Here is a 56,173-nt window from a genome sequence, read left to right as displayed (position 1 = left end):
ATCATGCGGTCCTCGCTGCCGAAGAGCGCCTCGGCGAGGGCGCGGGCGAGTTCGGTCTTGCCGACGCCGGTGGGGCCGAGGAAGAGGAAGCTGCCGCTGGGGCGGTGGGGGTCGGCGAGTCCGGCCCGGGAGCGCAGCACGGCGTCGGCGACGGCGGCGACGGCCTCCTCCTGGCCGATGACCCGCTTGTGGAGGTGTTCTTCGAGGCCGAGCAGCCGCTCGCGCTCCTCCTGGGTGAGGCTGCTGACGGGGATGCCGGTCTGCCGGGAGACGATGTCGGCGATGTCCTCGACGGTGACCTCGGAGACCCGGGAGCCCTGGAACTGGGTGCCGGAGCCCTCGGTGATGCGGGCGCCGAGTTCGGCGATGCGGTCGCGCAGTGCGGTGGCGCGCTCGTAACTCTCGGAGGCGACGGCCTGGTCCTTGTCGCGGGTCAGCTGGTCGACCTCGCGCTCCAGGGCGCGCAGATCGGTGCCGCGGGCGCTGGAGCGCAGCCGTACCCGGGCCCCGGCCTGGTCCATCAGGTCGATGGCCTTGTCCGGGAGGAAGCGGTCGGTGAGGTAGCGGTCGGCGAGTTCGACGGCGGCGAACAGCGCCTCGTCGGTGTAGCGGACCTGGTGGTGTGCCTCGTGGCGGTCGCGGAGCCCGTGCAGGATGGAGACGGCGGCCGCGGGGGTGGGCTCGGGGACCATGATGGGCTGGAAGCGGCGGGCGAGGGCGGCGTCCTTCTCGATGTACTGGCGGTACTCCTGGAGTGTGCTGGCGCCGATGACATGCAGTTCGCCGCGGGCGAGGGCGGGCTTGAGCAGATTGCTGGCGTCCATCGTGCCGCCCTCGGAGCCGCCGCCCGCGCCGACGACGGTGTGCAGTTCGTCGATGAAGATGATGAGTTCGTCGGAGTGGACGCGGATCTCGTCGATGATGGCGGTGAGGCGCTGCTCGAAGTCGCCGCGGTAGCGGGTCCCGGCCACGACGCCCGCGAAGTCGAGCTGGATGACACGGCGGCCGAGCAGGATGTCCGGCACATCGGCGTCGGCGATGCGCTGGGCGAGCCCTTCCACGACGGCGGTCTTGCCGACGCCCGCCTCGCCGATCAGGACGGGGTTGTTCTTGCCGCGCCGGGCCAGCACCTCGATGCTCTGCTCGATCTCCTCGTCGCGGCCGATCACCGGGTCGATGCGGCCCTCCCGGGCCAGGTCGGTCAGGTCGCGGCCGTACCGGTCGAGGGTGGGGGTACCGCGGCGGTCCGCCACGGGCCGCTGGTCGGGGCCCGGGCCCGGGGCGGCACGGCCGGCCGGGGGCGTGCTGCGGGGTTCGAAGTGTGCGGCGTGGAGCATCTGCCCGGCGGTGGAGTCCCGGTTGGCGGCGAGGGCGATCAGTACGTGTTCGGGGCCGATGTACGAGGAGCCGCGGGCCCGGGCGATCTCGTGGGCGTCGAGCAGCGCCCGCTTGACGGCGGGCGTGACGGCGACCGAGCCGCGTGGCGGGCCGTCCCCGGCCTGCCGGTCGATGTCGGCGGCGAGCCGGTCGGGGTCGGCCCCGGCGCGGGACACCATGGTGCGCGTGGGTTCGGCGGTGAGCGCCGCGCGCAGCAGGTGTTCGGTGTCGAGGTCGGTGCTGCCGTGCTCGGCGGCGTACGACGCGGCGGAGGAGACGAGGTGGCGTGCGGTCTCGCTCATGAGCCGGCCGAAGTCGACATGGCGATCGGACCGCTGCCCGCCGGGCCCGGTTCCGAGGAAGCGTGCGAGGAAGTCGCCTAGTGGGTCTGGCCCGAAGTCCTCAGGGCCATCGTTCCCGCTGCCCATATCACCACTTTAGCGGTGGTTCGCGCGGCGGTCAGCTTTCCGGGTGACGGCGTTCGAGGACGACCAGGGCGGCGTCGTCGCCCTGGTGCCCGCCGATGTGGGCGAGCAGGTCACGGCGCAGATGGTCGACGAACCTCCGGGGTCCCTCGCCGTCCCAGGTGTGGAGCCGCTCGGTGAGCGGGTAGAAGGTTCCGTCGGCGTCACGCGCCTCGATCACACCGTCGGTGTACAGGAGCAGCAGATCGCCCGGTTCGAACGGGTAGTCCTCGACCTGGTAGCGGCCTGCCGCCAGGTGGCCGAGGCCCAGGGGCAGCGCGGGGGCGCGCCCTTCGAGGGATTTGATGGTGGAGTCGCGCAGCAGGAACGGCGGCGGGTGCCCGCAGTTGACCACCCGTACCACCGGCTGGTCGTCGGGGATCTCCAGCACGGCGGCGGTGACGAACGACTCCCCCGCGCCCGGTGCCCGGTCGGTGGGTTCGGTGCGCTCCGCGGACAGGGCGGCGTCCAGGTGTGCGACGAGTTCGGGCAGCGGTACGGGCCAGTGGGCGATGGCGCGGAAGGCGCCGAGCACCAGTGAGGCGTCCGCGACGGCGGTGAGGCCGCTGCCGCGCACATCGCCGATGATCAGGCGGGTGCCGTTCGAGGTGCGGGCCGCCGCGTACAGGTCGCCGCCTATCTCGGCGCCCGGCTCGGCGGCGAGGTACACGGAGGCGATGCGCAGCGGGCCGACGCGGTCGGGCAGCGGGCGCAGCAGGACCTTCTGCGCCACGTCGGCCACCGCCCGGACCCGGCTCAGCTCGCGGGCGTGCCGGTCGAGCACGGCGCGGAACAGCACGATGAGGGCGGAGACCGAGATCAGGGTGAAGAGCTCGGCCATGCGGTTGGACGCGGTGAGCCGGTCCTGCCCGGCGTTGATCCCGATCTGGGCGCCCACGGCCACCAGTCCGATACCGCCGGTGAGCAGCGGTCCGGCGAAGGACGCGGTCATGGCGGGGGCGGCGATGAGCAGAGGGCTGAGGCGGACACTCGCCGGGCTGAACACATCGCCGAGCACGATCAGGACGATGAGTGCCAGGGGGATCGCGACCAGGGCCCGTCTCCCCTGTTGCCCTGGCCGGCCGAGTTCCGGGGCACCCTGCCGAATATCCACATCTACTACTTACGCCTCCCCCGGCCTCCTGCGCCACCCCCGTTTCGTCACAGCCCGCCGGGTCAGCGGATGCCGAACCGGCGGCGGGCCATCACCACGGCGGCCAGGCTGACGGCGGCGAGAGCGGCCAGATACCAGGTGACGGCGAGCTTGTCGCCGGTGAGGTCGACGAGCCAGACGATCACGACGGGGGTGGTGCCGCCGAACAACATCACACCGATGTTGTAGCTGAGCGACATCCCGGTGGCGCGGCTGGAGCGCGGAAACAGGTCGGAGAGCAGGGCGGGCAGCGCCCCGAAGTATCCGGCCTTCAGCAGGCCGATCAGGAACATCACGCTGAGCATCACTCCGAATCCGGGGTGTGCCACCAGGAAGGCGAACACGGGGCGGATCAGCAGCAGGATCAGCACGGCGGAGACGGCCATGACGCGGATCCGCCCGACCTTGTCGGAGAGGTGGCCGACCAGGGGTGTCACGACGGTGAGGACGGCGCCGGTGACCATGGTGGCGGCGAATCCGGTGGAGGCGGGCAGGTCGAGTTCCTTGACGGCGAACACCGGCATGTACGTGATCAGGTAGGTGATCGCGGTGGAGACGGCGAGGGCGGCGACGGCCAGCAGGAGGCGCCCCTTGTGGTGGCGCAGCACCTCCGCCACCGGGCCGTGCTCGGCCGCGGTGTCCTCGGCGTCGGCGAAGGCCGGGGCCTCGTCCACGAAAGCCCGGATGGCGTAGCCGACGGGCCCGATGAGCAGGCCGAAGAAGAACGGCACCCGCCAGCCCCAGGACTCCAGCTGCCCGGTGGTCAGCGTGCTGGAGAGCACGGTGCCGAAGGTGGCGGCCAGCAGGGTGCTGATGCCCTGGCTGGCGAACTGCCAGCTGGACATGAAGCCGCGCATCCGGGGCGCGTGCTCGACCAGGAACGCGGTGGCGCTGCCGAATTCGCCGCCCGCCGAGAAGCCCTGGATGAGCCGGGCCAGCAGGATGCCGAGCGGTGCGGTCAGGCCGATGGCCGCGTATGTGGGCATGACCGCGATGAGCAGGGTGCCGAGCATCATCAGCTTGATCGACAGCATCAGCGCGGCCTTGCGGCCGACCCGGTCCGCGTACCGGCCGAGGACGACGGCGCCGAGCGGGCGCACCAGGTAAGAGATGCCGAAGGTGCCGAACGCCAGCAGCAGCGAGACGGTGTCGTCGGCGGACGGGAAGAACAGCTTGGCGATGGTGGCGGCGAAGAATCCGTAGATCGCCACGTCGAACCATTCGAGGGCGTTGCCGACCGATGCGGCGATGATGACGCGATGCGGCTTGACCGGGGTGCCGGGACCGGTGGGGCCTGTCGCCTCGGAGGCTGCGGTGGTGCCGGTGTTCGTCGCGTCCAAGGCGGGCTCCAGGGGGTTGCGCGGGTCCGTGTGGGGTCAGGCGTGTGGTGTCGGGCCCGGGGTGCTGTCCCCGAGGTCCCAGAACAGGCCCGCCATGATCTGGAGCGCTTCGCGGGCGAGCGGCGCGAGCAGATGCTCGTCGGGCGCGTGCTGGGCGCAGGCGGGGTAGGAGTGCGGCACCCATACGGTGCACAGGCCCAGCTCGTCGGCGAAGGCGTCGTTGGGGATGGTGCCGCCGAGGTTGGGCAGGATGGCGGGCGGTGCGCCGGTGGTGTGCTCCACCGAACCGGCGGCCCAGCGCACCCAGGGGTGGTCGGGGTCGGTGCGGGTGGCGGGCATGGCGCGGCCGACCTCGACGTCGACCATGGGGTAGCCGTGCTGGTCGAGGTGGTCGCGCAGGGCCTTGCCGAGGTCGGCCACGTCGGTGCCGACCACGAACCGCAGCTGGCAGTGGGCGACGGCGGCCCCGGGGATGGCGCCCACGGGGGTGTCCGGGTTTCCGGCGCCGAGGGAGAGCACCTCGAAGGTGTTCCAGCCGACGAGCCGCTCGGCCGGGGTCAGGCCGGGCTCGCCCCAGTCCTCGTCGGTGTCGGGGTCCTCGGCGCCGCCGCCGACCGGGAGGTCGGCCAGCGCGCGCCGCACGGCGTCCGGGATGGCGGGCGGCAGCAGCGCGGGGACCAGGATGCGGCCGCGGCCGTCCACGATGGTGGCCAGCGCGCCCGCGAGGACGGTGGCGGGGTTGCGCAGCAGCCCGCCCCAGTTGCCGGAGTGGTGGGCGCGCTCACGCAGGTTCACCCGCAGGGTGAGCTGGGCGGCGCCGCGCGAGCCGAGGAACAGCGTCGGGCGCTCCGCCCGGACGCGGGGTCCGTCGGAGGCGATCAGCAGATCGGCGGCGAGGTCGTCGCGCAGCTCGGCGCAGAGGGCGCGCAGCCCAGGGGAGCCGCACTCCTCACCGGTTTCGATGAGCACCTTGAGGTTGAAGCCCAATCGGCCGCCGCGGGCGCGCAGCACGTGTTCCAGGGCCGCCAGGTTGACGGTGTGCTGCCCCTTGTTGTCGGCGGCGCCGCGTCCGTACCAGCGCTCGCCCTCCACCACCAGGCGCCAGGGGTGGAGGCCGGTGCGCCACCGGTCCGCCTCGGCGGGGACGACGTCGGCGTGGCCGTAGGTGAGGACGGTCGGCAGGCCCTCGTCCTCGTGGCGTTCGGCCACCAGGAAGGGGCCGTATCCGGGGGCCGGGTTGTCCACGATGCGGGCGGTGGCGCCCAGGCGTTCGACGGCCGGGACGATTTCCTCTTCGAGATACGTGTGCAATGAGCGGAGCGACGCCGGATCACCGCTCTCGGTGGGGAGTGCGACCCGTCGTGACACATCCGCGAGAAAGGCGCCTGAGTCGAAGTAGTCGCAGGCATGCTGGATTGCTGCGGAACGCGTCACCGAGGGCCTTCCTGGTCACTGGATCGCCCTACGGGAAAATGAATTCCAGCAGGGCTCGGATATGAAGCCGGTATGACGACGACAGGTTAGTGAGCCGTCTTCGGGCGCACAATTACCGGTCCGAGAAGGCAGCCTTGCCCGCGCGGCAATGCGGCCCCGGCCTCGCGGCGAGGCGGCCCCTGACCGCGGCGGTGGGCGGCCGGGCGGGTAGGGTCACCGGCCATGCATCTGTCCGGGACCTCGCTGCGCTACTTCCTGGAGGTCGCGCACACCGGTTCCATCAGCCAGGCGTCGGCGCGGCTGCATGTGGCGGCCTCCGCCATCAGCCGCCGGATCGCCCGGCTGGAACACGACATCGGGGTTCCGCTGTTCGAGCGGCAGCCCCGGGGCATGGTGCTCAGCGAGGCCGGTGAGCTGCTCGCCGCGTACGCCCGGCGCAGCCGTCTGGAGTCCGAGCAGATCGTCGCCGACCTGCGCGGTCTCGGCGGCCCTTACCGCAGCACCATCCGGCTGGCGGGCTCCGAGGGCTTCGGGCGGGACGTGCTGCCGGAGGCGGTCGTCACGTTCCGCGAGAGCCATCCCGGGGTGCGGTTCCGGCTGCGCGTGACCTCGCCGTCGGGCGCGACCCAGGAGGTACGGGACGGAACCGCCGATCTCGCCCTCACCTATTCGCTGGGGCCCGAAGAGGGCATCAGGGTGGAGTACGCGCAAACACATCCGATCCACGCCCTGATGCCGGCCGGTCATCCGCTGGCGGAACGGGCGGAGATTTCGCTCGCCGATCTGCTGCCGTATCCGCTGGCGCTCATGGAACAGGGCACGACGGTGCGGCAGCTCTTCGATATCTGCGTCGCCGCGGAAGGTCTGGAATTCGAGCCCGCCTTCATCAGTAATTACTCCGGGGCGCTGGACGGATTCGTCCGCAGACACGGTGGTGTCACCCTGGCCGGATATCTGACCTACCGGGACAGACTGGACGCCGACGGGCTGGCCGCGGTGCCGCTGGTCAATCCCGAGCTGTCGCGGCGCAGCGTCCAGATCCAGTCCATGGCCCGCCGCACCCTGCCCGCGGCGGTCTCCGCCTTCCTCGACCATCTGATCGGGCTCCTGGACACGGCGTGATGTCACACTCCGGGCCGCCGCGGCGTCTGGTGTTCGCGAGAGACGCGCACACGAGACGCGAGAGGATCGGGCCATGGCCGAGCTGGCGGAGTTCGAGGAGCAGCGGGGTCGGCTGTGGGCCGTCGCGTATCGCATCACCGGGTCGGTCGCCGACGCCGATGACGCCGTGCAGGAGACCTGGCTGCGCTGGCAGGCGCTGCCCGGGGACGAGGTGGCCGACCCGCGCGCGTATCTGACCACGGTGGTCAGCCGGATCTGCTACGACCTGCTGGGCTCCGCCCGCGCCCGCCGCGAGGCTTACGTCGGGCCGTGGCTGCCGGAGCCGGTGGTGGCGGGCGACGGCCCGGAGGACCGGGTGACGCTGGACGAGTCGGTGGGCTTCGCCCTGCTCACGGTGTTGGAGCGGCTCACCCCGGCGGAGCGGACCGCGTTCATCCTGCACGATGTGTTCTCGGTGCCGTTCCCCGAGATCGCCGAGGTCGTGGGCCGGTCCCCCGAGGCGGTGCGGCAGCTGGCCTCGCGCGCCCGCAAACGGGTGCGGGCCGAGGCGCCGCGCCGCTCCGTGGACCGCGGCGAACACCGGCGCGCGGTGGACGCCTTCCTGGCGGCGGTGATGGGCGGCGATCTGGACGGGCTGCTGAAGGTGCTCGACCCGGAGGTGGTGTGGCGCTCGGACGGCGGCGGGAAGGCCGTGGCCTCCCGGGTGCCGATCCTCGGGAACGAACAGGTGGCCCGCTTCGCCCGGCGACTCGCCCGTGGCCTGGGCCGGGAGGAGATGTCCATCCTGCGGCGGGAGGTCAACGGCGCCCCCGGGCTGGTCTTCGTGGACGCGGCGGGCGAACGGACCGTGGTGTTCGCGTTCACCGTGCACGACGAGCGGATCACCGCGATCGACGTCGTCGTCAACCCCGACAAGCTCCGCCACCTCGACCTCCCGAGCCTGTGACCGGCGTCACCGTCACACCCGGGCGGGCCGTGGCGTCCCTTGGGTGAACACCACTTGAGGAGGCCACCGACATGGAGAAGCAACAGGTTCTGGTGCTCGGCGCGGGCTACGGCGGGCTGCTGGCCGCGCTGCGCCTGGCCCCGCACGCCCACGTCATGCTCGTCGACCCGAGCGACCGCTTCACCGAGCGGGTCCGGCTGCACGAACGGGCCGCCGGGCGGCCCGAGGTGACACATCCCCTGACCGCGCTGCTGCGGGGCACCGGCATCACCCACGTCGCCGCCCGCGCCACCCGCATCGACCCCGCCGCCCGCCGGGTGGACACCGACGACAGCCGCCGCCTTCCGTACGACCGCCTGGTGTACGCGCTCGGCAGCCGCACCCCGGATGCCGGCGAAGCCGCCTTCACTCCGGAGACGGCGGCCGAACTGCACAAGCGGCTGCTGGACGGTCCTGGTGAACTCGCCGTCGTCGGCGGCGGGCTCACCGGCATCGAGCTGGCCGCCGAACTCGCCGAGAGCCACCGCGACTGGCGGGTGCGGCTGCTCACCACGGGCGAGATCGGCGGCGGTCTTTCCGCCAGGGGCCGCGCCCATGTCGTCAAGGCCCTCGGCGCGCTGGGGGTACGGATCGAGGAGGGCCACCGCGTGGCGCGCCCCGAGGACATCGACGCCGACACGGTCGTGTGGGCCGCCTCGATGAGGGCGAACACCGGGCTCGCCGAGGACGCCGGGCTCGCCCTCGACGCCGCCGGGCGCATCCGGGTGCACACCGATCTGCGCTCGGTGTCCCACCCCGGGATCTACGCCGTCGGGGACGCGGCCGCGGTGACCTCACCGCTCGCCGGACCGCTGCGGATGGCCTGCGCCACCGCCCTGCCGGCCGGCTCGCACGCCGCCTCCGCGATCATCGCGGAGGCGCGGGGACGGCAGCCGAAGCCGCTGGCCTTCCGCTATGTGCTCCAGTGCGTGAGCCTGGGCCGCCGGGACGGGCTGGTGCAGTTCGTACGCGCCGATGACACCCCGCGGAACCTGGTCCTGCGGGGCGCCGCGGCCGCCCGCGTGAAGGAGCAGGTGGTGCGCTCGACCGTGCGCCTGCTACGGCTGGCGGCCCGCCGCCCGGACGCGGTCGGCCGCGTCCCGGGCATGGGCTGAGGCCATCAGAACGGGTAGTGGGCCTGCTGGGTGGCCAGGGTGATCCAGCGGGTGTCGGTGAACGCCTCGATGCCCCAGCGGCCGCCGAAGCGCCCGTACCCCGACTGCTTGATGCCACCGAACGGGGCCTGCGGTTCGTCCGCCACCGACTGGTCGTTGATGTGCACGATGCCGGTCCGGATACGGCGGGCGACCCGCAGCCCGTGGGTGCCGTTCTCGGTGATGATGCCGCAGGTCAGTCCGTGGTCGGTGGCGTTGGCCAGGGCGATGGCCTCCTCGTCCTCGGCGAAGGTGGCGACCACGCACACCGGGCCGAACGCCTCGGCCTGGTAGAGCTCCATGTCCTCGGTGACCCCGCTCAGTACCGTGGCCGGGTGGACCGAGCCCTCGGGGGCGCCGCCGCCGGTGAGCACGGTCGCGCCCTTGGCCACCGCGTCCCGCACCAGCGCCGCCACCCGCTGCGCGGCCTCGGGGCGCACCAGCGGGCCGACCACGGTCGACGGATCGGCGGGGTCGCCACAGGGCAGGGCGGCGACCTTGGCGGCGAACTTCGCGCTGAACTCCTCGGCGAGGCTTTCGTGGACGAGGATGCGGTCGCCCGACATGCAGATCTGGCCGGAGTTCATGAAGACGCCGAAGGCGGCGGCGTCCACGGCGTAGTCCACATCGGCGTCGTCCAGCACGATGATGGCGTTCTTGCCGCCCAGCTCCAGGACGGCGGGCTTGAGATGGCGCGCGGCGTGGGCGCCGATGACGCGGCCGACGCCGGTGGATCCGGTGAAGTTCACCATCCGCACCCGCTCGTCGGCGACCAGGGCCTCGGCCACCTCGGCCGCGTCCTCGGGGGCGTTGGTGACCACGTTGAGCACACCGTCGGGCAGCCCGGCGTCGCGCAGGACGTCGGCGACGAAGAGCCCGCAGGCGAGCGGCGCGTCCTCGCTCGGCTTCATCACCACGGTGTTGCCCGCCGCGAGCGGGGCCGCGACCGAGCGGACGCCGAGGATGACCGGCGCGTTCCACGGGGCGAAAGCGGCGACGACGCCCATGGGTTCCCGCACCGCGAGCCCCAGCGCGCCCGCCTCCTGGGCGCTGAGCACATCGCCGCGCGGCGCGGTGATGGCGGCGGCGGCCTCGCGCAGGATGTTGGCGGCCAGCGCCACGTTGAAGTGGGCCCAGGGCGCGGTGCCGCCCGCCTCGTGCCGCATGAGCTCCGCGGCCTGCTCGGCACGGGACTCCAGCAGGTCCGCCGCGGTGAGGAAGATCTTGCGGCGGGCGAACGGGGCCGTCGCCGCCCAGTCCGGGAACGCCGCGTCGGCCGCCGCCACCGCGCGCGCCACGTCCTCGGGGCCACCGGCCGCCACGGTGGCGTACACCTCGCCGGTGTACGGGTCTACGTCGTCGGCGGTGCGGCCCGAGGCGGCCGGAGTGTCCTTGCCGCCGATCAGCAGGTCGCGGGTGATGGTCATTCCGGTGTCCTTCGCAGTCGCGTACCGAACAGCCCGTGCGCGTAGTGAACTTGGGTTCACTGTCACGTGTGCGCGCCAGTCTCCGTCGCCGTTTCGAGTTGTGTCAATCGAGAGCTGTGTCAAGCGGCTTGGCCGACCGCCGCGCCCGCCGTCCCGGCCACCGCACTCCCCCGGCCGAGGTGACCGCCACCACGCCCAGCAGGGCGAGCGCGGCGGCGGGGGTGAGCACGGCCCAGGGCGCGCGTTCGGCGTAGGGGTGGTTCTCGGCGAGGAGGCGGCCCCATTCGGGGGACGGTGGCTGGGCGCCGAGGCCGAGGAAGCCGAGGGAGGCCAGGGCCAGCGCCACGGCGGGCAGCCGCAGCAGCGCGTGGCGTGTGACGGGCGGCAGCACGGCGGGCAGCAGATGGCGGCGGAAGAGATGGCGGCGGCCCGCGCCGAGGGCGCGCGTGGCGGCGAGGTGGGTGGCGGCGCGCTCCTGGTGCAGCAGGGCCGCGGTGTGCGCGGCCAGCGGCGCCCAGGCGACGGCGGCGACGGCGAGCGCGGGCGTGTGGGGACCGGCCCCGGCCGTGCCCGCGACCAGCAGCCCGGCGAGCACGGGCGGTACGGCGTTGGCGGCTTCGACCAGCCCGCCCGCCAGCCGGGGCACCATGCCCAGCAGCAGCCCCACGGCCAGGGCGCAGGCGCTCACCGCGAGGGCGAGGGCCAGGGTGGTGAGCGCGCCGTGTCCCACCCGGGCCAGCAGATCGCGGCCGAGCGCGTCCGTACCGAACGGGTGCTGCCATGACGGGCCGTCGAGGCGGGCGGTGGTGTCCAGGGCCAGCGGGTCGCGGAGCGCGCCGATGGCGACGACGGCCAGCAGGACGGCCCCGTACAGCAGGGGCAGCGCGCGGGCGGGCGGCGCGGACGGCCGGTGGAGGGCGGGCAGTTCGCCGTCGCGCAGCGCCGGGCCGAGCAGCAGCCGGGCGCCGAGCCGGGCGAGGCCACCGGCGGCGGTGGCGAACACGATGAGCACGAGGGTTCCGGTCTGGAGGACCGGCAGGTCCTGGGCGAGGGCGGCCTGGAGGGTGAGGCGGCCGAGCCCGGGGATGTCGAAGACCTGCTCGACGGCGACCGCGCCACCGGTGAAGCCGACCACGAACAGGCCCAGGTTGGGCAGCACTCCGGGGACGGCCCGGCGCAGCGCCTGCCGGGCGATGCGCCTGGCGGGGATGCCGCGCGCGGCGGCGGCCCGCACCCAGGGCTCCGCGAACGCGCCGGGCAGGACGTCGTCCAGGATGCGGCCGAGCGCCGCGCCGACGGGCAGGCCGAGCGCGAGCGCGGGCAGCGGCAGCCACGGCCATCCGTACCAGCCGACGGCGGGCAGCCAGCCGAGCCGCACCCCGACCGCGGCGGCCAGCACGGTGGCGATCAGGAACTCCGGCAGCGCGGCGAGGAGCGCGCCGCCGCTTCCCGCGCCGCGCGGCAGTGGCCTGCGCAGCGCACCGTGCCACAGGGTGCGCCCGCACACCGCGCCGGCGGTGGCCACCGCGGCCGCCAGCGCCCCGGCCATCAGCAGCAGCGAGCAGCCGAGGGCCTGGGCCACCATGGGGGCCACGGCGGTGCCGGAGAGCCAGGACGTGCCCGCGTCGCCGTGGGCCAGCCCGCCGAGCCAGTGGCCGAGGAGGTGCAACGGGCCGGAATCCAGGTCAAGTTCGCGGCGGATGGCCTCCAGCACCTCGGGGGTGGGATCGCGGTCGGCCGCGCGCGCCTTGAGCACGGTGCGGGCGGGGTCGGTGCGGGACAGCCAGGGCAGCAGGCCGATGCCGCACAGCAGCACCAGGGCGAGCGCGGCGCGCCACAGCGCGCTCAGCGCGGTGGCGCGTCCGCCGGGGCCGGTGGCCGCGGTGCGGCGTATGCCGGTCACCGGTGCGTACCGGGGCCGATGAGGGTGCGCTCGTACGGGTCGAGCTCCACGCCCCGTACGGAGGTGCCGACGCCGTGGATGATGCGCTGGTGCACCAGGGGTACGACGGCGTCGGTGCGGAGGATGGCGGTCTGGGCGTCGAGCGAGGCGCGGTGCCGCTCGTCGGTGTCGGCGCGGGAGTCGGCCTTCGCGACGGCCCGCTCCACGGCCTTGTCGCACAGCCCGGCCAGGTTGTAGCTGCCGTGGCAGGTGAAGTCGCTGGCGAGGTAGGACACGGGGTCGCCGGTGTCGAGCATGGTGTTGCGCGCGGCGACGACGGCGTCGAACTTGCCCGCGAGCGCGTCGCTCTCCAGCCGGGAGTACTCCCGGACCTCCAGCTTCACCGTGAACCCGGCCTTCTCCAGCTGCTGTTGCACCACTTGGGCGGCCTCGGGCAGCTCGGGCCGGTTGTCGTAGGTGCCGAGGGTGAGCGTGGTGTCCTTGACGCCCGCGGCGGCGGGGCGTCCCGTGGGCGCGGGGCGGGTGCCCGTGGCCCAGGAGAGGGCTGGGCCGAACACGCCCCGGCCGGGGTCGGCGTGGCCCTCGTACACACCCCGCGCGAACACCCCTGGCCGGATGGCCTCGCGGGCGGCGGCGCGCACCTTCGGGTCGGCGAAAGGACCGGAGCGGGTGTTGAGGAAGAGGCCGGTGGTACGGACGGTGGGCACTTCCTTGACGGTGGGCTTGTCGAGGGTGGCGGCCTGGGAGACCGGGACGGCCTCGGCGATGTCCGCCTCACCGGTGCGCAGGGCGTTGGTGCGGGCCGTGCCGTCGGCGATGAAGCGGACGTCGATGCCGGAGGCGTGGGCGAGGCCGCCCCAGTAGTCGTCGAAGCGGTTCAGCGTGGCCCGGGTGGCACCGGCTGACCGGCCGAGTTCGAAGGGTCCGGTGGCGGTGCCCGCCGGGTCGGGGGCGGCCTTCGTGTCGTACGCCTTCGGGGACAGGATGGCCAGGCTCGGGCTGGAGAGCGTGAGCGGCAGCGCGGGGTACTCGGCCCCGGTGGTGAGCCGCACCCGCCGCTTCCCCGCGGGCTCGGCGGTGAGTTCGACGCCGGAGAGCGCGGCGGGCACCGGGTCGGCGTGCGCCGCCCGGTTCAGGGCGCCCGCGACGGCCTTCGGGGTGACGGCGGTGCCGTCCTGGAACCGGGCCTCGCGCAGGGTGAACAGCCAGCCGCGGCGGCCGTCCCGGGCCCAGGACTCGGCGAGCGCGGGCGACGCGGAGCCGTTGCCGTCCAGCCGGGTCAGCCCCTCGGTGACGCCGAGTCGGCTGAGCAGGGTGGCGTCGGCGCCGTAGGGGGAGAAGCGCTCGGCGGGCGGGAAGGCCATCGCGACCCGCAACCGGCCGCCGCCACCCACGCCGGAGCCGGAGCCGCCCGTCGCGTCGTACGCCGTGCCGTCCGGGGAGGCGAAGCAGCCTGCGAGCAGCGGGGTGAGCAGCAGGGCGGCAGCCGTCCGACGGCGGACAGGGGGCATGGGTCAGGTTCTCCAGAGGCGCGCGGAGCGAGCGGGAAGCCCGAGACTACATGATAATCATTTCCATCAACCTGACGGGGTCAGACCATCGGGACCTCGAAGTGCACGACCCGGCTCTCCCCCGGCTCCTCCCGCTCGTCGCACACGGCCTTCCCCAGCGACCGCCAGAACGGCTCGGCGCCGGGCACGCCCGGGTCGGTGTGCAGATACACGGCGCGGTATCCGCCGTCGGCCGCGGCGAAGTCGAGCAGCGCGACCACCAGTCGGCGGGCCAGCCCCCGGCGGCGGTGCTCGGGCCGTACGTACACCCGGCGCAGCTGGGCGGTCTCCCCCGATGGATACCGCTCCGCCAGCCACGCCGGGTTGGGCGGATGGGCCGGACCCCGGGAGTCGAGGGCCGCGGTCCCGGCGACCGCCCCGTCCCGCTCGTCCACCGCGACCAGCAGGGTGTGCCGCGGCGAACCCAGATAGGCGGCGCCGGGGTCGATGATGTCGGCGTGCCAGCGCGGCACGTAGCCCGTCCCGAAGTCGCGGTAGACGGTGTCGAGCATCACGCCGCGGGCGGCGTCGAGGTCGTCGGCTGTCGCGGTCCTGATGCTGTATTCACGCACCTGCGCATCGTACGCAACAAGCCCCCGGTGCGATCAACCGGCCGTCCCACCGGGCTCGGCGACCACCGGTTCGTCGGCGAGGTACGGCGGCGCGGGCTCGTACTGGATGTAGCGGCGTACGGCGCGGGCGTGGTCCACGCCGTGGAGGCGGCCGACGAGCCACAGCGCCATGTCGATCCCGGCCGAGACGCCCTGACTGGTGACCAGGGAGCCGTCCACCACGTACCGCGCGTCGCGCACCACCGTGATGTCGCCGCGCGCCTCCAGCGTGTCCTCGAAGAGATGGTGGGTGGCGACCCTGCGGCCGCGCGCCGGGCCCGCCTCGTGCAGGAGCAGCGCCCCGGTGCAGACGCTTGTGGTCCAGGTGGCGGCGGCGGAGGTGCGGCGGATCCAGTCGGTGACCGCCGGGTTGGACACCTCGCGGCGGGTGCCGTTGCCGCCCGGCACCAGCAGGACGTCCAGCGGCGGATGGTCCTCCAGAGTGTGGTCCGGCAGCACCCGCATGCCCTTGTTGCAGCGGACGGCGCCGGACTGTTCCGCGATGAGCACGGCGGTGTCGGCGTGGTCGCGCAGCATCGAAGAGACGGTGAACACCTCCCAGGGTCCGGTGAAGTCGAGTTCCTCGGCTCCCTCGAAGACCAGCAGCCCGTACGTCGTCATGTGTGCTCCTCGGTGGATCGGAATCGGTCCCGGTAGTCGGACGGCGCGACGCCGACATGCCGGTGGAACGCGCGGCGCAGGGTCTCGGCGGTGCCGAAGCCGTAGCGCCGGGCGATGGTCTCGACGGGGTCGTCGCCCCCGGCGAGCGCGCGCTGCGCCGCCTCCACCCGCACCCGCTCCACATAGGCCGCGGGCGGGGTGCCGAGTTCGGCAGTGAATCTGCGCTGGAGGTGGCGCGGGCTCAGCCCGGCGCACGCGGCCAGCTCGGCGATGCCGTGCCGGGCACCGGGGTCGGCGTGGATCGCGGACACCACGGCACGGAGGGAGTCGGTGGCGGGCTGCGCCGACCACAGCCCCACGCCGAACTGGGACTGGCCGCCGGGGCGGCGCAGGAACAGCACCAGCTCGCGGGCGACGGAGTGCGCCACCTCCCGCCCCAGATCCGCCTCGACCAGGGCGAGGGCGAGATCCATCCCGGCCGTCACCCCGGCCGAGGTCCACACCCGGCCGTCCCGGATGAAGATGGGGTCGCAGTCGACCCGCAGACCAGGGTGTTCCCGGGCGAGCTGCTCCGCGCGCCCCCAATGGGTGGTCACCCGGAGCCCGTCGAGGAGTCCGGCGGCGGCCAGCAGGAACACCCCGCTGCACACCGAGGTGATCCGGCGGGCACCGGCCGCGGCGTCGGCGATCCACCCGGTCAGCTCCGGATCGTGGCGCACCCGGTCGACCCCGGCGCCTCCGGCCACCACCAGGGTGTCGATGCCACCGGGGTCGAGGTCTGCCACTCCGTGCGCGGCGTGCACCGGCAGTCCGCTGGACGAGGCCACGGGCCCGGGGCGGGGTGCCACGATCTGGCGGCGGTAGCCGCCCGCGAGCTTGTCGGCGTGCTGGAACACCTCGTACGGGCCGGTGAGATCGAGGGACTGGAACCCGTCGAAGATCACGAAAACGATGCGTCGCTCGGTCACCTCTTCAGGCTGCGGTCCCGCCCGTCATGGCGTCAACGACACATACCCCACACATCGCGCCATGCCCTGCGCAGGGACCACAGGAACCCGCGGCGGCGCGGCGCGTTCGTACGCGGGGTGGAGACGGGGGCGGCCTCGGGCGACTCGCCCGGGGGTGCGGAGGCGGCGGACTGGGCGGGGACGGCGGACCGGGCGGGGACGGCGGACCGGCGTGCGGCTTCGGCGCGCACCAGTGCGCCCATGGCGGCGTAGACGTCGATGGGCATGCGGGGGCTCCTGCGGGTGTCGAACGGGGCGATGGGCTGATCCGGGGCAGGCCGTACCGCACCCGCGCTCCGCCCGTGCGGCGGCGGCGCATACGGGAGATGCGGGAGGGTGGTGCGGGGTACGGAACGGCCCGGGGCCCGCTCAGCAGCGCAGAACGACGTCCCGTGCGGGGAGCCTCCGGGGCCCGGCCTCGACGGCGGAGCCGGACCCGGCGATGTCCGTCGTACGGTCCGCGGCGCGAACGCGGTCGACGGCGACGCCGAGGTGCAGAGGTGCCGTGGGAAGGGTCCGATGGGTGCCGACCCCGGCGGCGCAGGCGCTCCCTGGCTGACCGGCCGGATGACGGCCCAGCTCATGGGCGGCGCGGGCGGCCGGACGCGGATCGGAGGGGTCGTCCCGCTCCGGCGACGCGGCCGGTGACAGGACGCCGGGGCCACAGTGGCTCGCGGAGGGCGGCGGCAGATGGACCGCGCCGAGGGAGAGCAGACCGTGCAGCAGGGTGATCGCCAGCAGCGCGATCATCAGGACGGTGCACGGCCGACCGGGGGCAGCGCGGCGGTTCGTCTCACGGCCGTGCACCATGCGGCCTCCCTCGGTGGTCTCCTTCCAGAGAACCGCGAAGAGCGGAAGCCAGCACTCCGATAGCCCGAAAGAGTCGGGTATTTCACCCGTGTCGGTTACCGCCTCGAACGCGCATGGCGGCGCATTGCGAGGCGAGTCAGTCCGACGTCGCCGCGCCGGGCTCCGGCAGGGCGTCGAGCAGCGCGGTCGGCGCGGCCTGCCGCCAGGAGTCGACGAGGATGTCCCGCAGCTCGTCGAGGTCCTCCAGGGCGACGAGCCGCACCCGCACCCAGGCGAACGACGCCTCGTGGTCCGCGATCCAGAACTTCTCCGGCTCGGCGAGCGCGAGTTCGTCCCGCTCTACCCTGGGACATCGCACGGCCATCGAGGTCTCGTCCTCGGGGAGCGTGGCGAACATCTTTCCGGCGACCCGGAAGGTGGGCATGGACCAGGCGATCTTCTCGGTGGTCTGCGGCAGCGACAGCGCGATCCGGCGGACATCGTCAGACGTGATCATGGCATGACCGTAGAGCACGCCACTGACAACGCCGCCCGGCTAGCTGTCGTACACGTACGGCGTGGTGGTGGTCAGCGGCGCGAAGCCGAGCCGTTCCAGGATGGGGCGGCTCTGGTCGGACGCGTCGACCTGGAGATAGCGATAGCCGCGTTCGGCGGCGATCCGGGCGCGGAAGGCGATCAGCGCCCGGTACAGTCCCCGCCCGCGCCACTCCGCCACGGTGCCGCCGCCCCACAGCCCGGCGAAGTCCGCCTCCGGGGGCAGTTCCATCCGCGCGGCGCTCACCGGCCGGTCACCGGCCAGTGCGACGACCGGGACCACCGTGTCCGGCGCCTCGCGCAACCGGCTGAGCAGCCGGTGCCTGAGGTGGCCGCTGTCGGTTCCGAACGCCCGCGCGTGGACGTCCACCATCAGCTCCACCCCGGCGGCGTCGGTGACCTGGAGCAGCCGGACGCCCTCGGGGAGGTCGGCGGCGATGGGCAGGTCCCGCGCCGGGGCGACCATCACCGTCTCCTCGGGCTCGGCGGCGAAGCCCGCCGCCGCGAGCCGCGCGCCGAGGTCCGCGGGCCGGTCATGGGCGTACAGCTTCCACTCGAAGGCGCGGCCCCGGGCGCTGAAGTACCGTATCTGCGCCGCGATGGCCGCGTCCGCCGTGGACGCGTCCAGATCCGAGCAGCGGACGCCGTTCCAGTCGTCGGCGGCGCCGGTCTGCCGTACCACTCCGTCCACACGCTCGATCCGGGTCCCGGGCCCGTCGGCCCGTGCCCCCTGTCTCAGCTGCCGGTCGAACAGCTCCCGTACCGCGTCAAGGTCCATCCGGCCACCCCAGCACCGGGGGTTCGCGGCCGCAACTGGTTTACGGGCGGGGCCAGTTGACCGGCCACGGATGGGCCGGGGGCTTCAGGACAGCAGGTCACCGAGCCGTTCCACAGTGGCCGGGGCCTCCCGGCGCAGCGCGGTCAGGTCCAGGCCCTCATCGCCGAGGATCACCAGCAGGGCCTGTTCGCCGACGGACAGGACGACGCTGTAGCCGCCGTTGCAGCGGGTGACCACCTCGCGCAGACTGCCCAGCCCCACCTCGGCGGCGGAACGTTTTCCCAATGCGAGGGAGGCCGCGGAGAGGGCGGCCAGGGACTCCGGCTGCACATTGGCGGTGTCGGAGGCCACCAGCAGTCCGTCCGTGGTGGCGATGATGCTCTCGGTGATGCCCAGAACCTGCCCGCGCAGACCGGTCAGTTCCTTGACGAGGTCGCCGGACGACGCCCCGGCGGCGGGTGAGGGGTTGGTCATGTAGGTGGTCCTCCTCGGACTCCTTCGGGGCTCGCCGTCGCCTCGGCTGCGGAGCGAGCCGGTGGAACTCTTGAAACCCGCGGTCGTCCGTGGGCGTCGCTGTCCGCCTCGGGATCAGCCGGTGCTCTCCGGCCGTCGCTCGGCCGGGGTGCGTCTGGGCAGTCCGCCGCCGGTGGGGGCCGCGGGGCGCGGCGGCTCGGCGGCGGGGTCGCGGGGCGCGACGCGGGGGGCGGTGGCCGGGGGCCGCGGGGGCTCCGGCTGGATGAGCTGAAGCGCCTTCATACGGGAGATGTCGAGCATCACCGGATAGATGCCGCGGCCCAGCGCGAAGGCGATGTCCCGGGGCGTACGGCGTCCGTCGGCGCTGAGGAGGATGTCGCGGTAGCGGGCGGAGAGCCGTCCGATCCCGGCGGTGGCCCGGGCGGACGGGCGGATCCGCTCCTGGCCGAACTCGCGTACCGAGCCGTAGGACTTGGCCAGCAGCCGGACCCGGCGGCTGGTCTCCTCGGTGAGCCGCCGGGGGTCGGTGCCCTCCCGGTGGCTGAGCCGGGGGACCGGGGTCTCGCGGTCGACCTGCCAGCTGTCGGGGGTGCTGAGCGCCATGGCGAAGGCCGCGTCGTAGAGGGCGCCCACGCACAGGACTTCGAGTTCGGCGGCGCCGATGTGGCCCTGCTCGACGAGCGTTTCATCGAGCCGTCCGCCGGGGCCCGCCGCGGTGCAGGCGGCGTCCCACTCGGGTTCGCCGATCCGCCGGGACTTCAGCAGCAGCGCCTCCGCGGTGGGCGCTCCGGGGGTCTCGATGGCGTGGATCGCCCCGCGGTGGAGATGGATCGTCCCGCCGATCGATCCGGCGATCGACACGGCCCCGCTGAAACGATCCTGCTGGAGCGAAAGCAGCAGGCTGGGGACGTTGCGCGACGCAGTGCGGTGCTGCCGGGGGCCGTGGTTCGCGTCGGGCTCGGGGCTGTCGCTCATGTCAGCACGGCCTTCGCCTGATCGGCCATGTGCCGCATCGCGAGGGCCAGATTGGTGCGGTCGCGGTCGGCCGAGGCGCACAGCAGCAGGGGGTCCTGGCCCCTCGGCACCACCTGGGTGATGTGGTGGGAGTGCGTACTGGTGACGACGACGCTCTCCAACTCCCCCACCGCACCGGCCTGGTTCAGCCTGTCACTGATCAGATTCACCGTCTCGACGAGTTCCTCGCCCCGGCCGACGGCGTCGGCGTCCCCCACCGCGGCGTAGTGGAGCCCGGTGACCGCGTCCACCAGACGGACCCCCACCACACCCGGGGACGCGAGCGCTCCGGAGAGCGCCGCTTCTGCTGCGTTCACCTGTGACCTTTCGCTGCGTACCATCAGGCACGTTAGTTTAAGCATCATCTTGCGCAACTTGGACCACTCGGCTAGTAGTTATGGTTCCCGAGCTATCGTCTGGCGACAGCTTTGGTACCAACCGGACAACGGGACCCGGCTATCAGCCACGCGAAGGAAGCACATGAACATCGAGAGCGCCCTCAAAGAAGCGATGGCCATCGACGGGGCCCTGGGGGCCGCCCTCGTGGACTACGAGAGCGGAATGTCGCTCGGCACGATCGGCGGAGGCCAGGAGCTCGACCTCGAAATCGCCGCCGCGGGCAACACCGAGGTCGTCCGGGCCAAGGTCCGTACGCTCGCCACGCTCGGCATCACGGACGGCATCGAGGACATCCTCATCACGCTGGGCTCGCAGTACCACCTCATCCGGCTGATCGCCGGCAGCCATGGGTCGCTCTTCCTCTACCTGGCCCTGGACCGGGCGCGGGCCAACCTGGCGCTCGCCCGGCACGGGCTGAAGCGCATCGACAACGAGCTGGCGATCTGACCCGCGGGCGATGACGGATCTCGACGTCCTCAGGGTGTTCTGCGGTCCCCACGGCCACGGCGGCAACGAGCTGGGTGTGGTACGCGACGGCCGCGCCGTGACCGGTGAGCGGGCACGGCAGGAGCTGGCCGCCCACCTGGGGTTCAGCGAGACCGTCTTCGTCGACGATCCGGAACGCGGGGTCGTCGACATCTACACCCCGAGCGTCCGGCTGCGCTTCGCGGGCCATCCGCTGGTGGGCGTCGCCTGGTTGCTGGACCTCCCCGAGCTGCTGCCGCCCGTCGGCGAGGTCCCGGCCCGCCAGGACGGCGAGTTCACCTGGATCGGCGGCCACCCCGCCTGGGCGTCCGGGCGGCGCACCCAGCGGTACGCCTCCCCCGCCGAGGTCGACGCCCTCCCCTCGCCCCCGGAGGGCGAGGGCTGGCTGTACGCATGGGCCTGGCAGGACGAACCGGCGGGCCGGGTGCGCGCCCGCGCATTCCCGCGCCGCGGCGACGCGATCGTGGAGGACGAGGCCACCGGCGCGGCCGCCCTGGTTCTCTCCGGTGAGCTGGGCCGCTCCCTCAACATCACGCAGGGCGGGGGCTCCCAGATCCTCACCAGCCCCCAGCCGGACGGCTCCATCGAGATCGGCGGCCGGGTCGCCCTCGCCGAGGTCCGCTCGCTGTGATGTGCTCGCTGTGATGTGCCGTGGCGGACGGGTCAGTCCGCCGGTCGCGCCGCGTAGTCGATGGCGATCCGCGCGCCGAGCCGGGCGTTGTTCTTGACGAGCGCGATGTTGGTGCGCAGGCTCTCGCCCTTCGTCAGCTCCACGATGCGGCCCAGCAGATACGGGGTCGCGTCCTTGCCGCCGATGCCCGCCTCCGCCATTTCGGCGAGGGCCTGCTCGATGATGCCGTCGATCCGCTCCGCCGGGATCTCGTCCGCCTCCGGGACCGGGTTGGCGATGCTCAGCCCGGCCGTCAGGCCCAGGTCCCACTGGGCGCGCATCACGGCGGCGATCTCCGCCGGGGAGTCGGCCCGCAGCGGGGACGCGAAACCGCTCGTCCGGGAGTAGAACGCGGGGAAGTCGTCGGTGCCGTGGGTGAGCACCGGGACGCCCAGGGTCTCCAGGGTCTCCAGGGTGAGACCGATGTCGAGGATGCTCTTCACCCCGGCGCTGATGACCGCCACCGGGGTGGTGGACAGCTCGGTGAGGTCCGCGCTGATGTCGAAGGACGCTTGCGCCCCGCGGTGCACGCCGCCGATGCCGCCGGTGACGAAGACCCGGATCCCGGCGAGCGCGGCGAGCCGCATCGTGCTCGCCACGGTGGTCGCGCCGTGGCCGCCGCGCGCCATGACATGGGCCAGGTCGCGCACGCTGATCTTGCCGACATCCGGGTCGGTGGCGAGCAGTTCCAGATCGGCGCGGTCCAGTCCGATGCGCGGCGTGCCGTGGAGGACGGCGATGGTGGCGGGGACCGCGCCCTCGGCGCGGATGATGGCCTCGACCTCGGTGGCCATCTCGACGTTCTGCGGATACGGCATGCCGTGGCTGATGATCGTGGACTCCAGCGCGACCACGGGCCGTCCGTCGCGCAGGGCCTCCCGGACCTCCTGGGTGAGGGTCAGCCGGGGGTGGGGGGTGGTCATGTCGTCCTCCGCGGTGGGGCGGTCGCCGCGTCCTCGACGAGGCGCGGGGTCAGATCGGGCCGTACGGTGGCGGTGGTCGCCACGGTCAGCGCGGCGGCGGCGTGGCCGTAGCGCGCGGCGGCCACCGGGTCCTCGCCGCCGAGCAGGGCGTGGACGAACGCGCCGAGCATCGCGTCACCGGCGCCGGTCACGTCCCTGACCTCGGCGGGTGGCGCGTCCAGGAAGGTGGCGCCCCCGTCGGCGCCGCTCAGCAGGGAGCCGTGCTCGCCGAGCCGCACCCATACGTACTGGACGCCGCGCTCGTGCAGCACGGCCACGGCCTCGGTCAGCTCCCTGTCGTCCCCGGTGGAACGGCCCGTGAGCGCGCCCAGCTCCGCCACGTTCGGGGTGATGGCGAAGACCGGGCGCCCGGCGGTCAGCAGCGGGGCGAGCAGCGCCGCCTTGGGCACGCTCACCGGGTCGATCACCGTCTGGACCCCGGCGGCGCCCGCGATGTCCAGCGCGTAGGCCAGCGCCGGGGAGGAGAGGTTGCCGTCGAGGACCAGCATGCTCGCGTTGCCGATGAGTTCGCGCGCGGGCTGGAGGTGTTCGGGGCCGAGCCCGTCCGTGGCGGCCATGTCGGCGATGGCCACGGCCAGTTCGCCGTCGGCGTCCAGCACCGCCGTATAGGTGCCGGTGGGGTGCCCACCGCGGTGGACGTGGTCGACCCGTACCCCGGTGGCCTGGGTCTCGCTCAGCAGCCGCTCCCCCGCCGGGTCCTGGCCGACGGCGGCGATGAGATGGGTCGGGGTGCCCAGCCGGGCCAGGTTCTCCGCCACGTTGCGGGCCACCCCGCCGGGGCTGGTGTGGGCGTGTCCCGGATTGCTGGTGCGGTACGCGAGCGGCGCCAGGCTGCGCACCTTGACGTCGACGTTGGCGCCGCCGACGACCACCACCGCGTGCTCCTGGCGCAGGATGTAGCCGCGCCCCAGGATGGCGCCCTTCTTGCCCAGGTTGGACAGATGGACGTTGACCGCCGCCCGGGTGGTGCCGAGGGCGTCGGCGATCGCCTGGGCCCCGGCCAGCGGGTCCCGGCGCAGCAGCGCGAGAACTTCCCGCTCCCGTCGCGTCAGCATCATGTTCAGGACACTAAAGGAAATTTAGTCCAATAAACAGACCCGGCGGCCGGGTGGGGCAGGAAATGGCCGGAGAACGCGTGATGACATCCTGAGGGTCCACGGCTTGCCGGACCCGCTCGGCAACAGCCCGGGTGATGTTTCCGGTGATGAGGAAGAAGGCCGATGAGACTCTGCTTTCTGGTGGAGGAGCGCTATCGCCAGGACGGAATGCCGCAAGAGGTGATCCGTCAGCTCACCGCCTGGGGCCATCAGGTGGACGTTCTGCGGCCCGGCCGCTCCCTGCTGCGGATATCCGACGCGATACGGGCCGGAAGCCATGACGCCTGGGTGCTCAAGACCGTCTCCGGCGGGCCAGGGCTGACGCTGCTGGAGGCCGCCGCCGCGGTCGGGCTCACCACCGTCAACGACGCGAGGTCCATCCGCGGGGTGCGGGACAAGGCGCTGGCGGCGGCGATCGGCCGCAGCCGTGGCCTGCCGGTGCCGGCCACCTATGCGGCGGCCCGCCCCGAAGCGCTGGCGGAGATACCGGAGTCGGAGTTCCCGCTGGTGGTGAAGCCCGCGGACGGCAGCTCGGGCCGGGCGGTGCGGCGGGTGGAGTCGCCGGATCAGTTGGCGGCGCTCGGCCCCGAACTGGCCCAGGAGGGCATGCTGATCGCCCAGCCCTACGTGCCGAACTCGGGCATCGACCTCAAGGTGTACTGCGTCGGCGGGGAGTTGTACGCGACCGAGCGCGGCTCACCGCTCGGCCCGGACCGGGGCGTACGGGGGCGCCGGGTCGCGCTGTCCCCCGAAGTGGCCGCGATCGCCGCCGAGGTCGGGACGGTGTACGGACTCGATCTGTACGGCGTCGACATCCTGCTGGGGCCGGACGGCCCGGTGGTCGTCGACGTGAACGACTTCCCCAGCTTCAAGGAGGTGCCGGACGCGGCGGCGCGGGTCGGACGCGCGGTGCTGGAGCTGGCCCGCCGGGGCGGAACGGGCCCCGGTACGGACACCGGCACCAGCACGCGCACCGGCTCCGGCTCCGGCTCCGACGCTGTGCTCGGCGCCGCCCTGCCCGGAGCGGCGCGGATGCCGGAGCAGCTGCCCGCGACCGTAGGAGGTGCCGGATGAGGGTCGGTCTCATCACCGCCGCCCCGGACCATCAGCTGCTCGCCGACACGGCGGCCCTGCTGACGCCTCGCCATGAGCTGTTCGCGGTCGATCCTGAGGCCACGGCCGCCCCCGGCGAACCGGCCGACGTCTATCTGCTGAAGGCGCGTACGCCGGGGGCGCTCGCCCTGGCCCGCTCCCTGGAGGAGCGCGGCGCGGCGGTGGTGAACTCCGCCGCCGCCACCGAACTCTGCCAGGACCGGACGGCGATGGCGGCGCTCGCGCGGCGGGCGGGGCTGCCGTTCGCGGAGACCCGTACGGTGGCCGCGCCCGGACGGCTCGACGCGGCGCGGCTCCGGTACCCCGTGGTCGTCAAGAGCCGCCACAGCCGCCGCAACGATCTGGTGGCCCGGGTGGACGGCCCCGTACGGCTGGCGGAGCTGGCCGCCGCATGGCCCGACGAGCCCGTGGTGATCCAGGACTTCACCCCCAACGACGGCTGGGACCACAAGCTGTGGGTCGTCGCGGACACCGTGTTCGCCGCGCTGCGGACCTCCGAGCTGTCCGTCGGCAAGGAGGGCCGTCTGACGCTGCCGCTCCCCCTGGACGAACTGCCGCCCGGGTGGCTGGATCTGGTGCGTCGGGTCGGGTCGGTGTTCGCGCTGGAGGTGTACGGGGTGGATGTGCTGCGCGGGCCGGACGGACCGGTGATCGTGGACATCAACGCGTTTCCGGGGATCCGGGGGCAGGCGGGCGCGCCGGAGGCGCTGGCCGCGCTGACGGTGCGCGCCGCCGGTCCCCGGCCCACGGTCCGGGCCTGATACGCGGACGCCACGGGCCGCCCCCTTGATCCCCTAGCCGCGGCTGATCCCCTAGCCCCAACGCGTCCGAAAAATAGGGGTTGTAGCCGTTCGGGCGGACCCGGCAGGCTTGTATCCGTGTGCGTGCGCGCGAGCCCACGCCGTCGGACCAAGCGGCACGAAAGGACGTCAGGTGACCGCAAACCCCACCGGCACCAGTCTGTGGATCAGGCAGTTCCATCCCGCGCCGGACGCGACGACGCGACTCGTCTGCCTGCCGCACGCCGGCGGATCGGCCTCCTACTACTTCCCCGTGTCGAAGGCGCTCTCGCCGGGCGTGGACGTGCTCGCCATCCAGTACCCGGGCCGCCAGGACCGCCGTACCGAGGAGTGCATCAGCAGCATCGGCGAGCTGGCCGACGCGCTGGTGCCCGAGCTGCTGCCGTACACGGACAAGCCGCTCGCGCTCTTCGGGCACAGCATGGGTGCGACGCTCGGCTTCGAGGTGGCGCTGCGCCTGGAGCAGAAGGGCGTGGTGCCGGTGACGCTGTTCGCCTCGGGGCGGCGCGCGCCGTCCACGGTGCGGGACGAGTCCGTCCATCTGCGCGACGACGACGGCCTCATCGCCGAGATGCAGGCGCTGAGCGGCACCGATTCGCAGGTCCTCGGGGACGAGGAGCTGCTGCGGATGGTGCTGCCCTCGATCCGCAGCGACTACAAGGCGGCGGAGACCTACCGGTACACGCCGGGCCCCAAGCTCGCCACCCCCATCCAGGTGCACGTGGGCGACAACGACCCCAAGGCGACGGTCGACGAGGCCCGCAAGTGGGGCGAGCACACCAGCGGCGGGTTCGAGCTGCACACGTACTCCGGTGGCCACTTCTACCTCAACAACGAGGCACCGAAGGTCATCGCGTCCATCTCCCGGACGCTGTCCGCGCCGCGGCCCTGACCCGGCGCCGTCCGCCCGCCGGTCACCCCGGCGGGCGGGCGCCCAGGACGTTGCGGGTGTAGTCCTCGGCGGCGGCTTGCAGGCCCACGTCGCCCTGGCACCGTTCCGCCAGCAGCCAGCGGTGTTCCAGCACCTCGTAGTAGATCTGCGCGATGTCGGCGGAACCGCGCAGCTCCAGGGGTACGGCCCGCACCGTCGGCCGGAACTTGTCGCGCACCCAGCGGTGGGCCAGCACCTCAGGGCGAGCGCCGAGCGGATCGCCGGGGGCGTAGTCGTCCTGGGTGGCCATCCACGCCTCCAGGTCGTTCAGCAGGCTGCGGGCCTGGTTCTCCTCGGCGTCGAGACCGGTCAGCCGCAGCAGCTGGCGCTGGTGGTGGCCCGCGTCCACGACCTTGGGCAGAAACGTGACGGTGTCCCCGTCCGGTGAGCGCTCGATCTGCATCTCGGCCACGTCGAAGCCCAGCTCGTTCAGGCGCCGCACCCGCCGGTCGATGTAGCGGCGCTTGGCCACCGGATAGACGGACTGCCGGGTCAGCTCGTGCCACAGCGCGGTGTACCGCTCCTCGATGTCCTGGCCGAACAGCACCGGGTCGACCGAGGGGTGCAGCGAGCCGCTGGCCTCCAGGTCCATCAGCTCCCCGGCGATGTTCACCCGGGCCACCTCCACGTCGTACGACCGCTGCCCGTCGGTGAGCTTCGGCTGGATCTGCCCGGTCTCGGCGTCCACCAGATACGCGGCGTACGCGCCCGCGTCGCGCCGGAAGAGGGTGTTCGACAGCGAGCAGTCCCCCCATGCGAATCCGGCCAGATGCAGCCGCACCAGCAGCACGGCCAGGGCGTCGAGCAGCCGCCTGATGGTGCTGGGCCGCATGGTCGTCTCGAACATCGACCGGTACGGCAGCGACCCCACCAGGTGGCGGGTGACCAGCACCGGCTCCAGCGGCTCACCGTCCCGGCTGGTCCGCCCCGTGACCACGGCGAGCGCGTCCACGGCGGGTATGGCCAGCCGGTCCAGATCGCGCAGCAGCCCGTACTCCCGCACCGCCGCCCACTCCCCCACCTCCTTGACGGCGACCACCTCGCCGCCCGCCTGCGCGAACCGCACGACATGGCGGGAGATGCCGCGGGGCAGGGCCACCAGACACTCCTCCGGCCACTCCTCAAGCGGCAAGTTCCACGGCAGATCGAGCAGCGACGCCGGCTGCTCGGGCGAGGTGGCGGTGATCTGGAGCTCCATGACACACCAGTGTGCGGCACGAATGTGCGCCCGCTCGATACCCCGTACGCTCCTGCTTCCAGGGGAGCGTCATGTCCGTTTTCCGCCAGCGCACCGCTCCCTTATGGCGCACAGTGGGGGTGTGATGAGCGAAGACAGCATGTACGAGGCGGTGTGCAGCCGTGATGCGCGCTTCGACGGGGAGTTCTTCTTCGCCGTCGCCACCACCGGGATCTACTGCCGGCCGAGCTGCCCGGCGACCACGCCGCACCGCAAGAACGTGCGCTTCTTTCCGACCGCGGCCGCGGCGCAGGGCGGGGGCTTCCGGGCCTGTCGGCGGTGTCGGCCCGACGCGGTGCCCGGGTCCGCCGAGTGGAACGCGCGGGCGGACGCCGTCGGGCGGGCCATGCGGATGATCGGGGACGGGGTGGTCGACCGGGAGGGCGTGGCCGGGCTGGCGGCGCGGCTGGGGTACAGCGCGCGGCAGGTGCAGCGGCAGCTGGGCGCCGAGCTGGGGGCCGGGCCGGTCGCGCTGGCCCGCGCGCAGCGCGCCCACACGGCGCGGATCCTGTTGCAGACGACGGACTTGCAGGCCGCGGAGATCGCGTTCGCCGCGGGGTTCGCGAGTGTGCGGCAGTTCAACGACACCATCCGGGAGATCTACGCCGCCACCCCGACCGAGCTGCGCGCCGCCCGCCCGGGCCGGGCCTCCCGGTTCGGGCCGGTGGGGCGGCGGGCGGCGGGGGCCGCTTCGGCCGGGGTGCCGCTGCGGCTCGCGTACCGGGGTCCGTACGCGACCGCTGAGGTGTTCGGCTATCTGGCCCGCCGCGCGCTCACCGGTGTGGAGGAGGTCGTGGGCGAGCCCGGCGACCGCACCTATCGGCGCACGCTGCGGCTGCCGCACGGCTGCGGTGTCGTCGAGGTCGACGAGCGCCCCGGTGACGGGTGGCTGGAGTGCCGGCTGCACCTGACCGAGCTGCGCGATCTGACCACCGCCACCCAGCGGATCCGCCGCCTGTTCGACCTGGACGCCGATCCGTACGCGGTCGCCGAGCGGCTGGGCGCCGAGCCCGCGCTGGCGCCGCTGGTGGCGGCGCGGCCCGGACTGCGTTCGCCGGGCGCGGCGGACGCGCATGAGCTGGCCGTCCGCGCCGTGCTCGGCCAGCAGGTGTCGGTCGCCGCGGGCCAGCGGCTGGGCAACGCCCTGGTCGCCGCGTACGGCACGCCCCTCGCGGAGCCCAGCGGCGGGCTCACCCATCTCTTCCCGGCCGCCGACGACCTCGCCGGCCGCGCGCTCGCGGACCTCGGCATGCCGGAGAGCAGGCGCGCGACCCTGCGCACGCTGGCCACCGCGCTCACCACCGGTGCGGTACGGCTCGACACCGGCGCCGACCGCGACCGGACCGAGAAGGAGCTGCTGGCGCTGCGCGGCATCGGCCCGTGGACGGCCGGGTACATCCGGATGCGGGCGCTGGGCGATCCGGATGTGCTGCTGGAGGGGGACGTCGCGGTACGGGCCGGGGCGCGCCGCGCCGGGGCGTACCTGGAGGACTCCGAGCGCTGGCGGCCGTGGCGTTCGTACGCGATGCACCACTTCTGGAACACCCCGAAGACCGCCCCGACCCCTGCCCCGGCCGCCCTGGCGTGACCCCTCATCCCGCGTACTGGGCCGCTCCGTAGCCGAAGGACCAGTCGATCGAGGTGTTCTCGGTCAGGGTGATGAACACATTGCGCGGCTCGGTCCCCGCGTACTCCTGGGCGAGTTCGGCGATCCGCCGGTACAGGGCCTGCTTCTGGGCGGGGGTGCGCCCGCAGCGCATGGTGATCGCGATGTACACGATGCCGTCGTCGCGGGGTACGCCGAGGTAGTCGTCGTAGCGCAAGGTGCTGCTGGTGCCGTCGTGGCTGGTCAGGACCTGGAACCGGTCGTCGGGCGGAAAGCCGATCGTCTCGGTCAGGGCGTCGTGCACGGCGCGGCCGAGCGCGTCGAGCCGATCGCCGTCGGCCCTCAGCGCGTCGATGCGGACGAATGGCATGTCAGCGGTCCTCCTCCGGTCGGGCTGATCTGACAGGTGACTGTACATACTAGTAGGTACAGCGCTCCAAACAGGTGGCCGGCAGCGCGCCGGCCAGGGCTGCCTACTTCGGCGCCAGTCGGCGGGCCCTGCGCAGTCCGGCGGTGACGTCCGCGAGGGTCGCGCAGTCGGTCACCGCCGCGCTCGCGGGCAGGACCAGGTCCGTCGGGGGCCTGCGGGCGGCGACGGCGTCGGCGAGGTCGGAGAGACCGGCGCGGAGGCGGGCGGCCAGTTCCGCGTCGGGGTAGGGCGCGCCCTGGTCGAGCCGGACACCGCACGCGGTGGCGGCGTCCACGATTTCCTCCAGCGCCGAGACCACCGGCGCCCAGGCCGCCAAGTCCCGCCCGAACGGCGGGTGTTCGGCGCTCGCCACCTCCACCGCGCGGCGCGCGTCGGCGAGGGCGCGATAGGCCTCGCGGCGCAGGCGCAGCTGCTCGGCGTAGGGCGCTTCGGCGGTCAGGACGCGGTCCAGGTGGTCGCGGGTGGCGCGGACGGCGAGGGAGAGGCGGACGGACACCTGGGCGCGCGGCCCGCCGAGCCCGGGCAGCGCGCCCGCGGCGAGGACGACCACACAGGCGAGCAGGGTGTCGGTGAGCCGGGTGTAGCCGGGGTCGGTGTCGCCACCGAGGTAGACGAGGGACAGCAGCAGCGGGGTGAGCACCGCCGTCTGGAGGGCGAAGTGGCGTACGGAGACGGGGATGAGCGCCGCGCACATCGCCGCCACCGCGACCGGCCACAGCGCGGCCACTCCGGTCGCCGGGCCGAGCAGGGTGGCGAGCACGCCGAAGACGGCCACGCCCACCGCGGTGCCGAAGGCGCGGGAGAGGGCGCGCGAGACCAGCGGGCCCATGTCGGGCTTGACCAGGAAGGTGGCGGTGGCCGGGAGCCAGTACCAGTGGTCGCCGGGGAGGGAGCGCGCGAGCACGGTGGACACGCCGACGCACAGGGCGACCCGGGCCGCGTACTCCCGTCCGGCCGGGCCGAGCATCCGGCGCAGCCGCTGCCGGGGGCCGGGTCCGACGGCGCCGACCGGGGGCGCGGGTTCGCCGTCGAAGACGCGGGCGGCGAGCAGGACCGCGCGGTGGACGGCGATGCTGCCCGCGGTGCTGGGTACGGGGGCGGGGAGGCGGCCCGGGGGCAGTCCGCTGCGTACGGAGCGGGCGAGCTGGGCGGGGGTGCGGGCGACCCGGGCGGGCAGGCGTTCGTTCTCCCACAGCAGGGTCAGCACGGCCTCGCTCAGCCCTCCGGCCACCGCGAGCCGGTCCCGCAGCCGCCGTTCCTCGTCGTCGGGGCGCTGCCAGGGGATGCGGTGGGCGTAGAGGGCTTCGTACGCGGTGTCGTACGCGGAGGTCAGCCGCCGCCGGGCGGCCTGGGCACCCTCGGTGCCGACGACCGTCATCAGGTCGCCGAGCGCGTCGTACACGGCGGCCACCGCGCCGCGTTCGTCGGGCCCGGGGGCGGCCGCCGGGCGGAACCGGTGGACCATGGGCAGCAGCGAGGCCATCACGATGACCCAGGTGGCGCCGACGAGCAGCATGCCCGCGCGCATCGGCGGGGGTTCGGGCAGCGGCATTCCGGCGCCCACCACGGCGAGCACCATGAGCTGCACCCCGGCCGCCGAGCACACCGGGCCGACGGCGCTGAGGGCGCCGGAGACGAGCCCGACGGTGGCCAGCGCGAGGGCGATCCACGGGCCGAGGCCGAGGGTGGCGAGACAGGCTCCGGTGAAGAGGCCGAGCGCTCCCGCGAGGGCCGGGAGCCCGATGCGTACGGTGCGGGTGCGGCGGGTGGCCGGGCGGTCGTTGATGTGCGCGAACATCGCGCCGAGGCCCGCGGTCACCCCGGCGGGTGTGTTGCCGGTGGCCACTCCGGCCGCCACCACCGGGCCCACGCCGAGCGCTCCGCGCAGCACCGCGGGCCACGGCACGGGTCCACGCAGGGCCCGCACCCCGCGCAGGGGGTGCGTCAGCCAGTCGGGCAGTGCGGCGAGCGCGCGCAAGGATCCTCCGTTTCCGGGTGGGTGGAGTCGTTCCGGGTGAGTGGGTCGGTGTCCTCGACGGTACGTGAGCGAAGGGGAGCTTTCGTAACTCGCGTGTTTCCGCCATGTGAGCCGGGGATGGTTGACAATCGACGGCGCCGGTGTGCGGGGCCGCGCGTCGAGCGGCGCAGACGGAGGCCATGCCGCCGATGCTTGGCGATGACCTGCCGCGATTGAATTTTGACCGGGTTTATTCGCGATATCGATCTGCTCGTGCACATGCCAGGCTCATATGTGACCCTCATTGGCCATCTTTGAACTCAGCGTGTTGTGCTGTGCACACAAGGCCAACTAGCCTCCGTGTCGCCGCCCGCAGAACGGTCGTTTACGCATCGCCCGACCCGACCCCCCAAGCGTGGAGAACTCCGTGCACGTGACGTTAGATCAGGACAGATGCGTGGCCTCGGGCCGGCGTCGGGCCGCCGCCGTCCGCCCCGGCCTGGCGACCGCCCAGGCCGACTCGTGAGCAGCCCGGGGAGCGTGGTCATCGTGGGCGCCTCGGTGGCGGGGCTCACCACCGCCGTCACCCTGCGCTCGCTGGGCTACGGGGGGCGGCTCACCCTGATCGGCGACGAGCCGCACACCCCCTACAACCGGCCGCCGCTGTCCAAGCAGATCCTGGCGGGCACCTGGGCACACGACCGGATCAAGCTCCGTACGGACGACGAACTGGACGCGCTCGACGCGGAGCTGCTGTTCGGCAGGTCCGCCACCGGGCTGGACACCATCGGCGAGCGGGTGCTGCTGGACGGCGGCGACAGCGTCCCGTACGACAGCCTGGTCATCGCCACCGGGGTCAGTCCGCGCAGCCTGCCCGACGCCCACCACCTGGCCGGGGTGCATCTGCTGCGCACCCTCGACGACGCGCTCGCGCTGCGCGCCGATCTCCAGCGCAGGCCCACGGTGGCGGTGGTCGGCGCGGGGTTCCTGGGCGCCGAGGCCGCCGCTGCGGCGCGCCGGATGGGGCTGGACGTGACCATGATCGATCCGCGTCCGGTGCCGATGCGGCGCCAGTTCGGCGACCGGATCGCGGGGCTCGTCGGGCAACTGCACCGGGACAACGGCGTGTCCATGCGCTGCGGCACCGGGGTGACCCGGTTCCTCTCGGCCGGGGGCCATGTCACCGGGCTCGAACTGACCGACGGGACGGCGCTCCGAGCGGATCTCGTCGTGGTCGCCATCGGCGCGGTCCCCTCGGTCGGCTGGCTGACCGGGTCAGGGCTGGCCTTGAGCAACGGCGTGGAGTGCGACGCCGCCTGCCGGGCGGCACCGGGCATCTACGCGGCCGGTGACGTCGCCTCCTGGTACAACGAGCACTTCGGCGCCCGCATGCGGCTGGAGCACCGGCTGAACGCGACCGAGCAGGCCCACGCCGTCGCCCGCAATCTGCTCGGCGACGACCGGCCGTTCGCCCCCGTACCGTACTTCTGGACGGACCAGTACGACGCCCACATCGAGGCGTACGGCATCTTTCCGGCCGACGCCGAACTCGCCGTGCTCCACGGCGAGCTGGGCAACCGCGCCTTCGTGGTCGCCTATGGCCACCGGGGGCGGGTGGTGGGGGTGCTGGGCTGGAACAGCCCGCGTGAAGTGCTCGAATCCCGCCGACTGGTGGCCGCCAAGGCACCCTGGTCGTCGATCGAGGAGGGCGCTTCCCTGGTCCCCGACGGCGTGGGAGCGCTCGCCGGGGCCTAGCGAACCCGGGGTGTCCTGCCGACACCTCACGGTCAGCCATCGGTGACCGCGACGTCACGTTTCGGCCATACGTCGCGGCAAGTGTGGGGCGGGTGCTGGTCCGTCGTGTTCTCGTCCAAGGTGTCGCCATCGCTCCGCACCACTGCCGGCTTCTCGGGTTCGCGGGCTCGGTCGCCCTCGCCGCGGGAGGCGCGACGGCCGGAGCGCTGCCCGTGGGGGATGCCCTCACCCCGGATTCCGGAAGAGCGGCGCTCGGTCTGGTCAGCACCTATTTCGGACTGGTGTTGCTGGTGGCGGCCTGGTGGTGGCTGGGGCGCGAGGTGCGCGGCCCGCGGCCGCCCGGACTCCGCAGCCTGCTGGTGACGCTCGCCACCTGGGCGGCCCCGCTGCTGCCCACTCCCCCGCTGTTCAGCCGGGACGTGTACAGCTACCTCGCCCAGGGGGCGATGGTGCACGCGCGCATCGACGTCTACACCCATGGCCCGGTACGGCTCGGCGGACCGATCGCGGCCGAGGTGGCACCGGTGTGGCAGCACACGCCCACCCCGTACGGCCCGGTCTCGCTGGCCTTCGAGAGTGCCATCGCCCACGCGTCGCGCGCCGAACTTCCCCTGGGCGTCTTCGGGTTGCGGCTGATGGCGCTGCTCGGGGTGGCGCTGATGGTGCTCGCCCTGCCCGTGCTGGCCCGCCGCTGCGGCACCGACCCGGGAGCCGCGCTGTGGCTGGGCGGGCTCAACCCGCTGTTGCTGCTGCATCTGGTGGGCGGGGCGCACAACGACGCGGTGATGCTGGGGCTGCTCGGCGCCGGACTGGTGGCCGCGACCGGCCGGTGGCCCGCCTGCGGGGCCGTCCTGGTCACGCTCGCCGCCCTGGTCAAGGCGCCCGCCGCGCTGGGGCTGCTGGCGGTGGCCTCGCTGTGGGCGCGCCGGATGACGGGCCGGAGGCGACGCGTCGGGGTCGTCCTCGCGACGGGCGCGCTGGCGCTCGTCACCACGGGCGTGGCCACGGCCGTCACCGGCACCGGCTACGGCTGGATCGGGGCCCTGTCCACCCCCGCGTCCCCCGGCAACTGGGCGCTGACCAGCGCCCTCGGCCGGGCCACCGGAGCGCTGCTGCACGCACTCGGCAGCGGTCTGGCGCCGCTGGCCACCCCGGCGTGGCAGGCGGTGGGGCTGCTCGCCACCGCGGTCGCGGTGGTGGTCCTCTGGCTGCGGCCGCCACGCCGCGGCCCGCTGTACGCACTGGGGCTGAGCCTGACCGCGGTGGCCGCGCTCGGCCCGGCGATCCGGCCCTGGTATCTGCTGTGGGGGCTGTTCCTGATCGCCGCGGCGGCGCCGAGCGGCGCGGTGCGCCGCGTGGTGGCCGGGGTGAGCGGGGTGCTGGCCCTGGCCGTGCTGCCCAGCGGCTTCGCCCCGGATTCGCGGCAGCTCACCTTCGCGGTGTGCGGTGGCGCGCTGGCGGTGTGCGTGCTGTGGTGCGCCCGGTGGGCGCCGGGGTTCGCCGCCGGGCCTGGGCTGTCCCCGGCGAAGGGCGCGCACTGGCCGGAGCGTTCGGCATGACGGGGCCCACCACGACCCGCGGACAGCTGCTGCTGGCGGCCGGTGTCACCACGGCCGCGGCGCTCTTCCTGGCGTTCGTCCCGCTGCACCGGGACTGGTTCGACCTGGGTGTCTACTACGGGGCCGTCGGCCAGTGGCTGCACGACGGCCACATCTACGACTTCACCACCCCGGGCGCGGACGGGGCGGACTACGGCTTCACCTATCCGCCGTTCGCGGCCCTGTGCATGCTGCCGATGACGCTGCTGAGCTGGCCGGAGGCGGTCGGCGCCAGCATGCTGCTCAACGTGGCCGCCTCCGGGGTCCTGCTGGCCTGGCTGATCGGGCCGGTCGTGCGCCGACAGGGCTGGAACATGTGGTTCGCCCTCACCGTGGCGGGCTGTCTGTTCTCGCTGCTGGAGCCGGTCCGGGACACCTTCAGCTTCGGGCAGGTCAATCTGCTGCTGCTGGTCCTGGTGCTGCTGGACGCCCGGCTGCTGGCCACCGGGTACGGCCGCTACGCCGGGTACGGGACCGGTCTCGCCGCCGCCGTCAAACTCACCCCGGCGATCTTCATCGTCTATCTGGTGGTCACCCGGCGGTGGCGGGCCGCCGCCGTCGCCACGGCCACCGCGGTCGGCGCCACGCTGCTGGCCGTGTGCGCGGCGCCCGGCGCCTCCCGGGTGTACTGGACCGAGGCGCTGTGGGACACCGACCGCATCGGGGTGCTGTCGTACGTCTCGAACCAGTCGTGGGAGGGCGTGCTGGCACGGCTCGTGGCCCCGGTGGAGCCCAGCGGGGCGATCTGGGCGGCCGGGGTGCTGGCCCTGCTGGCGGTGTGGGCGTACCGGGTGCGGCAGGCGGCCGCCGTGGGCGACGAACCGGCGGGCTACGCCCTCACCGGCATCGCCGCCTGCCTGATCAGCCCGATCACCTGGGTGCACCATCTGGTGTGGCTCATCCCGGCGCTCGTCGTGCTCGCCGAATCGGGGCTGCGGCCGGACACGCCACCGCAGCGGCGGCGGACGCTGCTGAGGACCGCCGCGGTGATCTACGTGATCCTGTGCAGCAGCCTGGTGTGGCTGTGGCGGTTCGACGCGACCGGCGTGACCGGCTTCCTCGGCAGCAACGCGTACGTGTGGATCTGCCTCGGGCTGCTGCTGGCGCTGCCGCTGCGGGAGGCGGCGCCGGGCGCGGCCCCGGTGCCCGCCCCGGCGCAGCGGTCGGCCCCGGCCGGGCGCCCGGCGACGGGATAGGGGTGGAGTCGATGCCGCACACCGTGCCCATACGGCAACCAGCGGCACCCGTACCGGAGACGCCGCGACAGGACACCCCGCCGCGCCGCTGGCACCGGCGGCTTCCGCTGCGCCAGGTCCTGTGTCTGGTACCGCTGGTCGCGGTGGCCGTGTGGGTGGTCCAGCACCGGTCGCTGATCGGCTCCGGGGCCCGTCAGATGCTCACCGCCGATCCGTGGTGGCTGCTGGCGGCGGTCGCGACGACGGGTCTGGGCTGGGTCGCGGTGTCGTTCGCCCGGCAGGGCACGGTGCTCGAACGGCTTCCGGCCCGGCGGCTGTTCGCCACCCAGTTCGCCGCGGGCGCCGCCAACCATCTGCTGCCGTCGGGGATCGGGGCGAGCGCCGTCAACATCCGCTTCATGACGGGCTGCGGGCTGACCTCAGCCCGCTCCTCGGCCGCGCTCGCCCTGTACTTCCTGGCGGAGGCCGTCACCCGGGTCATGCTGCTGTTCGTGCTGCTCACCGCCTTCCCGGAGGCGCTGCGCATCGGCCCGCTGCTGCCGGAACGGACCGCCGGTCTGGTGGTGTGGGCGGCGGTGACGGGGGCGGTCGTCGTGGTGGCGGGGCTGCTGCTGATCGGCCGGGTGCGCCGGGTCATCCGTGACTTCCTGCGCACCGCGCTGGCCGACGCCCGCTCCCTGCATCTGCGGCCGTCGCGGGCGCTGGCCCTGTGGGGCGGTTCGCTGGCGTTCCCGCTGCTCCAGGCCTCCGGTCTGGTGGCGGTGGCGCTCGCGCTGGAGCTGGACGTGTGGCCGCCGCATGTGATGCTCGCCTATCTGGCCGCCTCGGCGGTGGCCGCTCTGGTCCCGTCTCCCGGTGGCATCGGCTCGGTCGACGCGGCGCTGGTGATCGCGCTGGTCGCGGCGGGTGCGCCGGTCGGGGCCGCCACCTCCACGGTGCTCGCCTACCGCTTCATCACGCTGTGGCTTCCACTGGTGCCGGGCGCGCTGGTGCTGGGCGCCCTGGTGCGTTCCAAGGTTCTCTGAGGCCGCGTCCGGGACTTGTCGGCTCAGGGCTCGGCCGGGTGCGCGGTGAGCACGTCGTCGGGCCCGAGGGCGATACGGGTGCGGGTGCCCAGGGCGGAGCCGGTGCGGCCGAGGGTGCGGGCGAGCCAGGCGGCGTCCTCGTGCGGGGCGCGGCACAGCCGCATCCGCCGGGCCTGGAAGACCACCATGCGCAGGCCCAGCAGCGCGCCGGTGTCCGGCCGCAGCGTGGCGAAGTACAGCAGCCGCAGGTCGTCCCGGTAGCGCTCGTAGCCGCCGATGCCCTCGTAGTCGTCGATGAGGTCGCCGCAGCCGTAGAGCACCAGCTTGCCGCGGTAGATCTCCAGGGGGCGGGGGTGGTGGGAGGAGTGGCCGTGGACGAGGTCCACACCGCCGTCGATCAGTGCGTGGGCGAACCGCATCTGGTCCTCGGGGACGGCGTATCCCCAGTTGCTGCCCCAGTGGATCGAGACCACCGCGATGTCGCCGGGCCGCTTGAGCTGCCGTACCCGGCGGGTGAGCGCGGTGGCGTCGTCGGCCGCGTGTTCGGACACCACGTCGACCCCTGACCGGTCGTCGCTCGCCGCCCAGCCGGGCGGGATGCCGCTGGAGGCGGTCCCGCAGCCGAAGACCAGGACGCGCCGGTGGTCACCGGCCGGGACGGCCGCGGGACGGCGGGCCTCCCGCATGTCCCGGCCCGCGCCCGCCGCCCGGATCCCGGCGGCGGCCAGGGTGTCGAGGGTGTCGTCGAGGCCGGTCCTTCCGCCGTCCAGGACGTGGTTGTTCGCCAGGACGCAGACATCGGGGCGGGCCACGGCAAGACCGGGGAGGTTGGCGGGGCTCATCCGGTAGTGGATCTCCTTGCCGGGCGCGAACGCGCCGCCGCGGGTGATGCTCGTCTCCAGGTTCACCACCCGGACGTCCGGAGCCGCCCGGTCCAGCACCGGCAGCGCCTCTCCCCACGGCCAGGCGAAGCCCGCGGGCCGCGGGATCGGGCCGCTCGCCTCCTCCACCAGCTCGACGTACGCCCGGGAGTCGCGGACGTACGGCTCGCGCAGCGCCGGATCGCCGGGGTGGGGCAGGATCTGGTCGACTCCGCGGCCCAGCATCACATCGCCGCAGAGGAACAGCGTCACCGCGTCCCCGCGCATACCTCCACGTTAGTCCGTGGACGGCCGTGAATGCCGCGACCAAGGTTCAACTAGGCTTTTCCGCCGTTTCTTCCAGGCGCCGTTGTGCCCGTCGACCGGGCGGACGACACTTCCCCGGTTCCCCCGCTCCACTTCGGACGCCTCAGGAGACCGGATTCTCATGACATCCATGGACCGTCGAAGATTCATGCAACTGGCCGGTGTCACCACGGCCCTGCCCCTGCTGTCCACGAGCATCGCGCGCGCCGCGGAGATCCCGGCGAACCGCCGCACCGGCAGCCTGCGGGACGTGGAGCACATCGTGGTCCTGATGCAGGAGAACCGCTCCTTCGACCACTACTTCGGCACCCTGCGCGGGGTGCGCGGGTTCGGCGATCCGCGGCCGGTGGGCCTGCCCAGCGGCGGGACGGTGTGGCACCAGTCGGACGGCACCAGGGACATCCTGCCGTTCCGGCCCGACGCCGACGACCTGGGCCTGCAGTTCCTCCGGGACCTGCCGCACGGCTGGGGCGACACCCACACCGCGGTCAACGGCGGCGCGTACGACAAGTGGGTGCCCGCCAAGTCGGCCACGACGATGGCGTACCTCACCCGTGAGGACATCCCGTTCCACTACGCGCTGGCCGACGCGTTCACCATCTGCGACGCGTACCACTGCTCGTTCATGGGCTCCACCGACCCCAACCGCTACTACATGTGGACCGGTTACACCGGCAACGACGGGACGGGCGGCGGCCCGGTGCTCGACAACGCGGCGGCCGGATACGGCTGGACGACGTATCCGGAGCGGCTGGAGAAGGCCGGGGTGTCCTGGAAGATCTACCAGGACATCGGCGACGGCCTGGACGCCAAGGGCCGCTGGGGCTGGACCGACGACGCCTTCCGCGGCAACTACGGCGACAACTCGCTGCTGTACTTCAACCAGTACCGCGATGCCGCGCCCGGCGACCCGCTCTACGACAAGGCCCGCACCGGCACCGACGCCCGCAAGGGCGAGGGCTACTTCGACCAGCTGACGGCGGACGTGAAGGCCGGGAAGCTGCCCCAGGTGTCCTGGATCGCGGCGCCCGAGGCGTTCACCGAGCACCCCAACTGGCCCGCGAACTACGGCGCCTGGTACCTGGCCCGGGTGCTGGACGCGCTGACCTCGAACCCCGAGGTGTGGAGCAGGACCGCGCTGCTCATCACCTACGACGAGAACGACGGCTTCTTCGACCACATCGTGCCGCCGTACGCCCCCTCCCCCGGGCGGGGCGCGTCGACCGTGACCACGAACGGCGAGCTGTTCGCCGGCTCCTCCTCGCAGGTGGCCGGCGCGTACGGGCTGGGGCAGCGGGTCCCGATGCTCGTGGTGTCGCCGTGGAGCAAGGGCGGTTACGTCTGCTCGCAGACCCTCGACCACACCTCGATCCTGCGGTTCATCGAGCGGCGGTTCGGCGTCGCGGAGCCCCACATCTCGCCGTGGCGGCACGCGGTGTGCGGCGATCTGACCACGGCGTTCGACTTCGGGCGCACCGACCCGAGCGTCCCGGCCATGCCCGACACCAGCGGCTACCTGCCGAAGGACCACAACCGGCACCCCGACTACGTGCCCGCGGTCCCCGCCACCCCCGCGCTGCCCCGGCAGGAGTCCGGGCGGCGCCCCAGCAGGCCGCTGCCGTACGACCTGGCCGCCGATGCCATCGTGGGCGACGGCGCCCTGCGCATCGACTTCGCCAGCCACGGCCGGGCGGGCGCCCACTTCCACGTCACCTCCCGGAGCCATCCGGACGGGCCGTGGGGGTACACCGTCGAGGCGGGCAAGCGGCTGTCCGGCGAGTGGCGCGCGGCGCCGGGCAAGGGCGGCTACGACGTCGAGGTGCACGGTCCCGACGGCTTCCAGCGGCGGTTCGCCGGTCCGCTCACGGGTGAGAACCCGCAGGTGAGCGCGGTGCACAACGGCAGGACCGGGCAGCTCAGGCTGACCCTCGCCAACCCGGGCAGCGGCACGGTGCGGCTCACCGTCGAGGACGGCCATCTGGGCGGGCAGGCGGACACCTACCGGCTGCGCCCGGGCGCGCGGGTGACCCACACCGCGGATCTGCGCCGCAGCCACCAGTGGTACGACCTGACGGTGGTGTCCGACCACGACCCCACCTTCGTACGCAGGCTCGCGGGCCATGTCGAGACCGGCCGCGCGGGACTGAGCGACCCCGGGCTCGCCACCGGCTGAACCACCCGTCCCCCGGGCTCGTGCCACGAGCCCGGGGGACGCGCCGGATCAGGGCAGTGTCCAGATCTGGGTCGTCACGACGTAGAAGACAGCCGCCCAGAACACCATCACCGCGGCGACGATGCCGAGGCCGACGAGGTTGGTCTTCATAGGCGACGCGTCCGGTGACGGTCGCAGCCACCGCTTGAGCAGCCGGTTCACGTAATAGGGCATCGTGACGAAGCTCATGATGAAGCTCGACAGCAGATTGCCCAGCAGCAGCCCGATCCAGATCGGCAGCTTCAGCGGTGACAGGGCGAGCGTCAGCAGCACGACGGTCGGGTACAGGCCGACCCAGACCGCGACGGCGGTCTTGGTCTCGGAGGGTGGCGGCGCTTCCTTGCCGTTCTCCTCGAAGGCGAACCAGCTGCCGAAGGAATTGTCGATGGTGCGCAGCTTGAAGTCCTTGAACTTCTCGCCCTCGGCAAGGGCTTCCCGCCGATGGTCCGATGTCAGCCAGGCATCGAGGTGCTCGGCGGTATCGAACCGGTACAGCGTGGTCCACTCCTCCTGAAGTCCCTCGATCGGCCGGAACAGCTCGGTTCCGCGGAACCCCTCGAACGCGCTCTCCTTCTGGTTCAGGCGGCGCTGCCACTCGAGGAAGCCGTCGACGTGCTCCGGGGCGACGCGATGGGTGACCACCACCGTGACCAGTGGATCAGCGGGCCGCTCACCGCCGCTGATGACCTGCTGGGTTGCCGGACCGTCGAAGTACTGGCTGCCGCTGTCGAGAAAGCTCTGCCGGGTCGCGCAGTTCATCCACGCCTGCAAGTGGGCGATCGAATCGAAGCGGTAGACGACGACCCAGTCGGGCTGCACGGCCGTCGGCGGGGAGATCTCGGCGCCCAGGTATCCGGGGTAGCCGGCGGCCGCGTTGTTGACGTCCCGCTGCCACGATTCGTACTCCCGCTCCAGCCCGGGCTGGACCTTCTGACCGATGATGACCGTCGCCGCGGAGCCGTCAGGGTTTTCGGTGTTCATCGTCTCACTCCCTCGGCACCGACTGGTCCTCGCCGAGCCGCCGGTAGATCCGTTCCGGAGTCAGGGGCAGCGCGCGGTGGCGTACGCCCGTGGCGTCATGGAGCGCGTTCGCCAGCGCGGGGGCCACCGGGTTGATGCAGCATTCCGCGATGCCCTTCGACCGCAGGGGCCCGAAGGAATCGACGGAATCCACCAGGAGCACTTCGGTGCGGGGGATGTCGGCGTAGGTGGGAATGCGGTAATTGCGGAGGTTCGGGTTGGCCACGGCGCCGTCCGCGTCGATGTGGTGACGCTCGGTCAGCGCGAAGCCGATCCCCTGGGCGACCCCGCCTTCCACCTGGCCCCGGACCTGCGCGGGGTTGATGACGACGGCGGCGTCGGTCGCCTGGACGCTGCGCAGGACGCGGATCTCACCCGTCACCCGGTGGACCGCGATGCGGAACCCGTGGGCGTTGGAGGTGACGCTGCGCGGTGAGCCGTACGCCTTGCGGGCCGCGGTGAACCGGATGCCGCGCGCCCGGGCCGACGCGACGAGTTCGTCCAGCGATACGTACCGGTCGCCGGAGACGACGCCCCCGTCGTCCAGCGAGCAGGTCGCGGGATCGGCCCCCAGGTGTGCGGCGGCGAAAGCGAGGATGCGGTCGCGGACGGCCTCGGCCGCCCGGAGTACCGCGTTGCCCGCCACGAAGAGACCCGCGCTCGCGAAGGCACCGGTGTCGAATCCCGTGCGGTCGGTGTCGGATTGCACCAGCCGGATCCGCGACGGCGTCGTGCCCAGCCGGGCGGCCGCGATCTGGACATGCGCGGTCGAGGTGCCCTCGCCGAATTCGACCGTCCCGATGGCCAGCTCGTACACCAGGTCGTCGCCGAGGGTGACCCAGGCCTCCGAGATGTGCTCGGTCGGTGGCGCGGTCTCGTGCAGGGAACTCGCGACGCCGGTACCGAGCAGCCACCCGGGGCCCGGGGGCGGCTCGTCGACGGTACGGGCCATGGCGTCATCCACCAGATCGAGGCACTTCACGACCCCGTCCTCGCCGTACACCACGTCATCGGGGCCCTCCTGCATGGCGACGAGCGGTTCGCCCGGCCGCACGGCGTTGCGCCGCCGCAGCTCGATCGGATCGATGTGCAGGGCGCGCGCCAGTTCGTCCATCGCCGATTCCACGGCGAACGCCGGTTGGGTCATCCCGTAGCCGCGCAGCGCCCCGCTCGGAACGGTGTTCGTGTAGACGGAGAACGCGTCGTACTTCTTGTTGGGGCAGCGGTAGATCATGACGGCGGCGCCGCCCGCGAACAGCGTTTCGCCGCCGTGGTTGCCGTAGGCGCCCGTGTTCGCCACATTGCGGACCTGGAGCGCCGTGAGCGTCCCGTCCGCCTTCGCGCCGAGGGTGACCGTCAGCGTCATCGGATGCCGTGTCGAAGCGGTGGTGAACTCCTCCTCACGGGTGTACTCGAAGCACACGGGCCGTCCGGTGTCCAGAGCGGCGAGCGCCACCAGATCCTCCGAGATCACTTCCTGTTTGCCGCCGAAGCCACCGCCGACGCGCTTGCAGAACACCCTGAGCTGGTCCGGACGCAGCGCGAAGAGATAGGCGATTTTGGACTTCGCGATGGACGGCGACTGCGAACTGGTGCGGACGTTCAGGTGGCCGTTCTCCATCCAGGCGATCGAACCATGGGTTTCGAGATGCGCGTGCTGCACGCGCGGTGAGAAGTACGTGCCTTCGTGGATCACCTCGGCCTCGGCGAAGCCCCTACCGACGTCCCCGATGTGTGAATGGATCTCGAACAGAACGTTGTGGACGGGGTCGCGGACGAAGGGATCGTCCGAGTCGTGGATTTGTGGCGCTCCCTCGGTCATCGCCTCTTCGGGGTCGAACACCGGCGGCAGCACCTCGTAGGCGACGGAGACCTTCCGGCAGCCCTCTTCCGCCGCCCTGACCGAATCGGCCAGCACGGCGACCACACGCTGGCCGACGAAGCGCACCGTATTGTCGAGAATGAAGGTGTCGTCCGGATCGACGAGATGGTCGGTGTGGATCGCCGTGGTGAAACGCTTGCGCGGCACATCCTCCCAGCTGTAGACCCGGTGCACGCCGGGAACGGCGAGTGCGGCCGCCTTGTCGATCGAGACGATCCGGGCATGCGCGTGCGGTGAGTGCAGCACCTTCAGGTGCAGCATGCCGTCGATATGGGTGTCCATCGTGAATTCGGCGTGGCCGGTCACCACCTCGTCGGCCGCCGGTGCGCCGACGCTTTTGCCGACGGCCTCTCCCGGTGCGGCTTTCTCCACTCCGGCGACGCCCTTCACGGCGTCCTCGATTCCCCGATAGCCGGTGCAACGGCACAGGTTGCCCTTCAGTGCCCGCGGCAGGTCTTCCTTCTGGGCCTCGGTGAGCGCCGCCGACGTCATGATCATCCCCGCGGTGCAGAAGCCGCACTGGAATCCCGGCGCGTCGCGGAACTGCCGCTGCATCGGATGCAGATCGCCGGGCGCCCCGAGCCCCTCGATCGTCGTCACTTCGAGGCCGTCCGCGCGGAACGCGGGGGTGATGCAGCTGTGTACCGGCTCGCCGTTCAGCCACACCGTGCACGCGCCGCAATCGCCCGCGTCGCAGCCCTTTTTGACGCCATGGTGGCCGAGTGAGCGGAGGAAGGTGCGCAGGCACTGACCGGGTTCCGGCTCGTCGTCGAAGGTCTTGCCGTTCACGATGTACGTCACACCGGGCCCCCAGCGATGAGTTCGCGGCGAATCTCTTCGGCGAAGTGCTGTGTCAGATGGCGGCGGTGGTCGGGGGTCCCATTGGGATCCGCGAACCAGACGCCTGCGGGGACGTCCTCGATACTCCGCCGCAGACTCCGGGCGTCGGGCATGGTGTCGAAGGCGATGCGCACGGGCCGGTCGGTACCGGCGGTGATGGTGAGCGACAAGTCGCTCGTGCCCGGCGTTTGCGTACCGACGAGGAATACCGTTGAACGGCCGAGTCGGGTCAGCGAGAAGCGGCGGTGCCCCTGGCGCTTCCTCAGCGCGTGGGCCGGAATGTGGATACGCCGCAGAATTTCCCCGGGACCGAGGACGTTCCGATTGTTGCCGGTCACGAAGTCGAGGGCGTCGACGTTTCGTGCCGTCCCGTCAGGAGCCCACAGTTCGTACCGCGCCTCGAGTGCGACCGTCAACGTGATCATCGGCCCGGCGGGCAGCGACAGACAGATGTTTCCGCCGACTGTCGCCGAATTCCAGACTTTGAACGAGGACAAGAACGCCTCGCAGCTCTTCGCCAGCAGACTGCCCGCGGCCCAGTCATCCGGCGGGGCAAAGGCATGAAGGTCGCGGATGGTACAGGTGGCGCCCACGTCGAGACCCGTGTCACTCGGGACAAGGGAATTCCAGTGCAGCCCTGTCAGATCGATCAGGCGGCGCAGGCCCGGCTGCTCCACGGAATACAGCCAGGTGCCGCCGGCGAGCCAGGCGTCACCTTCTCGCCAGTCCACGCCTGGTCCGGAGGACGGTCGCCGTATCACTTCGGTGATGGTGTTGAGGTCCATGGGAAGTGATCTCCCTTACGGCGGACGCAAACACTTCTCTCCAGCGTATCGCTGAACCGGTGACCCGCCCGAGTTGCGGAACTCGGGGAAAGGTGCTGGGCCGTTATGGAGGTGAGGGAATCGCCGTGCCTTTCCCGTCTCAGCTCTCCGGGGTGCGGGCACCCGAGGCGCGGGTCCGGAAGCCCGCCGGGGTCTCGCCCGCCCGGCGGCGGAAGAACTTGGTGAACACGGTGGCGTCCGGGAAGCCGAGCCGCTCCCCGATGGCGGTGGCGGACAGCTCGGTGTGCACCAGCAGCCGCTTCGCCTCCAGCAGCACCCGGTCGTCGATGAACCGCTTGGCACCGCAGCCGACGGCGGCGCGGGTGGCGCGGGTCAGGGTGCGGACGCTGTAGCCCAGCCGGGCGGCGTAGTCCTCCACCCGGTGCGTACGGGCGAAGTCGCGCTCCACCGCCCGCCGGAACCGCCGGAACGCCTCGCTGCCCGCGTCGCGGTCGCCCTCCGCGCCCGGCAGATGTGCCAGCCGCAGCACGAGCACGGCCACCAGGTGGCGCACCACCTCGACATGGGCCTCCAGCGGCCCGGCCATCGCCCGGTACTCGCTCTCCAGCAGCTCCCGCGCGGCCCGTACCGCCTTCCCGGCTTCCCCTTCGGGGACGAGGGGCGACTGCCACCCGTAACCGTGCAGCCGGGCGGCCTCCGCGGTGGCCGCGCCCAGATAGCCGGACGGGAAGAGCACCACGGTGCCCGCTGCGGCGGTGAGGTCGGAGCGGAACTGCTGGACCTGGCCGGGGCGCACCCACATCCAGCTGCCCTCGGTCAGCTGGTGCTCCGTGAAGTCCACCGAACAGCGCAGCATCCCGGAGCGCACGGTGATGAGCTGGTGGAAGCTGAGCCGCAGCGGGGCGTAGGCGTCGAGGTCATGGCCGCGGGCGCGGTCGAGCAGCCCGGCGAAGTCGAGGACCGCCGCTCCCGGCGGCACTCCCACGGAGGGCCGGAACGGTACCTCGGTGACCTCAGCGTGTCCGTTTCTGTCCATAGCGCGTCTTCAGTGTACGGCCGTGGACCACCAGACCGCATCTAGCGTGGAGTACGGACCGAGGGCGCGGTGACCGAAAGAGTCGACGCCCGCCATATGTCAGCAAGCGAGCCGAGAGAGCCGAGGGAGAGTGCCGCCGTGCGATTGATCGTGGGCATGACAGGAGCCACGGGTGCCGTGTTCGGCATCCGGCTGCTGGAGGCGCTGGCCGAACTGCCGGAGGTGGAGACCCACCTGGTGCTCAGCCGCTGGGCCCGGACCACGATCGAGCTGGAGACCGGCCGGTCCGCCCGCGAGGTGGCCGCGCTCGCCGACGTCACGCACTCCCCCGAGAACCAGGGCGCCACGATCTCCTCCGGCTCCTTCCGGACCGACGGCATGGTCATCGCGCCGTGCTCGATGAAGACGCTCGCCGGGATCCGCGCGGGCTACGCCGAAGGGCTGGTCGCCCGGGCCGCCGACGTGGTCCTCAAGGAGCGGCGCAGGCTCGTCCTGCTGCCGCGGGAGACCCCGCTCAGCGACATCCATCTGGAGAACATGCTCGCGCTGTCCCGGATGGGGGTGCGGATGGTGCCGCCCATGCCCGCCTTCTACAACCACCCGCGGTCGGTGGACGACATCGTCGACCACATCACGGCCCGCCTGCTCGACCAGTTCGGCCTGCCCGCGCCCACCGCCACGCGCTGGGGCGGCATGCGCGCCGCGCGCGTCCCTTCGTAGAGCCGCGCGCATCTCTTCATGAAAGGAGTCCCCATGGCCTATGACGACCTCCGCGGCTTCCTCGATGCCCTCGAGAAGGAGGGCCAGCTGCTGCGCGTCCCCGACGAGGTGATGCCCGAGCCGGACATCGCGGCCGCCGCCAACGCCGCCCCACGGCTGGGCGACCACGCCCCCGCGCTGTACTTCGACAACGTCAGGGGCTTCACCGACGCGCGCATCGCGCTCAATGTGCACGGCTCCTGGGCCAATCACGCGCTCGCCCTCGGCCTGCCCAAGGAGACCGGCACCAAGGAGCAGGTCGAGGAGTTCATCCGCCGCTGGGACGCCTTCCCGGTCGCCCCGGAGTGGCGCGAGGACCCGCCATGGGCCGAGAACACCCTGGAGGGCGAGGACGCCGACATCTTCCGGGTGCTGCCGCTGATCCGGCTCAACGACGGCGACGGCGGCTTCTACCTCGACAAGGCCGCGGTCGTCTCCAAGGACCCCGCCGACCCCGAGCACAGCGGCAAGCAGAACGTCGGCATCTACCGCATCGAGGTCAAGGGCAGGCGGCGGCTGGCGATCCAGCCGGTGCCGATGCACGACATCGCGCAGCACCTGCACACCGCCGAGGAGCGCGGCGAGGACCTGCCGGTGGCCATCACGCTCGGCAACGAGCCGGTGATCTCCATCGTGGCCTCCACCCCGATGGAGTACGACCAGAACGAGTACGAGCTGGCCGGTGCCCTGCGCGGCGCGCCCGCCCCGGTCGCGAAGGCCCCGCTCACCGGGCTGCCCGTGCCGTGGGGCAGCGAGGTGGTGGTCGAAGGGGTCATCGAGGGCCGCAAGCGGGAGATCGAGGGGCCGTTCGGCGAGTTCACCGGACACTACTCCGGCGGCCGCACCATGCCTGTCATCCGCATCGACCGGATCTCGTACCGCACGCGCCCGGTGTTCGAACACCTCTACCTCGGCATGCCGTGGACCGAGGTGGACTACCTGATCGCCGCCAACACCTGCGTACCGCTGTACAAGCAGCTCACCCGGGACTTCCCCGAGGTCCAGGCCGTCAACGCGATGTACACCCACGGGCTGGTCGTCATCGTCTCCACCAAGAAGCGGTACGGCGGCTTCGCCAAGGCCGTCGGCATGCGGGTGCTGACCACCCCGCACGGCCTCGGCTACGCCGCCACCGTGATCGTGGTGGACGAGGACGTCGACCCGTTCAACCTGCCGCAGGTGATGTGGGCGCTGTCCACCAAGATGAACCCGGACGGCGATCTGGTGCAGGTCCCGGGCCTCCCGGTGCTCGAACTGGCCCCGCAGGCCCGTACGCCCGGCATCACCGACAAGCTCGTCATCGACGCCACCACCCCCGTCTCCCCCGACGACCGCGGCAACTACGGCACCCAGGTGCGCGATCTGCCGGAGGCGGCCGCGTGGCTGACCCGGCTCCAGCAGCTCGCCGCCGCCCGCTGACGGCACCCACCACACCGAAAGGACCCCAGATGTCCACCACCCCACCCCTGTGCCCGCGCTGCACCCACGAGACGATCGAGCACATCTTCGACTCGCCGGTCCCCGGCGTCTGGGAAGTGCTCCAGTGCGGGCGGTGCCTCTACATGTGGCGCACCAGCGAACCCGCCCGCCGCACCCGGCGCGACGCCTATCCCGAGGCGTTCATGATGACGCCCGGGGACATCGACGCCGCGCCGGAGGTACCGGCCGTCCCGCCGCTGCGGACACCGGCGGCCTGATACGGCTACCAGGTGACGGGGAGCGCGTGGACCCCGTAGATCACCGCGTCGTACTTGAACGGCACCTGCTCCAGGTCCGTCGCCAGGCGCAGCGTGGGGATGCGGCGCAGCAGGGTCGGGTAGAGCACCTGGAGTTCCATGCGGGCCAGCGGCTGGCCGAGGCAGTGGTGGGTGCCCGACCCGAACGCCTGGTGGCCGCGGGCGTCGCGGGCGATGTCCAGCCGGTCCGGGTCGGGGAAGACGGACGGGTCCCGGTTGGCCAGTTCGCCGAGCAGGATCACGCCCTCACCGGCCCGGATGGTGCGGCCGGCGATCTCGATGTCCTCCAGCGCCGTACGGCGGCGTCCGAGGTGGACGACGCTGAGGTAGCGCAGGAGTTCCTCCACGGCGGAGGCGACCACCTTGGGGTCGTCGGTGTCGCGGACCCGGGCCAACTGCTCGGGGTGTTCGAGCAGCAGCAGCGTCCCCAGGGTGATCATGTTGGCGGTGGTCTCGTGGCCGCCGAGGAGCAGCAGCACACCCATCGCGACCGCCTCGCGGCGGGTCAGCGCCCCGGCCTTGATCTGCTTGCCGAGGCTGGAGAGCAGATCGTCCCCCGGCTCGGTGAGCTTGGTGTCCACGAGCTGTTCCAGGTAGGCGCCCAGATTGCCGTGCGCGGTCTGCCGCTCCTGGGGCGTGGCCACGGCGGAGACGAGCACCTTGCTGTTGGTCTGGAAGAACTCGTGGTCCTCGTAGGGGACGCCGAGCAGTTCGGAGATGACCAGGGACGGGACCGGCAGGGCGAGGGCCTGGACCAGGTCGGCCGGGTTCGGACCGGCCAGCATGCGCGTGATGAAGTCGTCCACCATCTCCTGCACGACCGGGCGCATCGCCTCGACCCGCCTGATGGTGAAGGCGCCGCTGACCATGCGGCGCAGCCGGGCGTGCTCCGGGTCGTCCATCCCGACGAAGCTCAGGTCGGTGGCTCCGTGGTCGCCGCCCGAGTGGTCGACGGGGCTCGGGAAGCCGGGGTGGGAGAAGTCCGCGCTCAGCCGGGGGTCGGAGAGCAGCGCCTTCTGTTCGGCGTGGCTGGTAACCACCCACGGCGTGCTGTCGCCCCAGGACCGGACCCGGGTCAGCGGGCCCCACGCGGCCAGGCCGCGCAGCTCCGGGGACGGGTCGAAGGGGCAGGCGGCGGACCGCGGTTGGGGAAATGCGGGGATCTCGGCCGACGTGCCGTCGGCCACGGGTGCGGTGGTCATGGTCTTCCTCCGGTGGGCGTTCTGGGGTGGCCGGTCACGTTCCGACGGCGAGCGCCGCCACGGGCGGCTCGGCGAGCAGGGCCCCGCGGTGCAGCCGGGTCTGCTTGGGCATGTTCCAGCCGAGGACGCCGATGACCCGGCCGTGGCGGCGGTACTGGGCGACGAACCGGCGGTCCGTAACCGCGCCCTCCACGACGGCCATCTCGGCGTCGGTGGACGGCAGCCCGTGCACATGGATCTTGGCGTCGAACTGGTCGGTCCAGAAGTACGGAACGGGGGTGTACGGCTTCTCCTCGCCGAGGATGTTCCCGGCGACCGCGGCCGCCTGTTCGACGGCGTTGGTCCGGTTCTCCAGCCGCAGCGTGGCCCCGAGGCCGGTGTGGTGCCAGCGCGCCACGTCGCCCACGGCGTAGATCCCGTCCGCGGCCCGGCAGTACGCGTCGCACACGACCCCGTTGTCCAGGGTGAGGCCGCTGCCGGTGAGCCAGTCGGTCTCGGGGACGGCGCCGACCGCGATCACGACCACGTCGGCGGGCAGCACCTCGCCGTCGACGAGGCGTACACCGGCCACCCGGCCGCCCTGTGCCGTCAGTCCGTCGACCGCGGTGCCCAGCCGCAGCGCCACGCCCTGTTCGGCGTGGAGCTCGGCCAGCAACTCCGCTACCCGGGAGCCGAGTTGGGCGGCCATCGGGGCCGATTGGGGCCCGGCCAGGGTGACGTCCACGCCCAGGGACCGCGCGGTGGCGGCGATCTCGGCACCGAGCACCCCGTCGCCGACGACCACGGCCCGGGCCGCCGTCAGCAGGTCGGCCCGTAGCGCCGCCGCGTCGTCCAGCGAGCGCAGCACGTGGACTCCGGCCGGGCCCTCCTGCCCCGGCAGCGCCCGGGGGCGCACCCCGGTGGCGACGACCACGGCATCGGCCGCGAGGTCGCGCCCGGACGCGGTGCGCACGGTGCGCGCCGCGGCGTCCAGGGCGACGGCCGGATCGCCGAGGAGGAAGGTGGCGTCCAGCGCGTCCAGGGCCTCCTCGGTCCGCAGCCGGGCCCGCTCGGGCGCCCAGGCCCCGGCGAGCACCTGCTTGGACAGCGGCGGCCGGTCGTACGGCGCGTGCGGTTCGGCGCCCAGCACGGTGATGCTTCCCCGGTGGCCCTTGCGCCGCAGGGATTCGGCGGTGCCGAGCCCCGCGGCGGAGGCGCCGACGATCAGCACGCTCGACGGCGGGTTCATGAGGTCTCGTTCAGCTGTATCGCGAGGGTCGGGCAGACGCCCGCGGCCTCGCGGACCGCGGCGTGGCTGCCCTCGGCGGGCTCGGCGTCGAGCAGGACGACGATGCCGTCCTCGTCGCGCTGGTCGAACACCTCGGGCGCGAGCAGCACGCACTGACCAGCGGCACAGCACTTCTCTTCGTCGACGGTGACCTTCATGTGCGGTTCTCCTCGGGGTCCTTGGCAGTGGTACGGGGGGTGACGGGCGCGAGCAGCAGCCCGGTGATGGCGTCGGTCAGCGCGACGGCGGTGTCCTCCCAGGACGGCTGTCGCGTATGGCTTCCATCGGCGAGGGCGCGCTCGCGCTCGGCGCAGGTGTGGGTGATCAACTGGCGGGCCATGTCGCCGCGTTCGGCCCGTGTCTCGTCGGACAGGAAGCCGAGGCAGCCGCCCAGCTCGTGGAGGATGTCCCACAGGGGCTGCCGGGTCAGGGCCTCTTCGGTGACGATCGCGCGCAGCACGGGGTCGGTCATCACCTGGACGGCGAACCGGGCGTGCCAGGACGGGACGCCCAGCGTGGCCAGGTGCTCGGAGGCGGGCCGCACCAGGCAGGCGACCCAGTCCCGGACCTCCCGGCTGCCGCGGGTCTCGTCCAGCATCCGCTGCCGGATGGCGTCGATGGCCGCGGAGTGCTTGCCCATGATGGCGCGCACCAGATCCGCCCGGGTGCCGAAGTGGTAACCGACCGCGGCGACGTTGCCCTGCCCGGCCGCCTCGCTGATCTGCCGGTTGGACACCGCGACGAGCCCGTGTTCGGCGTAGAGCCGCTCCGCCGCGGCCATGATCGCCGCACGGGTCTCCGCGGCGCGCTCCGTATGCGCGGTCCTGCCCTGGACACCGGCCATCGTGACCTCCTCACCCGATCGCGACTCGATCGTGCTGGGCTGTGGAGGCCACGTTAAAACAGATGAATTAAATAAAGCAACTGATTGAAAGGATCGATCTTCGCTGACGCGCCGCTACGGGGTTCAGTGCCCGGGTGCGGGCGGGCGGCAGCGCAGGGCGGTCACCCGCCCGGACAACCGGGCGGGGCCCGCGGCGTACGGAAGGAGCACGGTCTGCCCCTCCGTCACTTCCAGCGAGGGCCCGGAGGCGCAGGTCAGCGTCCCGGTGCCGGTGAGGCAGACCAGCACCGAGAAGCCCGCGTCCAGCGTGGCCGCCGGTTCGCCCCGGCACAGCTCGGCGCGGAACCAGGGGTCGGCGGCCGGTGGGAGCACGCTTCCGGTCCCGGCCGCCGCGCCCGGTCCGCGCAGCCGGTCCAGAGCGGCGGTGGACAGGCCCCGGCGGTCGACGCCGTCGAGGGCCAGGTCGAAGCCGAGGCCGAGATGGCCCTCGGCGGCCCCGTCGATCGCGAACCCCTCCCACTCCAGCAGCACGGAGAAGTCGGTCGGCTCCTGGAGTTCCACCAGCAGCACCCCCGCCCCGATGGCGTGCGGCAGGCCCGCCGGGCACAGCAGCGCGTCGCCGGGGGCGACCGGCACCCGGTGGACGGCGTCCAGCATCGCGCCCGCGTCCCCGGCCGCGACCCAGCCCGCCAGCTCGCGGGCGGTGACATCGCGGGCGAAGCCCAGCCGGATCTCGGCGCCGGGGGCGGCGTCGAGCACGTACCACGCCTCGGTCTTGCCGTGCGCGCTGTCCAGGTGGGTACGGGCGAACGCGCGGTCCGGGTGGGTGTGCAGGGGCAGCCGCTGACCGGCGTCCAGCAGCTTGACCAGCAGCCCGGTGTCGGCCCCGTACGCCGCCGTGTGCTCCGGCCCGAGCCATGCGCCCGGGTCGGCGGCCACTGCGTCGGCCAGCCGGGCGCCGCCCGGCAGCGTGGTCAGCCCGGCCGGGGACCGGGCGAAGCGGGAGGTGGTCGAGGCGACCCAGTCCTCGGGACGGTAGCCGTCACCGGTCGGCGCGGTGCGCCGGAAGCGGGCGATGGCGCCGGAGTCGCGGTAGAAGGAGCGCGGCTGATTAGGCGTCAGCGGGACGGGCGCGACGGCGGGCTCGGCGGTCATGCGGACTTCTCCCGGTCGGATACGGCCGTACGGAGGGTGGGCGCTGGAGACGGGGAGCGGCGGGCGGGTCAGGGGCGCCCGCCGCTCCCCGGGTCAGGGGGTCAGCCGGCCGGGTGCCAGTCGTGGAACCAGCCCTCGGGCAGCCGGTCCAGCGCGTGGTCGAGGGAGCGGCCCGGCAGGTACGGGCGGCCGTGCTCGCGGATGACCGCGTTCAGCTCGTCCAGCCGCCCCCGGGCCTGCTCGATGCCCTTGGCGCGCTCGGCCGGGTCATGGGTGGAGACGGCGTCGCGCCAGATGGACCGGCCCGCCAGGTAGCCGCACGCCCCGGCCTGCGCGGAGATCCGCACCTGGGTGCGGAAGTCCTCGTAGCCGACGCCCGCGGACAGGATCACCCACGGGACGCGCACCGAGGAGTCCAGCTCCTTGCACGCCGCGGCGGCCGCCTCGCGGCCCTGCTCGGTGTCGACGTAGCCGGGGAACTCGACCTTGAGCATGTCGACCCCGAGCCGGTCGGCCTCCACGGCGGACTCGATGATGCCCGCGACCCGGCGCTCCTTCCACTCCGCCGAGGACGGGTCCTCGCCGGGCAGCGGGTACCAGATGGGCTCGACGACCAGCGGCAGGCTCAGCTCCGCGCACTCGTCCACCAGGTCGCGTACCACCTGGCGCTGGTGTTCTGCGGTGGCCGGGTCGCCGTCCGGGCGGTACCACCACAGCAGCTTGGCCACGTCGGTGCCCGCCAGCTTGATCTGCCGGGTGGACCAGCCCTCGCGGTGGCGGGTGCGGCGCGGCCCCTCGGGGATGCTGTAGTCCTCGTCCTCGATGCTGGCCATCAGACCGACATCGCGCGGCACGGCGCCGCTCGCGGTGAGGTGGCCGACGCCGTAGTGGGCGTCGAGGAGTACGGCGGTCACGCTGGGCGCGACCGCGCGGATGACGGCGTCCTTCGCCCGGACCACGTCCGCGAAGCCCACCGTGGAGGGGTCCGGGGCGAGCAGTTCGGCGAAGTCCGAGAGATGGTCGAGGGCGCAGATCAGGAAGAAGCCGTCCTCGCTGGTCACACGGGTCAGTCCGCGCAGCTTGCCCGGGTCGGTGGTCAGGTCAGGCGTGGTCATCGGGGTCCTTTCGGATACGGGTCGGGGCAGGGCCGGAATCGAGCGAGCGGGCGAGCAGCAGCCCGCCCACGAACGTGTCACCGAGGCCGATGGTGGCGGCGGGCCGGCTGAGGTGGGGCGCGGGGACGCAGTCCGCACGCAGCCCCTCCTCCAGCGGCCCGTCGGCCGGGCGGTCCTCGGTGTAGTCGGCCGCCGGTGGCGGCTCCAGGTCGGCGGCGGGGGCGCCGCGCGCGGCCCGCGCGGCGGCGAGCAGACTGCCCGTCATCAGCGCGGTCCGCTGTTCGGTGGGGTCGCCGCGGTGGACGGCCAGCACCCAGCCGTCCGCGTGCACACACACCCGCTCCAGGCCGTACGCGGTGGCGAACCGGGCCGCGGCGGTGACGGGCGAGGTGCGGGCCGAGGGACCGGCGAGCGCGGCGAGTTCGGACAGGCTCATGCCGACGGAGTCGGCCAGCGGGGCGTACTCGTCGCATCCCGCGCGCAGGGCGCGGACGCTGGCGAACTCGGCGAGTTCAAGGTGGAGCAGCGGCAGCCCGGCGTCCCGCCAGGTGCGGACGACGTCGGTGAGCCAGGCCCGATCGGCGGGCCCGGTGCCGTCCTCGGGCAGTCCGTTCATGCCGGACAGCAGGCCAGCCGCCGCGGTGCGGGCCAGTTCGCCGGAGCGGGCGGCGAACCACTCGTCGCGCTCGATCCCGTCGTCCATGAACCGCAGGATGATCCGGGAGGAGCGGGGCAGTCCGTCCGGCAGTCCGGGCGCGGAGGTGCCGGCGGCGAACTCCAGGATGCTGTGCGGCTGTTTGGCCGCGCCCGGAGCGTCCGTGTCCTGCCCGGTCAGCCGCCCGGCGGGGGCGGTGCCCCCGGCCGTGCACAGCGTCACATCGGGGTGCAGCACCGCGAGTTGCCCGGCGCTGCGGTCGGCCAGCGGGACGACGCTGGGCGCGCCGAGCACGGCGAGCGCCCAGGACGCCTGCGGTCCGGTGCCGCCGAGCTGCACCCGGTCGGGCGCGCCGAGCAGCGTGCCCACCCAGGCGGTGCCGCCGGGCCACGGTACGGCGATCTCGCCGCCGCGCCCGTGGTGGATGCGGCCTGTGACCTCGGCGGCGATCTCCCCCGCGGGTCCGGCCGCGGTGGTCGACGCGGCGAGGGCGGAGATCCGGTCCGGGTCCATCCGGTAGACGTGGTCGACGCAGGCGCTGAACCCGGCCAGCACGGGCGCGGCCCGCCGGGCCCCGGCGCGGACCCGGTCGGCCAGCGCGCGGTACCGCTCGGCCCACAGCTCGTCGCGGGCGACGACGCGCGGGATGGAGAGGCCGGTGCGGGAGGTCACTCCTTCACCGCCCCGGAGGTGATGCCCGCGACGATGCGGCGCTGGAAGAGCACCACGATCAGCACCAGCGGCAGCGTGACCACGACGGACGCGGCGGCCATGTCGCCCCAGGGGACGAAGTACTGGGACTGGAAACCCGCGATGCCGACCGGCACGGTCTGGTGCTCGGGCGAGGAGGTGAAGGCCAGCGCGAGCATGAACTCGTTCCAGTTGGTGATGAAGCCGAGCATTCCGGCGGCCGCGATCCCGGGCAGCGCGAGCGGCAGGATCACGCTGCGCAGGGTGCGCAGCAGTCCCGCGCCGTCGATGGCCGCGGCCTCGTCCAGCTGGGTGGGCAGGGACCGGAAGTGGGCGTACAGCACGAAGATCATCAGCGGCAGGGCGAGCCCGACGTACGAACCGGAGAGACCCGTATAGGTGTCGAGCAGCCCGAGGGAGTTGAGCACCAGGTAGAGCGGGACGACGATCGAGATCTGCGGGAACATCGACAGGCCGAGGACGACGGCGAGCACCACGCCCTTGCCGGGCACCGGCAGCCGGGCGAGCGCATAGGTGGCGAGCGCCGCCAGCGCCAGTCCGATCGCGGTCGCGGTGACCGTGACGATGACGCTGTTGACCAGGTACTTGCTGAACTCGTAGTCGGTGAACACGGCCCGGTAGTGCTCCAGCGTGCCCGGAACGGGCAGCCAGTGCGGGGTCACCGATGACAGATCGCGGTCCCGCTGGAACGAGGTGCTCAGCTGCCACAGGAACGGTGCGACGGAC

At 72.9% G+C, this 56,173-nt stretch carries 52 protein-coding genes (2 of these 52 only partly in view); 17 read left to right on the top strand and 35 right to left on the bottom strand.

From position 1 onward, the window contains the following. The 4 genes from ACH4TL_RS13855 to ACH4TL_RS13840 form a co-directional block, all read right to left on the bottom strand. On the bottom strand, positions 1 to 1,805 hold the 5' portion of the coding sequence (locus ACH4TL_RS13855; RefSeq protein WP_398327286.1) for an ATP-dependent Clp protease ATP-binding subunit. It extends 733 nt beyond the left edge of the window; only the first 1,805 of its 2,538 coding nucleotides appear in the window; the start codon lies at positions 1,803 to 1,805; its stop codon lies off the left edge, out of view. 31 nt (positions 1,806 to 1,836) lie between these two features. Then, positions 1,837 to 2,955, bottom strand: a complete 1,119-nt coding sequence (locus tag ACH4TL_RS13850) for a PP2C family protein-serine/threonine phosphatase (protein WP_398327283.1) — start codon at positions 2,953 to 2,955, stop codon at positions 1,837 to 1,839. 62 nt (positions 2,956 to 3,017) lie between these two features. Beyond that, complete coding sequence (locus ACH4TL_RS13845) at positions 3,018 to 4,334, bottom strand: MFS transporter (RefSeq protein WP_398327280.1); 1,317 nt, start codon at positions 4,332 to 4,334, stop codon at positions 3,018 to 3,020. Between the two features lie 36 nt (positions 4,335 to 4,370). Beyond that, the gene (locus ACH4TL_RS13840; RefSeq protein WP_398327277.1) at positions 4,371 to 5,768 is read right to left on the bottom strand and encodes a M20 family metallopeptidase; all 1,398 of its coding nucleotides are present in this window, start codon (positions 5,766 to 5,768) and stop codon (positions 4,371 to 4,373) included. A gap of 222 nt (positions 5,769 to 5,990) precedes the next feature. Here ACH4TL_RS13840 and ACH4TL_RS13835 point away from each other — a divergent pair, with 222 nt between their 5' ends. The 3 genes from ACH4TL_RS13835 (at position 5,991) to ACH4TL_RS13825 (ending at position 8,990) form a co-directional block, all read left to right on the top strand. Then, complete coding sequence (locus ACH4TL_RS13835) at positions 5,991 to 6,890, top strand: LysR family transcriptional regulator (protein WP_398327274.1); 900 nt, start codon at positions 5,991 to 5,993, stop codon at positions 6,888 to 6,890. 73 nt (positions 6,891 to 6,963) lie between these two features. Then, a complete protein-coding gene (gene sigJ / locus ACH4TL_RS13830) occupies positions 6,964 to 7,836 on the top strand; it encodes an RNA polymerase sigma factor SigJ (protein ID WP_398327271.1) in 873 nt (290 codons plus the stop codon). A gap of 71 nt (positions 7,837 to 7,907) precedes the next feature. After that, positions 7,908 to 8,990: an NAD(P)/FAD-dependent oxidoreductase gene (locus tag ACH4TL_RS13825; protein WP_398327268.1), complete on the top strand. Its 1,083-nt coding sequence runs from the start codon at positions 7,908 to 7,910 to the stop codon at positions 8,988 to 8,990. A gap of 5 nt (positions 8,991 to 8,995) precedes the next feature. Here the strand turns inward: ACH4TL_RS13825 and ACH4TL_RS13820 are convergent, their stop codons facing one another. The 13 genes from ACH4TL_RS13820 to ACH4TL_RS13760 all read right to left on the bottom strand — a co-directional run bounded on the left by ACH4TL_RS13820 (position 8,996) and on the right by ACH4TL_RS13760 (position 20,075). Beyond that, the gene (locus ACH4TL_RS13820; RefSeq protein WP_398327265.1) at positions 8,996 to 10,456 is read right to left on the bottom strand and encodes an aldehyde dehydrogenase family protein; all 1,461 of its coding nucleotides are present in this window, start codon (positions 10,454 to 10,456) and stop codon (positions 8,996 to 8,998) included. A gap of 103 nt (positions 10,457 to 10,559) precedes the next feature. Further along, positions 10,560 to 12,359 carry an ABC transporter permease subunit gene (locus ACH4TL_RS13815; RefSeq protein WP_398327262.1) on the bottom strand — a complete coding sequence of 600 codons (1,800 nt, stop codon included), beginning with the start codon at positions 12,357 to 12,359 and terminating at the stop codon, positions 10,560 to 10,562. Continuing rightward, a complete protein-coding gene (locus tag ACH4TL_RS13810) occupies positions 12,356 to 13,870 on the bottom strand; it encodes an ABC transporter substrate-binding protein (RefSeq protein WP_398327259.1) in 1,515 nt (504 codons plus the stop codon). Before ACH4TL_RS13810 ends, ACH4TL_RS13815 begins: the two co-directional genes overlap by 4 nt. A gap of 80 nt (positions 13,871 to 13,950) precedes the next feature. Further along, a complete protein-coding gene (locus ACH4TL_RS13805; RefSeq protein ID WP_398327256.1) occupies positions 13,951 to 14,481 on the bottom strand; it encodes a GNAT family N-acetyltransferase in 531 nt (176 codons plus the stop codon). Between the two features lie 33 nt (positions 14,482 to 14,514). Further along, positions 14,515 to 15,141, bottom strand: coding sequence for a DJ-1/PfpI family protein (locus tag ACH4TL_RS13800; RefSeq protein WP_398327253.1), 627 nt, complete (start codon positions 15,139 to 15,141; stop codon positions 14,515 to 14,517). Then, positions 15,138 to 16,109: a GlxA family transcriptional regulator gene (locus tag ACH4TL_RS13795; protein WP_398327250.1), complete on the bottom strand. Its 972-nt coding sequence runs from the start codon at positions 16,107 to 16,109 to the stop codon at positions 15,138 to 15,140. Before ACH4TL_RS13795 ends, ACH4TL_RS13800 begins: the two co-directional genes overlap by 4 nt. Positions 16,110 to 16,141: 32 nt before the next feature. Then, a complete protein-coding gene (locus ACH4TL_RS13790; protein ID WP_398327247.1) occupies positions 16,142 to 16,375 on the bottom strand; it encodes a hypothetical protein in 234 nt (77 codons plus the stop codon). 142 nt (positions 16,376 to 16,517) lie between these two features. Further along, entirely contained in the window at positions 16,518 to 16,958 is a 441-nt protein-coding gene (locus ACH4TL_RS13785) for a hypothetical protein (RefSeq protein ID WP_398327244.1), read from the bottom strand. A gap of 136 nt (positions 16,959 to 17,094) precedes the next feature. Further along, entirely contained in the window at positions 17,095 to 17,454 is a 360-nt protein-coding gene (locus ACH4TL_RS13780) for an MmcQ/YjbR family DNA-binding protein (RefSeq protein WP_398327241.1), read from the bottom strand. A 39-nt stretch (positions 17,455 to 17,493) separates the two neighbouring features. Further along, positions 17,494 to 18,270, bottom strand: a complete 777-nt coding sequence (locus tag ACH4TL_RS13775) for a GNAT family N-acetyltransferase (RefSeq protein ID WP_398327238.1) — start codon at positions 18,268 to 18,270, stop codon at positions 17,494 to 17,496. An 84-nt stretch (positions 18,271 to 18,354) separates the two neighbouring features. Beyond that, positions 18,355 to 18,744, bottom strand: coding sequence for a roadblock/LC7 domain-containing protein (locus ACH4TL_RS13770; protein ID WP_398327235.1), 390 nt, complete (start codon positions 18,742 to 18,744; stop codon positions 18,355 to 18,357). A 114-nt stretch (positions 18,745 to 18,858) separates the two neighbouring features. Then, on the bottom strand, positions 18,859 to 19,719 hold the full coding sequence (locus tag ACH4TL_RS13765; RefSeq protein WP_398327232.1) for a hypothetical protein: 861 nt from the start codon (positions 19,717 to 19,719) through the stop codon (positions 18,859 to 18,861). Continuing rightward, entirely contained in the window at positions 19,716 to 20,075 is a 360-nt protein-coding gene (locus tag ACH4TL_RS13760; RefSeq protein WP_398327229.1) for a hypothetical protein, read from the bottom strand. Before ACH4TL_RS13760 ends, ACH4TL_RS13765 begins: the two co-directional genes overlap by 4 nt. Positions 20,076 to 20,238: 163 nt before the next feature. On the opposite strand from ACH4TL_RS13760, the gene ACH4TL_RS13755 reads away from it, so the two are divergent. Both ACH4TL_RS13755 and ACH4TL_RS13750 read left to right on the top strand, forming a co-directional pair. Next, positions 20,239 to 20,604 carry a hypothetical protein gene (locus ACH4TL_RS13755; protein ID WP_398327226.1) on the top strand — a complete coding sequence of 122 codons (366 nt, stop codon included), beginning with the start codon at positions 20,239 to 20,241 and terminating at the stop codon, positions 20,602 to 20,604. 10 nt (positions 20,605 to 20,614) lie between these two features. After that, complete coding sequence (locus ACH4TL_RS13750; RefSeq protein WP_398327223.1) at positions 20,615 to 21,274, top strand: PhzF family phenazine biosynthesis protein; 660 nt, start codon at positions 20,615 to 20,617, stop codon at positions 21,272 to 21,274. A gap of 32 nt (positions 21,275 to 21,306) precedes the next feature. Here ACH4TL_RS13750 and ACH4TL_RS13745 read toward each other — a convergent pair whose 3' ends face one another. Further along, positions 21,307 to 22,236 (bottom strand): pseudouridine-5'-phosphate glycosidase, encoded by a 930-nt coding sequence (locus ACH4TL_RS13745; RefSeq protein WP_398327220.1) that lies wholly within the window; start codon positions 22,234 to 22,236, stop codon positions 21,307 to 21,309. After that, positions 22,233 to 23,354 (bottom strand): PfkB family carbohydrate kinase, encoded by a 1,122-nt coding sequence (locus tag ACH4TL_RS13740; RefSeq protein ID WP_398327217.1) that lies wholly within the window; start codon positions 23,352 to 23,354, stop codon positions 22,233 to 22,235. Before ACH4TL_RS13740 ends, ACH4TL_RS13745 begins: the two co-directional genes overlap by 4 nt. Before the next feature lie 162 nt (positions 23,355 to 23,516). On the opposite strand from ACH4TL_RS13740, the gene ACH4TL_RS13735 reads away from it, so the two are divergent. The 3 genes from ACH4TL_RS13735 (at position 23,517) to ACH4TL_RS13725 (ending at position 26,198) form a co-directional block, all read left to right on the top strand. Beyond that, on the top strand, positions 23,517 to 24,467 hold the full coding sequence (locus ACH4TL_RS13735; RefSeq protein WP_398327214.1) for a RimK family alpha-L-glutamate ligase: 951 nt from the start codon (positions 23,517 to 23,519) through the stop codon (positions 24,465 to 24,467). After that, a complete protein-coding gene (locus tag ACH4TL_RS13730; RefSeq protein ID WP_398327212.1) occupies positions 24,464 to 25,267 on the top strand; it encodes a RimK family alpha-L-glutamate ligase in 804 nt (267 codons plus the stop codon). Before ACH4TL_RS13735 ends, ACH4TL_RS13730 begins: the two co-directional genes overlap by 4 nt. 172 nt (positions 25,268 to 25,439) lie before the next feature. Continuing rightward, positions 25,440 to 26,198 carry a thioesterase II family protein gene (locus ACH4TL_RS13725; RefSeq protein WP_398327209.1) on the top strand — a complete coding sequence of 253 codons (759 nt, stop codon included), beginning with the start codon at positions 25,440 to 25,442 and terminating at the stop codon, positions 26,196 to 26,198. A 22-nt stretch (positions 26,199 to 26,220) separates the two neighbouring features. Here ACH4TL_RS13725 and ACH4TL_RS13720 read toward each other — a convergent pair whose 3' ends face one another. After that, a complete protein-coding gene (locus tag ACH4TL_RS13720; protein WP_398327206.1) occupies positions 26,221 to 27,435 on the bottom strand; it encodes a DUF4032 domain-containing protein in 1,215 nt (404 codons plus the stop codon). 124 nt (positions 27,436 to 27,559) lie between these two features. Between ACH4TL_RS13720 and ACH4TL_RS13715 the strand changes: the two genes are divergently transcribed. Then, positions 27,560 to 29,062 (top strand): AlkA N-terminal domain-containing protein, encoded by a 1,503-nt coding sequence (locus tag ACH4TL_RS13715; RefSeq protein WP_398327203.1) that lies wholly within the window; start codon positions 27,560 to 27,562, stop codon positions 29,060 to 29,062. A gap of 4 nt (positions 29,063 to 29,066) precedes the next feature. Here ACH4TL_RS13715 and ACH4TL_RS13710 read toward each other — a convergent pair whose 3' ends face one another. Both ACH4TL_RS13710 and ACH4TL_RS13705 read right to left on the bottom strand, forming a co-directional pair. After that, positions 29,067 to 29,450 (bottom strand): tautomerase family protein, encoded by a 384-nt coding sequence (locus tag ACH4TL_RS13710; protein WP_398327200.1) that lies wholly within the window; start codon positions 29,448 to 29,450, stop codon positions 29,067 to 29,069. 103 nt (positions 29,451 to 29,553) lie between these two features. Next, positions 29,554 to 31,488, bottom strand: coding sequence for an FUSC family protein (locus ACH4TL_RS13705; protein WP_398327197.1), 1,935 nt, complete (start codon positions 31,486 to 31,488; stop codon positions 29,554 to 29,556). 501 nt (positions 31,489 to 31,989) lie between these two features. On the opposite strand from ACH4TL_RS13705, the gene ACH4TL_RS13700 reads away from it, so the two are divergent. From ACH4TL_RS13700 to ACH4TL_RS13685, 4 genes are all read left to right on the top strand, one after another. Further along, positions 31,990 to 33,222 carry an NAD(P)/FAD-dependent oxidoreductase gene (locus ACH4TL_RS13700; RefSeq protein WP_398327194.1) on the top strand — a complete coding sequence of 411 codons (1,233 nt, stop codon included), beginning with the start codon at positions 31,990 to 31,992 and terminating at the stop codon, positions 33,220 to 33,222. Positions 33,223 to 33,314: 92 nt separating this feature from the next. Continuing rightward, complete coding sequence (mptB, locus tag ACH4TL_RS13695) at positions 33,315 to 34,781, top strand: polyprenol phosphomannose-dependent alpha 1,6 mannosyltransferase MptB (protein WP_398327191.1); 1,467 nt, start codon at positions 33,315 to 33,317, stop codon at positions 34,779 to 34,781. Further along, the gene (locus ACH4TL_RS13690) at positions 34,778 to 36,016 is read left to right on the top strand and encodes a glycosyltransferase 87 family protein (protein WP_398327188.1); all 1,239 of its coding nucleotides are present in this window, start codon (positions 34,778 to 34,780) and stop codon (positions 36,014 to 36,016) included. Before mptB ends, ACH4TL_RS13690 begins: the two co-directional genes overlap by 4 nt. An 11-nt stretch (positions 36,017 to 36,027) precedes the next feature. Further along, positions 36,028 to 37,041 carry a YbhN family protein gene (locus ACH4TL_RS13685; protein WP_398327185.1) on the top strand — a complete coding sequence of 338 codons (1,014 nt, stop codon included), beginning with the start codon at positions 36,028 to 36,030 and terminating at the stop codon, positions 37,039 to 37,041. 23 nt (positions 37,042 to 37,064) lie between these two features. Here the strand turns inward: ACH4TL_RS13685 and ACH4TL_RS13680 are convergent, their stop codons facing one another. Further along, a complete protein-coding gene (locus tag ACH4TL_RS13680; RefSeq protein ID WP_398327182.1) occupies positions 37,065 to 38,189 on the bottom strand; it encodes a CapA family protein in 1,125 nt (374 codons plus the stop codon). A gap of 160 nt (positions 38,190 to 38,349) precedes the next feature. On the opposite strand from ACH4TL_RS13680, the gene ACH4TL_RS13675 reads away from it, so the two are divergent. Then, positions 38,350 to 40,401 (top strand): phosphocholine-specific phospholipase C, encoded by a 2,052-nt coding sequence (locus ACH4TL_RS13675; protein ID WP_398327179.1) that lies wholly within the window; start codon positions 38,350 to 38,352, stop codon positions 40,399 to 40,401. A 48-nt stretch (positions 40,402 to 40,449) separates the two neighbouring features. On the opposite strand, the gene ACH4TL_RS13670 is transcribed toward ACH4TL_RS13675, so the two are convergent. The 4 genes from ACH4TL_RS13670 to ACH4TL_RS13655 form a co-directional block, all read right to left on the bottom strand. Beyond that, a complete protein-coding gene (locus tag ACH4TL_RS13670; protein WP_398327177.1) occupies positions 40,450 to 41,421 on the bottom strand; it encodes an antibiotic biosynthesis monooxygenase in 972 nt (323 codons plus the stop codon). Between the two features lie 4 nt (positions 41,422 to 41,425). Next, on the bottom strand, positions 41,426 to 44,143 hold the full coding sequence (locus tag ACH4TL_RS13665) for a molybdopterin-dependent oxidoreductase (protein ID WP_398327174.1): 2,718 nt from the start codon (positions 44,141 to 44,143) through the stop codon (positions 41,426 to 41,428). Then, positions 44,140 to 44,967, bottom strand: coding sequence for an FAD binding domain-containing protein (locus tag ACH4TL_RS13660; RefSeq protein ID WP_398327171.1), 828 nt, complete (start codon positions 44,965 to 44,967; stop codon positions 44,140 to 44,142). Before ACH4TL_RS13660 ends, ACH4TL_RS13665 begins: the two co-directional genes overlap by 4 nt. Positions 44,968 to 45,106: 139 nt before the next feature. Further along, a complete protein-coding gene (locus ACH4TL_RS13655; protein WP_398327168.1) occupies positions 45,107 to 46,003 on the bottom strand; it encodes an AraC family transcriptional regulator in 897 nt (298 codons plus the stop codon). A 138-nt stretch (positions 46,004 to 46,141) separates the two neighbouring features. Between ACH4TL_RS13655 and ACH4TL_RS13650 the strand changes: the two genes are divergently transcribed. The 3 genes from ACH4TL_RS13650 to ACH4TL_RS13640 are packed head-to-tail and all read left to right on the top strand — an operon-like array spanning position 46,142 to position 48,459. Beyond that, complete coding sequence (locus tag ACH4TL_RS13650; RefSeq protein ID WP_398327165.1) at positions 46,142 to 46,723, top strand: non-oxidative hydroxyarylic acid decarboxylases subunit B; 582 nt, start codon at positions 46,142 to 46,144, stop codon at positions 46,721 to 46,723. Positions 46,724 to 46,756: 33 nt separating this feature from the next. Beyond that, positions 46,757 to 48,181, top strand: coding sequence for a non-oxidative hydroxyarylic acid decarboxylases subunit C (locus tag ACH4TL_RS13645; RefSeq protein WP_398327162.1), 1,425 nt, complete (start codon positions 46,757 to 46,759; stop codon positions 48,179 to 48,181). 29 nt (positions 48,182 to 48,210) lie between these two features. Next, complete coding sequence (locus tag ACH4TL_RS13640; RefSeq protein WP_398327159.1) at positions 48,211 to 48,459, top strand: non-oxidative hydroxyarylic acid decarboxylases subunit D; 249 nt, start codon at positions 48,211 to 48,213, stop codon at positions 48,457 to 48,459. 5 nt (positions 48,460 to 48,464) lie between these two features. Here the strand turns inward: ACH4TL_RS13640 and ACH4TL_RS13635 are convergent, their stop codons facing one another. The 8 genes from ACH4TL_RS13635 to ACH4TL_RS13600 form a co-directional block, all read right to left on the bottom strand. Next, entirely contained in the window at positions 48,465 to 49,700 is a 1,236-nt protein-coding gene (locus ACH4TL_RS13635; protein ID WP_398327156.1) for a cytochrome P450, read from the bottom strand. A gap of 34 nt (positions 49,701 to 49,734) precedes the next feature. Next, entirely contained in the window at positions 49,735 to 50,928 is a 1,194-nt protein-coding gene (locus ACH4TL_RS13630; protein WP_398327153.1) for an NAD(P)/FAD-dependent oxidoreductase, read from the bottom strand. Beyond that, on the bottom strand, positions 50,925 to 51,125 hold the full coding sequence (locus ACH4TL_RS13625) for a ferredoxin (RefSeq protein ID WP_398327150.1): 201 nt from the start codon (positions 51,123 to 51,125) through the stop codon (positions 50,925 to 50,927). The genes ACH4TL_RS13630 and ACH4TL_RS13625 overlap by 4 nt, the downstream gene beginning before the upstream one ends. After that, a complete protein-coding gene (locus tag ACH4TL_RS13620; protein WP_398327147.1) occupies positions 51,122 to 51,811 on the bottom strand; it encodes a TetR/AcrR family transcriptional regulator in 690 nt (229 codons plus the stop codon). The genes ACH4TL_RS13625 and ACH4TL_RS13620 overlap by 4 nt, the downstream gene beginning before the upstream one ends. A 123-nt stretch (positions 51,812 to 51,934) precedes the next feature. Further along, complete coding sequence (locus tag ACH4TL_RS13615) at positions 51,935 to 52,966, bottom strand: class I mannose-6-phosphate isomerase (RefSeq protein WP_398327144.1); 1,032 nt, start codon at positions 52,964 to 52,966, stop codon at positions 51,935 to 51,937. 101 nt (positions 52,967 to 53,067) lie between these two features. After that, complete coding sequence (locus tag ACH4TL_RS13610) at positions 53,068 to 54,081, bottom strand: tagatose 1,6-diphosphate aldolase (protein ID WP_398327141.1); 1,014 nt, start codon at positions 54,079 to 54,081, stop codon at positions 53,068 to 53,070. Then, positions 54,068 to 55,408, bottom strand: a complete 1,341-nt coding sequence (locus ACH4TL_RS13605; protein WP_398327138.1) for an ADP-dependent glucokinase/phosphofructokinase — start codon at positions 55,406 to 55,408, stop codon at positions 54,068 to 54,070. The genes ACH4TL_RS13610 and ACH4TL_RS13605 overlap by 14 nt, the downstream gene beginning before the upstream one ends. Then, on the bottom strand, positions 55,405 to 56,173 hold the 3' portion of the coding sequence (locus ACH4TL_RS13600) for a carbohydrate ABC transporter permease (RefSeq protein WP_398327135.1). The gene runs 113 nt beyond the window's last position; 769 of the gene's 882 nt are visible here — the last part of the coding sequence; its start codon lies off the right edge, out of view; the stop codon is at positions 55,405 to 55,407. The genes ACH4TL_RS13605 and ACH4TL_RS13600 overlap by 4 nt, the downstream gene beginning before the upstream one ends.

Source organism: Streptomyces sp. NPDC021115 (assembly GCF_044333065.1).
In the GTDB taxonomy this organism is placed as follows: Bacteria; Actinomycetota; Actinomycetes; order Streptomycetales; family Streptomycetaceae; genus Streptomyces.
The sequence above is the reverse complement of the archived record's forward strand: the minus strand, read 5'-3'. Positions and strand labels throughout refer to the sequence as shown.

Coding starts and splice junctions, on each gene's coding strand:
- ACH4TL_RS13630 (WP_398327153.1), bottom strand. CDS start 50,928: ATGAACCCGCCGTCGAGCGTGCTGATCGTCGGCGCCTCCGCCGCGGGG.
- ACH4TL_RS13730 (WP_398327212.1), top strand. CDS start 24,464: ATGAGGGTCGGTCTCATCACCGCCGCCCCGGACCATCAGCTGCTCGCC.
- ACH4TL_RS13660 (WP_398327171.1), bottom strand. CDS start 44,967: ATGGACCTCAACACCATCACCGAAGTGATACGGCGACCGTCCTCCGGA.
- ACH4TL_RS13785 (WP_398327244.1), bottom strand. CDS start 16,958: ATGGTGCACGGCCGTGAGACGAACCGCCGCGCTGCCCCCGGTCGGCCG.
- ACH4TL_RS13635 (WP_398327156.1), bottom strand. CDS start 49,700: ATGACCACCGCACCCGTGGCCGACGGCACGTCGGCCGAGATCCCCGCA.
- ACH4TL_RS13825 (WP_398327268.1), top strand. CDS start 7,908: ATGGAGAAGCAACAGGTTCTGGTGCTCGGCGCGGGCTACGGCGGGCTG.
- ACH4TL_RS13820 (WP_398327265.1), bottom strand. CDS start 10,456: ATGACCATCACCCGCGACCTGCTGATCGGCGGCAAGGACACTCCGGCC.
- ACH4TL_RS13690 (WP_398327188.1), top strand. CDS start 34,778: ATGACGGGGCCCACCACGACCCGCGGACAGCTGCTGCTGGCGGCCGGT.
- ACH4TL_RS13775 (WP_398327238.1), bottom strand. CDS start 18,270: ATGGACCTTGACGCGGTACGGGAGCTGTTCGACCGGCAGCTGAGACAG.
- ACH4TL_RS13745 (WP_398327220.1), bottom strand. CDS start 22,236: ATGACCACCCCCCACCCCCGGCTGACCCTCACCCAGGAGGTCCGGGAG.
- ACH4TL_RS13800 (WP_398327253.1), bottom strand. CDS start 15,141: ATGACGACGTACGGGCTGCTGGTCTTCGAGGGAGCCGAGGAACTCGAC.
- ACH4TL_RS13790 (WP_398327247.1), bottom strand. CDS start 16,375: ATGCCCATCGACGTCTACGCCGCCATGGGCGCACTGGTGCGCGCCGAA.
- ACH4TL_RS13615 (WP_398327144.1), bottom strand. CDS start 52,966: ATGACCGCCGAGCCCGCCGTCGCGCCCGTCCCGCTGACGCCTAATCAG.
- ACH4TL_RS13755 (WP_398327226.1), top strand. CDS start 20,239: ATGAACATCGAGAGCGCCCTCAAAGAAGCGATGGCCATCGACGGGGCC.
- sigJ (WP_398327271.1), top strand. CDS start 6,964: ATGGCCGAGCTGGCGGAGTTCGAGGAGCAGCGGGGTCGGCTGTGGGCC.
- ACH4TL_RS13720 (WP_398327206.1), bottom strand. CDS start 27,435: ATGGAGCTCCAGATCACCGCCACCTCGCCCGAGCAGCCGGCGTCGCTG.
- ACH4TL_RS13685 (WP_398327185.1), top strand. CDS start 36,028: ATGCCGCACACCGTGCCCATACGGCAACCAGCGGCACCCGTACCGGAG.
- ACH4TL_RS13765 (WP_398327232.1), bottom strand. CDS start 19,719: ATGAGCGACAGCCCCGAGCCCGACGCGAACCACGGCCCCCGGCAGCAC.
- ACH4TL_RS13740 (WP_398327217.1), bottom strand. CDS start 23,354: ATGATGCTGACGCGACGGGAGCGGGAAGTTCTCGCGCTGCTGCGCCGG.
- ACH4TL_RS13715 (WP_398327203.1), top strand. CDS start 27,560: ATGAGCGAAGACAGCATGTACGAGGCGGTGTGCAGCCGTGATGCGCGC.
- ACH4TL_RS13620 (WP_398327147.1), bottom strand. CDS start 51,811: ATGGCCGGTGTCCAGGGCAGGACCGCGCATACGGAGCGCGCCGCGGAG.
- ACH4TL_RS13680 (WP_398327182.1), bottom strand. CDS start 38,189: ATGCGCGGGGACGCGGTGACGCTGTTCCTCTGCGGCGATGTGATGCTG.
- ACH4TL_RS13610 (WP_398327141.1), bottom strand. CDS start 54,081: ATGACCACGCCTGACCTGACCACCGACCCGGGCAAGCTGCGCGGACTG.
- ACH4TL_RS13735 (WP_398327214.1), top strand. CDS start 23,517: ATGAGACTCTGCTTTCTGGTGGAGGAGCGCTATCGCCAGGACGGAATG.
- ACH4TL_RS13710 (WP_398327200.1), bottom strand. CDS start 29,450: ATGCCATTCGTCCGCATCGACGCGCTGAGGGCCGACGGCGATCGGCTC.
- ACH4TL_RS13780 (WP_398327241.1), bottom strand. CDS start 17,454: ATGATCACGTCTGACGATGTCCGCCGGATCGCGCTGTCGCTGCCGCAG.
- ACH4TL_RS13770 (WP_398327235.1), bottom strand. CDS start 18,744: ATGACCAACCCCTCACCCGCCGCCGGGGCGTCGTCCGGCGACCTCGTC.
- ACH4TL_RS13675 (WP_398327179.1), top strand. CDS start 38,350: ATGACATCCATGGACCGTCGAAGATTCATGCAACTGGCCGGTGTCACC.
- ACH4TL_RS13750 (WP_398327223.1), top strand. CDS start 20,615: ATGACGGATCTCGACGTCCTCAGGGTGTTCTGCGGTCCCCACGGCCAC.
- ACH4TL_RS13655 (WP_398327168.1), bottom strand. CDS start 46,003: ATGGACAGAAACGGACACGCTGAGGTCACCGAGGTACCGTTCCGGCCC.
- ACH4TL_RS13810 (WP_398327259.1), bottom strand. CDS start 13,870: ATGCCCCCTGTCCGCCGTCGGACGGCTGCCGCCCTGCTGCTCACCCCG.
- ACH4TL_RS13835 (WP_398327274.1), top strand. CDS start 5,991: ATGCATCTGTCCGGGACCTCGCTGCGCTACTTCCTGGAGGTCGCGCAC.
- ACH4TL_RS13645 (WP_398327162.1), top strand. CDS start 46,757: ATGGCCTATGACGACCTCCGCGGCTTCCTCGATGCCCTCGAGAAGGAG.
- ACH4TL_RS13640 (WP_398327159.1), top strand. CDS start 48,211: ATGTCCACCACCCCACCCCTGTGCCCGCGCTGCACCCACGAGACGATC.
- ACH4TL_RS13625 (WP_398327150.1), bottom strand. CDS start 51,125: ATGAAGGTCACCGTCGACGAAGAGAAGTGCTGTGCCGCTGGTCAGTGC.
- ACH4TL_RS13670 (WP_398327177.1), bottom strand. CDS start 41,421: ATGAACACCGAAAACCCTGACGGCTCCGCGGCGACGGTCATCATCGGT.